Raw genomic sequence first — 55,978 nt, 5'->3', positions numbered from 1 at the left:
GGTCCGGATTGTTCGGCGTCACACCGTCATCGGTGAAGTTCAGGGTGCGCGCGGCGGTCGCGGCATCCCGGTGTACGAGGGCAGGTTCGGTTGTCATGGGTCGCCTCCATCCTGTGCGGATAGCGCGCGGGCGGCGTCAGAGGTTCCCGCGCTCGTCGGCGATCTTCCGCGTACCAAGCTCGGAGCCTTCCAGGACGCGCACCTCGCGTTGCGGGAAGGGGATGGAGATGCCGTGCTCCTGGAACGCATCCCATAGTGCGAGATAGACATTGCCGCGGATATTGGTCAGCCCGCCCGTTGGATCCTTGATCCAGAAGCGCAGGATGTAGTCGACCGAGGAATCGCCGAAGCCCACGATATGGCAAACGGGCGGCCTGTCGGCGAGCACCCGCGCGGTGCCTGCTGCCGCCTCGATGGCGATTTTTCGGACCTTGTGCGGATCGTCCCCGTAGGCCGTGCCGAAATAGATGTCGAGCCGCACGAAATCATTGGAATGGGACCAGTTCACCACCTGTCCGGTGATGAGATCCTCGTTCGGGATGAGGTATTCCTTGCCGTCCCGCGTCGTGATCGAGACGTAGCGCGCGCCGAGCGAGTTGATCCAGCCGAAGGTCTCGCCGAGGGAGATCACGTCGCCGGGCTTGATCGAGCGGTCGAGCAGCAGGATCACCCCCGAGACGAGGTTCGAGACGACCTTCTGAAGGCCGAAGCCCAGGCCAACGCCGATCGCGCCCGACAGGACCGCGAGGCCGGTCAGGTCCACGCCCACGAGCTTGAGTGCTATGAAGAACGCCGCGCCGTAGAGCAGCACCTGCAGGAACTTCACCGCAAGAACCTGCATCGACGGCGAGATGTCGTCGTTCGACCGTATCCGCGCCGCCGAGACAGTTGTGGCAAAGCGCGCAAGCGTGATGAGGACAAGCAGCAGAATCACCGCTTGCATCGCCAGCCACAACGTGAGGCGGCTCTCGCCGAAACTGATGCCGATCGAGTCGAGTGCCTGCCGTGCCAGTTCTGTGAGATTCAGGATCGACAGCGTCACCCAGGTCCAGGCGCCGTACCTGACAAGCGTACGCAGAACGGGATTGCCGATCAGTCGGGTGATGACCGCGATGAAGAGCCAGGCGGTCGCAAGCTCCGCCACGATGGCCAGAAGATAGGAACGCGATGGCCACGTGATCTCGCGCATCACCAGGACGGCCAACCAGGCTAGCAATGCGAAGAGAATCATTCTCACGCGGCGATGAAGCAGCACGAGAACGCGCATCCGCCACTTCGCGACGCTTTCGAGGCCGCGCATCCATTCGTAAATCCGAGGTGCGATCAGCCGCGCGCCGAGATGTGCGGCGAGGAAAAGGCCCACCGCGATACCGATCTGGTAGGCGTTCCAAGGACGCAGGAGACTCAGAAGGAACAGCTCCGCCTGTGTCAGGAGGCTGGAGAGGATGCCGGTCAATTCGGCAAATGCGGTATCCGGGGTCATTCGGAAGGGATCGCTTGGCGCTTCATGCCCTTATTGAACGGTGTGACCGGACCCAGTGCAAGTGGCGGAAGGAATGGGCTTATTCGAACTGCGTATCTTCGGTCAGGTCGAGCGTCTCCGGCCCGGCCCCGAGATGGCTCGTCCATGCAAAAAGGGCCACCCCGAGCAGGGCGGCGATCAGGGTCACGTGGACAACGTTAAGCCAGCTGCGCATCGGATCACCTTAAAACCACTGGCGGAAGATAGGGTCTCGGCTCAGGACTTCCAGCCCTCAGTTCGGGCACTGCGACGCAATCGCGCAGCTGGGCGCAGACTTGCGAGACTCGCGGCGAGGCGCTATGGGCGAATGCATGGAACGCATTTTCGACATCGACGACCGGGCCCGCTTGAAAGAGCGGTTTTTCGGCGCGGCCACCCACACGGTGCGCGCGCGTCTATGACCGCGTCCGTCTGATGTTCCGACCCGGAGGCCGCTTTCACGGCACCGGGTCAAAGCCGACGTATTTTTCTTCATTTCCATATCGGGGGGACCCCCATGTCCGGAAAAACGCTCTACGACAAGATCTGGGACGCGCATGTCGTCCATGAGGCCGAGGACGGCACCACGCATCTCTATATCGATCGCCACCTCGTCCACGAAGTGACGAGCCCTCAGGCTTTCGAAGGTCTGCGGATGGCGGGCCGCAAGGTGCGCGCGCCTGAAAAGACCATCGCGGTGCCCGATCACAACGTGCCGACCACCGGTCGGCGCGACAAACAGATCGAGAACGAAGAAAGCCGCATCCAGGTCGAGGCGCTCGACAAGAACGCGCGCGATTTCGGTGTCCACTATTATCCTGTCTCCGACGTGCGGCAGGGCATCGTACACATCATCGGACCCGAGCAGGGCTGGACCTTGCCCGGCATGACCATCGTCTGCGGCGACAGCCACACCGCGACGCATGGCGCGTTCGGGGCGCTGGCGCACGGCATCGGCACGTCGGAGGTCGAGCACGTGCTGGCGACCCAGACGCTGATCCAGTCGAAATCTAAGAACATGAAGGTCGAGGTCACCGGCAAGCTTTCTCCCGGCGTCACGGCAAAGGACATCGTTCTGTCGATCATTGGCAAGACCGGCACTGCTGGCGGCACCGGTTACGTGATCGAGTATTGCGGCGAGGCGATCGAGGCGCTGTCGATGGAAGGCCGGATGACCATCTGCAACATGGCCATCGAAGGCGGCGCGCGGGCCGGGCTCATCGCACCCGACCAGACGACCTTCGATTATGTGCAGGGCCGCCCGCACGCCCCGAAAGGCGCGCAGTGGGAGGCCGCGATGGCGTGGTGGAAGACGCTTTACTCCGATGACGACGCGCATTGGGACAAGGTCATCACGCTGCGCGGCGAGGATATCGCCCCGACCGTGACCTGGGGCACCTCGCCGGAGGATACGCTCCCGATTACCGCCGCGGTTCCAGCAGCCGATACGTTCGAGGGCGGCAAGGTCGGCGCGGCACAGCGCAGCCTCGACTATATGGGCCTCAAGCCCGGTACGCCGCTCTCCGAGATCGAGATCGATACGGTTTTCATTGGCTCCTGCACCAACGGCCGGATCGAGGATCTGCGCGCCGCGGCCGAGATTCTGAAGGGTCGAAAAATCAAGGTGAAGCGCGCAATGGTCGTGCCGGGTTCCGGCCTCGTGCGTGCCCAGGCCGAAGAAGAGGGGCTCGCCCAAATCTTCCAGGATGCCGGGTTCGAGTGGCGGCTCGCGGGCTGCTCGATGTGCCTTGCGATGAACCCGGATCAGCTGAGCCCCGGCGAGCGCTGTGCGGCGACATCCAACCGGAACTTCGAAGGGCGCCAGGGTCGCGGGGGCCGCACCCACCTCATGAGCCCGGCCATGGCCGCCGCCGCCGCGGTGACGGGCCGTTTGACGGATGTGCGCGAATTGACGTGACCTGCCCGGCTTCCCCGCTCCTGCGAGCGTCCTCGAGACGCCAATGCAGCAGGGGCGAGAGACGCCGCGCTAAGGAGAGACGATATGGACAAGTTCGAAAAGCTCACCGGGATTGCGGCACCGCTGCCGCTGGTCAACGTCGATACCGACATGATCATCCCCAAGCAGTTTCTGAAGACAATCAAGCGCTCCGGTCTTGGGGTGAATCTCTTTGACGAGATGCGCTACGACGACAGCGGCAACGAGATCCCCGATTTCGTGCTCAACAAACCCCAGTACCGCCAGGCGGAGATCCTCGTTGCCGGCGATAATTTCGGCTGCGGTTCCTCGCGCGAGCATGCGCCCTGGGCGATCAAGGATTTCGGCATTCGCTGTGTGATCGCGCCGAGCTTTGCGGAGATCTTCTACAATAACTGCTTCAAGAACGGCATCCTGCCGATCCGCCTGCCGCAGGAAACGGTCGATCTTCTTATGAAGGACGCCGAGAAGGGCGAGAATGCGCGCATGACCGTCGATCTCGAGGCGCAGGAGGTGACGACCTCGGACGGCGAAGTGGTCCGCTTCGAGATCGATCCGTTCCGCAAGCACTGTTTGCTGGAAGGGCTCGACGACATCGCTCTGACGCTCGAGCAGGCCCCGGCGATCGACACATTCGAGTCGCGGATGGCGCAGGAACGCCCCTGGGTCTGAGCGACAGCGGACGAGCACGACCAACGGCCGCGGCGTGACGCTTGCGGCCGTTTTTCGTTGGCACCCAACATATTGGGGGTCACAACAAGTCCAACTCGAAAGAATCAATCGGGAGGTGCATTTTCGCACCACGCCGTCCTGAATTTGGCCACGTTCATGGGCAGAGTCGACTCGCTGTATTGTATGCATGTCGGAAAGGCGGCAAGATTTGGGCAAAATCGAGGCATATCGCCGTCAAAGGCGACAACACGCCGAACAGAAGGACGCGGCATCGCACCGGGTCCCGTCGGCTCCGAGGGCAGGTTCTTGATCGCACGCGTCTTCAGCGCGGGGCTGCGCGCTCTGCTTATGGCCTGGATCGTGGCCATGCCGGCGCTCCTGATGCCGGGCAGTTCCGATGCGGCTGCGTCCTTGTTCCTATTCGGCGCAATCATCGCCGCCGCACTCACATTCGTCGAGTATTTCGGCAGCTCGCCAACCTTCATCGAATTCCGAGACGCGCCTCCGTTCAACCGCATTCGCTATGCGGCGCTTCTGACCATGTTGCTTTTCCTGACCCTGGTGGTCCGAGACAATGTCGCGCCGACCGAGCTGGGCGGCATCGTGACGACGCTTGGAACGGATCTCGGGCGCGCGCTGGACTTCCCCTTCTCACCCGTTCGTCTGGCCGTGCTTCTTGCGCCCGAAACGGCCGATACGGGTGAGACCGCGCTCCTGCGGGCACTGGCCGGTCTGGCCTATATCACCGGGCTGGTGACACTTGGCATTTTCGTACCGCTCATTCGGATCATGCGCTGGCCGATCCGCAAGCAGGCCTTCAATGTCTGGATCAACCTGCCTCTCTTCGACCCAACGGCCGGCGGAGACGTGATCTACCGGCTGAAACGCGATGCGAATTTTAACGTCGCCTTAGGATTCCTTCTGCCATTCCTGATCCCGGCAGCTCTCGAGGTTATGGGGTCGTTCGGGTTCGGGCTGCCGCTCGACGATCCGCATACACTGATCTGGGTGATGACCGCATGGGCGTTCTTGCCGACCTCGCTTATCATGCGTGGCATCGCACTCTGGCGCGTTGTCGACCTGATCGAGGAAAAGCGCAGGCGCACCTACGCGCAATCGGATATCTTTCAATCTGCCTGAGCGCGCTGGCGCTCGTCTCGACGCCCGCTGCGGCTGACCCTATCAAGATCGCGACCTGGCATGCGCCGCTGACCCGCAAAGGGCCGGGATTGCTTTTGCGCGATCTCGTGGCCGGAGAGGGGGAGGATCTCGAAGCGATCATTGCCGGGATCGATACGCTCGATGCCGATATCCTGCTTCTGACCGATATCGACCACGACCACGAGCTTGCCGCGCTCGGCGCGTTGAACGACGCGCTCCGCACCCCTTATCCGCATCTTTTCGCTTTGCGGCCCAATACCGGGATGCGAACGGACCTTGACCTTGATGGTAACGGCCGGACCGGGGAGCCACGCGATGCTCAAGGCTTTGGTTGGTTCGCCGGCGAAGGTGGAATGGCCTTATTGTCACGGCACGAGATCGGCGATGTCACGGATTTGAGCGCGCTTCTGTGGCGAGACGTGCCCGGCAGCCTCATCGCGCAGGATGATCCGGGCTTCGAAGTGCAGCGTTTGTCGAGCAGCGGGCACTGGATCGTGCCGATAAAGGTCTCCGGGTCGACGCTGAGCCTCTTGGCCTATCACGCGACCCCTCCGGTGTTCGACGGCCCGGAGGATCGGAACGGTCGGCGCAACCATGACGAGACGATGCTATGGGCGCACGTGCTGCAGGGTGCGTTGCACGTGCCTGCGCCCGCAGCGTCTGTCATGCTCGTGGGAAACGCGAATATCGATCCCGTTCGCGGTGAAGGCCGCCGAGAGGCCCTATCCGCGCTTATGGATGGCTCGCGCCTTCAGGACAGGGGCCCGTTCGGGGCGACCGCGCTTTGGCAGGCGGGGCCGGGCCCTATGCGGATCAGCTACATTCTGCCTGAAGCGACATTGTCCGTGCTGGAGAGCGGGTTGGGCCCGCATCTACCCGCTGCGGGACCGCATCGCGCGGTCTGGATGCTGATCGATCCGGCCGGGATCGCACCGCCTGATTCTTGACGCCACGGCGGGCTTTGCTTACCCGGTGCCGGACCCAACACGCCGCAAAGGATTCTGGCCATGAGCACGCCCTCGCTTCTCATTCTTCCCGGTGACGGGATCGGACCCGAGGTCATGGCCGAGGTCCGCAAGATCGTCGACTGGTTTGGCGCAAAGCGCGACCTGACCTTCGACGTGAGCGAGGATCTCGTGGGCGGTGCGGCTTATGACGCGCATGGCACGCCGCTCCACGACGATACGATGGCCCGCGCCCAGGACGTGGACGCGGTGCTTCTTGGTGCAGTGGGCGGCCCCAAATACGACGCTCTCGACTTCTCGCTGAAGCCCGAGCGCGGCCTTTTGCGCCTGCGTAAGGAGATGGACCTCTTCGCAAATCTCCGGCCCGCGCAATGCTTCGATGCGCTCTCGCATTTCTCGTCGCTCAAGCAGGAGGTGGTCGCTGGCCTCGATATCATGATCGTGCGCGAGCTGACCTCGGGCGTCTATTTCGGTGAACCGCGCGGCATCTTCGAGGAAGGCAACGAGCGCGTCGGCATCAACACCCAGCGCTACACCGAGAGCGAGATCGACCGCGTCGCCCGTTCGGCCTTCGAGCTCGCGATGAAGCGCGACAAGAAGCTCTGCTCGATGGAAAAGGCGAACGTCATGGAATCGGGGATCCTCTGGCGCGAGGTTGTGACCCGTGTCGGGCAGGATTACCCCGAGGTCGAGCTCAGCCACATGTATGCCGATGCCGGCGCGATGCAGCTGACCCGCTGGCCCAAGCAGTTCGACGTGATCGTCACCGACAACCTCTTCGGTGATCTGCTCTCGGACCTCGCCGCGATGCTCACCGGCTCGCTTGGCATGCTGCCATCCGCCAGCCTCGGCGCGCCGATGTCCAACGGCCGTCCGAAAGCCCTCTACGAGCCGGTGCACGGATCGGCGCCGGACATCGCGGGGCAGGGCAAGGCCAACCCGATCGCCTGCATCCTCTCTTTCGCGATGGCGCTGCGCTACAGCTTCGATCAGGGCGACGAGGCCGCGCGCGTCGAGAAAGCGGTCGAGGCCGTTCTCGCAGACGGTGTCCGCACTGCCGATCTTCTTGGAGAGGACGGCACGGTTCCGGTTTCGACCTCTGAGATGGGTGACGCGATCGTCGCCAAACTCGACGCTTCGCTCTGACCCGGTGCCGAGGACGCTTGCATCTGGCGGCGTCCTCGGTCCCAACTTGAAGACGATGCGATCTGAACCGGCCCGGAGAGCAGGATGGGACCGAATGCCAGGGGCGCAGTCTTTGCGCTGACAGGATTTGCCGTCTTCGCCACCCACGATCTCATCGTGAAGGTGTTGGGCGGGGCGTATAATCCGATCCAGATCCTGTTCTACTCGGTTCTGTTCGGCTTTCCGCTTGTCGCGCTCATGCTCATTCGTGACGCAACCCCGGGGCATCTCAGGCCCGAGCATCCTTGGTGGGTCGCGCTGCGTACGCTCGCCGCCGTCGTAACCGGCAGCGCGGCCTTCTACGCGTTCGCGAACCTGCCGCTCGCGCAGGTCTACACGATCATCTTCGCGGCGCCGCTCTTCATCACCATCCTCGCGATCCCGATCCTCGGGGAACGCGTGCGTCTTCGGCGCTGGGCGGCCGTAATCGTGGGGCTTTGCGGCGTGCTCGTGGTGCTGCGACCGGGCTCGACAGACCTGACGCTCGCACATATGGCGGCGCTGGTGGCGGCGTTCGGCAGCGCGCTGGCCTCCATCATCTCGCGCAAGATCGGCCAGGATGAACGCACGGCGGTGCTGATCCTCTATCCGATGCTCGGCAATTTCGCGGTGATGTTCGCGCTCCTGCCCTTCGTGCATGTTCCGATGCCGGTCGGAGATCTTGCGCTGAACGCCGGTCTCGCGGTTCTGGGATTCGTCGCCGCAGCGCTGATGATCGAGGCGTATCGCGCCGGCGAGGCCGTGATCGTCGCACCGATGCAATATTCCCAGATCATCTGGGCCACGCTGTTCGGCGCGTTGTTCTTCGACGAGGGGCTGGATGGGCCGACACTTGTCGGAGCTTCCATCATCATCGCGTCGGGCCTCTATATCGTCGTCCGCGAAGGCCGCGCCAACGCATCCGAGAACCGGCCCGTCAGCAGCACCCGGACCCGCTTCGAGACCGGCACATGGCCGCGGATAGACGCGCTGATCCGGCTGGCGCGAAAGCGCTCCAAAACGCGCGGCTGACCCCTTGCCAAAGGCGCGCGCATTGAGTATCCGGCGCGGCACGGTCGGAGTGTAGCTCAGCCTGGTAGAGCACTGTCTTCGGGAGGCAGGGGTCGTAGGTTCGAATCCTGCCACTCCGACCAATTTCACAAATCTGCCACTGCCCTTTCAGTTCGCACTAGACCGCGAGCGGTTCTGACATGCGCTCCTGCAAAAGGCCCGACACGCGGGCAAGGCAGGGACCGTAAGGCAGCCCCGACACACGCGCCTCGAAGAGATCCCCGGCAGCGTCCGCGAGTGCGCGGTCTCCGGCGGACATCGCGACGCCGCACAGGAACCGCGCCGCGTAATCCAGCCGCTCTGGCGCGTCGGAATTCTCGAGGATGGCGGCGGCGTTCATCATGTCGTCACGAAAGCTGATCGGGTCGGGGCGAACCGGCTCCTCCCTCACAAGGCGCGGTCCTTCGGGGCGCTGCTCGGACGGCAGATGCGCGAGGATCGCGGATTGGAACGCGCCAAGGCTCGTCAGCGGTTTGGCGAAGAACCCGTCCGCCCCGGCGGCGATGGCGAGGTGTTCAGCGAAGGGATCACCGCTTATCGCGAGAATGGCGGGCACCTTGGGGGTCGTCGCCTTCAGCTCGCGAATGAGGTCCGCGCCCGAGCCATCTGGCAGGCCCATATCGATGATCACCGCGGAGGGTCTGTAGACTTCCAGATGACGCCGTGCCGAGGCGAGGCAATCGGCTCGGCGCAGTCGCGCGCCGCTGCGGAGGCACAAGAGCCGGATGGCGTCGCAAGCATAAAGGCTGTCTTCGACCAGCAGTATCGTCAGGCCCAAGAGTGGGCGGGCCGCACTTGGCCTGAGAGGCTGTGTGAGAAATTCGGATTCGGTCATTCTGCCCTCCGGGGTTGTCGCACGGCTCACTCTGGGCACTGGTGCCTAATGGGCGGTTAACGGTCGCACCTCCTTGCGAAGGCGCCTCTGCCCGGTCCATAACCGCGTGCGATGCAGCATTGAGGAGCCTCGCACATGATCGGCCGCCTGAACCATGTCGCCATCGCCGTCCCCGATCTCGAGGCGGCATCCGCGCAATACCGCAACGCGCTTGGCGCAAAGGTCGGCGCACCGCAGGACGAGCCCGATCACGGGGTGACCGTCGTGTTCATCGAGCTGCCGAATACCAAGATCGAACTTCTCTATCCCTTGGGCGAGGAGAGCCCGATCAAGGGCTTTCTCGACAAGAATCCCTCCGGCGGCATCCATCACGTCTGCTACGAGGTGGATGACATTCTCGCGGCGCGCGACCATCTGAAATCTCAAGGGGCGCGGGTTCTCGGCTCGGGCGAGCCTAAAATCGGCGCGCATGGCAAGCCGGTGCTGTTCCTGCACCCCAAGGATTTCAACGGCTGCCTCGTGGAACTGGAACAGGTGTGAGCATACGCCGCCCGGCAAGGAGACAGACATGACCATCACCTCGGCTCTCGTGCTCTACGCGGTCATCTGGTTTCTGACCTTCCTGATCGTGATTCCGATCCGCCTGGAGACACAGGGTGATCTCGGGAAGGTCGTGCACGGCACACATGCCGGCAGCCCCGAGAATCATCACCTGAAAGCGAAGGCCTGGATCACCACGGGCATTTCGGCGGTAATCTGGGCGATCCTCTTCGTCATCATCGTTTCAGGATGGATCGGCATCCGCGATATGGATTTCTTCGGCCGCATGGGCCCAGAAGTCGTCGAGACCGACTAGGCCCGCCTGGCGGTCAGCCCGTGATAGAGGTGGGTGAAGGTCGCAGCGCCCAGAATCGGCACGAGTAGGTTTACTAGAGGCACGGTCAGCGGAAGCGCCATCAGCGTACCTGCCAGCCAGATCGTCGGAAGGTGGCGGCGACGCAGCTCTGCCGCACGCACGCGCCCGACGCGCCGCATCGCCGCGACCGTGAAGTATTCCCGGCCCAACAGAAAGCCGTTCATCGCCCAGAAGATCAGCGGCGCGAAGGGTGGAAGCATCAGGTAGAGGATAAGGGCCGCGACATTGGCAAGGATCAGAACGCCGAGAAAGGTCAGCGTGTCTTTTGCCGCCTCGAAGAACGGAATCCGCCCGGCGGCAGGCAGGTCGGGATAATGCCGAGCCTCGACCGCCTCGGCGACATCCTCGAGGAAGATCCCCGTCATCGCCGAGGCGACCGGGACCATCAGGAAGACCGACAGCCCGATCATCAGGATGAGCGAGCCCCAGCTCAGAAGGTCATCCACCCAGGTGATTTCTCCGACCCACGGGATCGTCACGGTCTCGGGCGTCGCCCATCCGACGAGCGTCGCGAAGAGCGCGTAGAAGAGCGCCAGAAGCCCAACCGCGAGACCGACGCCCAGGAACAGGACGCGCCGGAAGCGGGGATCGCCAAGCTGGCCCAGTGCGCGGGCGAACGCCGAGAAGATCACGTTTCGGCCCAGGTCACGATTGCCCCGAGATCGGGGCGCGGGCGATCCGGCGGCGCGGCGGTTTCGGTGCCGAGATGGATGAAACCGGCGACGCGTTCGTCATCCGACAGGCCGAGGCCCTCGCGCATGAAGTCGCGGTCATGGGCGGGCCACCCGGTCAGCCAGTTCGCGCCCCAACCAGCCGCGAGCGACGCATTCAGCAGGGCAAGGCAAACGCCGCCGACCGCGTAGGTTTGCTCGAGCGCGGGGATCTTGGGCGAGGCTTTCGGGCTTTCGATCACCGCGACGCAGAGCGGGGAATTGGCGAACTGGTCGTGGCCTTTCGCGATCTGGTCAGCCTCGAGACCGGCTGCCTCGCCTCTGGACGTGGCAAGCTTGGCAAGCCGCTCCAGCGCCGCGCGCTCCAACACGACGAAGCGCCAGGGCTCGAGCTTTCCGTGATCGGGGCTGCGCGAGGCGGCGGTCAGGATCGTCAGAAGTGCATCGCGATCCGGCGCAGGGGATGTGAGGGTCTTGGCCGGACGCGACCGGCGCGTCAGCAGGAAATCGAGCGCGGCATCGTTCGCATCAGGCATGGGCATCCCTCGGGTAGCATCTTGCTTTACCCGTATGTCTGTCGTGCCGCGCCGGGTTTCAACCGCGATCCCTGCAAAGGCTCAGCGCTGTTTCGCGTCGCGACGGTAAACGCCTTCCGGCAGGTCGAGCGCCGCGGCGAGATCCTGCATCTGGCTGATCGACAAGGTGATCTTCATCATTGTCTCGGTGCGCGGATCGAACTGCTCGATCGTGATGCATTCCTCGAAGGACGTGACGACGACGTCCTCCTGCAATGGGGCCGCGCCCTCATCGACCAGCGTGACGACCGTGGCGTCGAATTCGTGCTCTATGCTGAACATGACCCGAGCCTAGACCGGGATCGCAGCGGCGAAAACCGTTTTCGGCGCTAGCCGCGGCGGTACGCGTTGCCCTTGCTGACGCGCCGCCGATGAAGCGCAAAAAGTGCTGGCGCGGCAACGTAATCGTAGAGCAACTCGGAAAGCTTGTGGAGGCCGGGCAGGCGCACGAGGCGGGCCAGCCAGCGCAGTCTCGGAATCCTGTCCCAGACGCGGGCGAACGCATCGACACCGTCATAAACGCGACCGTTCTCCTCCACGTGGAACCGGCGTGCGGCGGCGCGCTTGCTCAAGCCGTAGGCATCCAGTTCACCTTCCGAGAGGCCGCGGAAGCGTATGGGGAGGTCATGTCGCTCCGTCATCCGCTTGTAGCCACGCACCTCACGGGCGCAGATTGGGCATGTATCGTTGTAGATAACGGTCAGTTGCTCGGTCATTTCCGGCAAGCTAGGTGTCGGCAAGCCATCGCCAAGTCGCAGAATCTTGGGTTTCCGCGCGGCATCGGCGGAGTTATGCCTTCCATACCAGAATTATGTGAGAGACATGCTGCGCCTCCTTCCTCTTCTCCTCGTTCTTCTGTCGGCTTGCGCCCCGTTGCCTCAATCGGGGCCGGCGACGCCGCCTTCGGGCGTCTTCGAGCCTGTTGGCACGCCCGATACTCAGAACCGCGCGCAGGCGGCGGCGAACAATTTCATCGAGGTCGTGGATACGGTGGAGCCCGTGGCCGAAGCGGAATGCCGCCGCATCTCGCCTGACTCGAACTGCAATTTCATCATTGTCGTCGATGATCGGCCCGGCCAGCAGCCGAACGCCTACCAGACGATAGACCGCGCGGGCCGGCCGATCCTCGCTTTCAATCTCGCGCTGATCGCCTCGGTGAACAATGCCGACGAACTGGCCTTCGTGATGGGGCACGAAGCCTCGCACCACATTCTCGGCCATCTCAACCGGCAACAGCAAAACGCCAGTGTCGGCGCGGTCATCTTCTCGGGCCTTGCCGCCGCTTCGGGCGCCAGCGAAGATTATATCCGTGAGGCCGAACAGATCGGCGCGCAGGTGGGCGCACGGCGCTATTCCAAGGATTTCGAGCTCGAGGCAGACCAGCTCGGCACGATCATCACCGCGCGCGCAGGCTACAATCCAGTCCGCGGTGCCGAGTTCTTCTTGCGTATTCCCGATCCCGGCAACCGCTTCCTCGGCTCACACCCGCCGAACGCTGCCCGGATCGACATCGTGCGCCGTACCGCCGCCCGCATCGGCGCGATTTGATACGGATCAAGGTTGTGCGCGCGGCTGGCTGACAGAATGACCCTCAATCTGCAGAGGGAGCTATCATGGTCAGCCGCAAGATTCGCGACAAACACGAGACGCTTGTCAGCCGTATGGCCGACACGCTCGGCCTCGATCTGGAAGAGCTCGGCCAGCGCGGGCTCTTTCCGTCCGCCGAACGCGACGACGCGATATTGTCCTGTCTGGGGTGCACGCAGCTCGGCTCGTGCGAAGCTTTCCTTCTGGACACGGTCGCAGCGGATGCCGCTCCACCCTATTGCCGGAACGCCGAACGCTTCGCGACGCTGTCGGACAAGGCCCGGTGACGCTCAAAGACGGCTTTCCGCGTCCGATCGGGGACCGCCGGGCGCACCTGATGCGCGTTCGGCGCATGGCCAAGACCTTGGGCGCAGACCCCGCCGCGGCACGTCAGGCCGGCGATCTCTCGCATGGTGACTGGGCGGATATCGTGGAGCGGTGCCGTCACTGCCCCGCACCTGGGCAGTGCGACAGGTGGCTGTCGCGTCACGCGGACGCCGATGCCGCCATGCCGGGCTGCCTGAATGCGGTCCGGCTTGCCAAGCTGAAAGACGGAAACGCCTGATCCGTTCTCAGCGCGGCTTCAGCGATTCCGCGGATTTCTTGATCGCGAAATACTGGCCAGACGGGCGGAAGCGCCAAAGGTAGTCGGGAAGGACCGCTTCCATCGAAATGGGCTCGATCCCGAGGTCCGAAAATCCCTTCGCACCATCAGCAACAACGTTGTCCACCTTGAGGTTCTGTACCTGGTCGCGGGTGATCTGAGCCGGTAAGAGCCCGAAGGACGCCTTGTTCGCCATGTCGAAGCCGAACCCCATCAGGTACGCGATAGGGAACGGGATATTGAGGATGAGCCTGCGCCGCGCGATCACCTCGAGCATGTAGCTCATCAGCTCGCGGAACGTGTTCACATCGGGGCCGCCAAGCTCGTAGATACCCGGCGCCGCCTCGCCCTTGACGCCCTTGCAGGCGGCATGTGCCACATCGTCTACATAGACCGGTTGGAATTTTGTACTCGCGCCCACGACGGGCAGGATCGGCCCGAGGCGCGTCATCTGGGCGAAGCGGTTGAAGAACTGGTCCTCGTGCCCGTAGATGATCGAGGGCCGGAGGATGATGGCACCCGGGAACGCCTCGAGAACCGCCTCTTCGCCGGCAGCCTTCGTCCGGGCATATTCGCTCTTGGAGCCAGAATCCGCGCCGATTGCCGAGATCTGCACGAGCGCCCCGACATTTTCCTGGCTCGCCATGCGTGCGACCCGCGCCGCGCCCTCGGCCTGAACCGCGTCGAAGGTATTCCGTCCCGCCTCGGCCAGAACGCCGATGCAATTGACCACCGCATTCGCGCCCATCGTCACGTGCCTGACCGACTCGTCATCGCGGATGTTGCAGAAGACGGGCTCGACCTGACCGACAACCCCATAGGTTCGCACGAAGATCGCATCGTTGGGATGGCGGCACGCCACCCGGACGCGCCAGCCATCCTTGGCCATGCGCCGTGCGATGTATCGGCCCAGAAAGCCGGAGCCGCCGAAGATGGTGACGAGCTTGGATTTGGGCATCGGGTCTCTCCCCTCGGAGCGTCGGTTTGCCCGTTCCTAACCCTGCCCGCGCCCTACGGCAAGGGACGCCGCGCCGCAGTGCGAAACGTCGCGGAATCGCCGTTGACACGCATCGCGACGGGGTCTAAACGCCCCTCCACGCAACCTGCCCAGGTGGCGGAATGGTAGACGCGCCAGCTTCAGGTGCTGGTGTCCGTATGGACGTGGAGGTTCGAGTCCTCTCCTGGGCACCATTTCTCCGGTCGTTTGAACCGTGAGAGGTGCGTACAAGTTTTCAGGACGGAATAGATATCGGCGCCGGGCGCGTTTTTTCGCGTCGGAGGCGCACATAGTTCAGGGCGTCGCCGCGCGACCGTTCCGAAGATCGGTCGCGCGGGCGGGCGCTGTCACTCCTCGGGCATCACCCGGAGGCGCAGTTCCATGAGCTGATCGGCGGACGGCTCGGAGGGCGCGCCCATCATCAGATCCTCGGCGCGCTGGTTCATCGGGAACATGATGACCTCGCGGATATTGTCTTCATCCGCGAGCAGCATCACGATCCGGTCGATTCCCGCCGCGCAGCCGCCATGCGGGGGTGCGCCGAAGCGGAAGGCGTTGACCATGCCGCCAAAGCGCTTGCGAACCTCGTCTTCGCCGTAACCGGCAAGCTCGAAGGCGCGGAACATGATCTCGGGCTTGTGGTTCCGGATCGCGCCGGAGACCAGCTCGTAGCCGTTGCAGGCCAGATCGTACTGGTAGCCTTTCACGCTCAAGGGATCGCCCTGAAGCGCGTCCATCCCGCCCTGCGGCATCGAGAAGGGGTTGTGGCTGAAGTCAATCTCGCCCGTCTCTTCGTCGGCCTCGTACATCGGGAAATCGACGATCCAGGCGAAGGCGAAGCGGTTCTGATCGGTGAGGCCCAGCTCGTCGCCGATCACGGTGCGCGCCTTGCCCGCGACCCGTTCGAAATCCTTGGGCTTGCCGCCAAGGAAGAACGCCGCATCGCCGACGCCGAGACCCAGCTGTTCGCGGATCGCCTCGGTGCGTTCGGGGCCGATGTTCTTGGCAAGCGGGCCGGCGGCTTCCATGCCATCGCCCTGATCTCGCCAGAAGATATACCCCATCCCCGGTAGACCCTCTTTCTGCGCGAAGGCGTTCATCCGGTCGCAGAACTTGCGCGACCCGCCGCCGGGCGCGGGGATGGCGCGGATCTCGGTGCCGTCCTGTTCGAGGAGCTTGGCGAAGATGGCAAAGCCCGAGCCTTTGAAATGCTCCGAGACGCGCTCCATCTTGATCGGGTTCCTGAGGTCCGGCTTGTCCGTGCCGTACCAGAGCGCCGCGTCGGCATAGGAGATCTGCGGCCAGTCCTGCGGCGCGTCGACGTTGCGGCCGCCGCCGAACTCCTCGAAGACGCCCGCGACGACAGGCGCGATCGTGTCGAAGACGTCCTGCTGCTCGACGAAGCTCATCTCCATGTCGAGCTGGTAGAAATCTGTGGGCGAGCGGTCGGCGCGCGGATCCTCGTCGCGGAAGCAGGGCGCGATCTGGAAGTACTTGTCGAAGCCCGACACCATGATGAGCTGTTTGAACTGCTGCGGCGCCTGCGGCAGCGCGTAGAACTTGCCCGGATGCAGGCGCGAGGGCACAAGGAAGTCGCGCGCGCCTTCGGGCGAGGACGCGGTGATGATCGGTGTCTGGTATTCCCTGAAGTTCTGATCCCACATCCGTTGCCGGATGGAGCGCACGACGTCCGAGCGCAGGGTCATGTTCTTCTGCATGACCTCGCGGCGCAGGTCGAGGTAGCGATACCGCAGGCGCGTCTCCTCGGGATATTCCTGGTCGCCGAAGACGATGAGCGGCAATTCTTCGGACGCGCCCAGAATCTCGACGTCACGGATATAGACCTCGATCTCGCCGGTCGGCAGCTTGGGGTTCACAAGGCTCTCGTCGCGCGCCTTCACCACGCCGTCGATCTTCACGCACCATTCGGAGCGAAGCTTGTCGACTTCGGCGAAAACCGGGCTGTCGGGATCGCAGAGCACCTGCGTGATGCCGAAATGATCGCGCAGATCGACGAAAAGCACGCCGCCATGATCGCGGATGCGGTGGACCCAACCTGCGAGGCGGACCGTTTCGCCTACATGCTCTTTGCGAAGATCGGCGCAGGAATGGCTGCGGTAAGCGTGCATCTGGGATCGCCCCTCGAAAAATGCGGAAAAGTTGTGCGCCGATACATCGTTCCCCGGCCGGGAAGTCAAGCCGCAGGCTGCTACGATTTGGCGCAGCCGGAAAGGCGCGCTAAAATAACTGACATATCGAGCGGCGGGCCAGGTTTACAGCCTTTTTGAAAGGAGAGGCACAATGTGGGACCGTATTCTTGACAGCGTTTTACGAAAACTCGTGACGGTGGGCGATCTGAGCGTGACATGGCCGGACGGGCGCGTGTCACGCTACGGATCGGGAGAGGAGCCGCGCGTGGCGGCAACGATCCGTGAGCCCTCCGCAATGCGTGCCCTCTGTCTCAACCCGGTTCTCGCGCTGGGCGAGGCGTATATGGACGGGCGGATCGAGGTGTCCGACGACAATCTCCGCCCGCTTCTGGCGCTCCTGCAGCGCGCCCGCGAAACCGGCGGTCGGATGCCGGCGTGGATCGAGGCGGTCAACTCCGCGCGCATGGCCCTCAGCACGTTCCTTCAGCGCAACACGCCGATAACGGCGCGCTCGAACGTCGCGCATCATTACGATATCTCGGATGACCTTTACCGGCTCTTCCTCGACGAGGACATGCAATATTCCTGCGCGTATTTCAGCCGGCCCAACATGACGCTGGACGAGGCGCAGGCGGCCAAGAAGTCGCATATCGCCGAGAAGCTCAGGATCGAACCCGGCATGCGCGTTCTCGACATCGGATGCGGCTGGGGCGGAATGGCGCTGACGCTCGCACGCGATTACGGCGCGCAGGTGACCGGAGTGACCTTGTCGCGCAACCAGCTTGCAACCGCAAAGGCGCGGGCCGAAGCGGCGGGGCTGGTCGATCGCGTGGAGTTCCGGCTCGAAGATTACCGGAACGTCACCGAAACCTTCGACCGGATCGTGAGCGTCGGCATGCTCGAACATGTGGGCCGGCCGCAATTTTCGACGTATTTTGGAAAGGTGGCCGAGCTTCTGGATCCCGACGGCATCGCGCTGATCCACTCGATTGCGTTGTCGAGCCGTCCGTCTCCGACCTCGCCCTGGATCGACAAGTACATCTTCCCCGGCGGCTACGTGCCGGCGATGTCCGATCTCGTGCCGGAGGTGGAGCATGCGGGTCTCTGGATGGCGGATATCGAGATGCTGCGCGGTCATTACGGGCCGACGCTCGCGCATTGGCGCGAGCGCTTCGAGGCGGTCTTGCCGCAAGTGCGCGAGATGTACGACGAGAGGTTCGTTCGGATGTGGCGCTTCTACCTCGTTGCCTGCGAGACCGCCTTCGAAGAGCAGCGCCAGGGCGTCGTCCACCTGCAATTGTCGAAAAAGCAATACGCCGTGCCGGTGACGCGCGATTATCTTTACACCAAAGATCGCGCGCTGGCGCAGGCTGCCGAATAACTCAAAGCGTCAGCTCGAAGCTGCAATGGTCGTGCCCCGCGGCCATGCAGGCGGTCTCCCGACACACGAAATCGCGGTGCGACATGCGCTGGAACATGTGCTCGAACATGGCGGCGTGAAAATGGCAGATCGGCTGGTCCGCCGTCACGCCGATCGCCAGGGGGTTGTGATAGATCGCGAGCCGGGAGGTGGTCTGGATCGCGAAGGTTCCCGAGCCTCGGAAACCCGCAGAATTGAGCCGCGCCGCTTTTCCGACGAGCCAGGCGGACACTGACCAAGGCATGTTCTGTAGAAGGAGAATCGCTTTCGGCGTGATGTTCTGGCTGACGAAGACCTCGGCTGCGACGCGCCCGGCCATGTCTAGAATCTCGCTTGCCTCGCCGGGCCAGTTTTCACGTACCAATGAATGCAGCCGGGCAACCCGGGCCTCTGACAATGTCCCGTCGTCAACCGGCAGATCCTCGATTCCAGCATCGGCGAAAACGCGGTCGCGGCTGGCAGAACCTTTGGCTTGCTCGATCACGGCATGCAGCGACGCAACCATGTTGGCGTCCATGAGACCCGACCCGGTGGGCGGCTGCGAGATGATCTCATGGCTATTGGCCATTTCGGGCGCTCCCGGCGAATGGAGGAAAACCTGGCTTTGAATGCGGCGCTCAGAGCGTGTCCTGCGATGTGTCAAATGTATAGTACACTTGCTGGAAAAAACTGTCAGAAAAATCTGACAGCTTGAATTTGACCGCCGGGCGACGCCCGTGGGCACATCGTGATGCGACTATAGGTCAAACGGTTCTTGAACCGCCGTCTCTCATGTCTATAAGGCACGACAATTTGCGCTCCGGCCCGCTACCGCCGGGGCGACTCGCTTGCCGAATGATGAGGTCCCACATGCCCAAACGCACCGATATCCAGTCGATCATGATCATCGGAGCCGGCCCCATCATCATCGGTCAGGCCTGCGAGTTCGACTATTCGGGCGCCCAGGCGTGCAAGGCGCTGCGCGAAGAGGGATACCGGGTCATCCTCGTTAACTCCAACCCTGCGACGATCATGACCGATCCGGGCCTGGCCGATGCCACTTACATCGAGCCGATCACGCCAGAGATCGTCGCCAAGATCATCGCCAAGGAAAAACCCGATGCGCTGCTGCCGACGATGGGCGGGCAGACCGGGCTCAACACCGCGCTCAAGCTCGAGGAGATGGGCGTTCTGGCCGAACATGGCGTCGAGATGATCGGCGCCAACCGAGATGCCATCGAGATGGCCGAGGACCGCGCGCTCTTCCGCGAGGCGATGGATCGGATCGGGCTCGAGAATCCCAAGGCCACGATCGTCACCGCGCCCAAGAAGCCTGACGGGAATGCGGATCTCAAGGAAGGTGTGCGGATCGCGCTCGGCGAGCTTGAGCATATCGGCCTGCCCGCGATCATCCGGCCCGCCTATACGCTGGGCGGCACTGGTGGCGGTGTCGCCTATAACCGCGAGGACTTCGAATATTACTGCCGCTCCGGCATGGATGCCTCGCCGGTGAACCAGATCCTGATCGACGAGTCGCTTCTGGGTTGGAAGGAATTCGAGATGGAGGTCGTCCGCGACCGCGACGACAACGCCATCATCGTCTGCGCCATCGAGAACGTCGATCCGATGGGCGTGCATACGGGCGACTCCATCACCGTCGCGCCGGCGCTCACGCTGACGGACAAGGAATACCAGATCATGCGTAACGGCTCGATCGCCGTTCTGCGCGAGATCGGCGTCGAGACGGGCGGCTCCAATGTGCAATGGGCGATCAATCCCGAAGATGGCCGCATGGTCGTGATCGAGATGAACCCGCGCGTCTCGCGCTCCTCTGCGCTGGCGTCGAAGGCCACGGGTTTCCCGATCGCCAAGATCGCCGCGAAGCTTGCCGTGGGCTACACGCTTGACGAGCTCGACAACGACATCACGAAGGTCACGCCGGCGAGCTTCGAGCCGACCATCGACTACGTCGTCACCAAGATCCCGCGTTTCGCCTTCGAGAAATTCCCCGGCTCCGAGCCGCTGCTGACCACCGCCATGAAGTCGGTGGGCGAGGCGATGGCCATCGGCCGCACCATCCATGAGAGCCTGCAGAAGGCACTGGCCTCGATGGAGACGGGTCTTTCAGGCTTCGACGAGGTCGAGATCGAAGGTGCGGACGATCCGGCGAACGTGCGCGCGGCGGTGATCAAGGCGATCTCCAAGCCGACGCCCGATCGCATGCGGACCATCGCGCAAGCCATGCGCCACGGTCTGTCAGATGACGACATCCACGGGGTCACAAGCTTCGATCCCTGGTTCCTGGCCCGGATCCGCGAGATCGTCGAGGCCGAGGAGGACGTGCGCGCGAACGGTCTGCCGCAGGACGAAGAGGCGTTCCGCGCGCTCAAGATGATGGGCTTCACCGACATGCGCCTCGCCGCGTTGTCCGGTCAGGACGAGATGGAGGTGCGTGCTCACCGCACTCGCCTCGGCGTCACTGCAGTTTTCAAGCGGATCGACACTTGCGCGGCCGAATTCGAAGCGCAGACGCCCTACATGTACTCGACCTACGAAGCCCCGCTCATGGGCGAAGTCGAATGCGAGGCGCGGCCCTCGGGCGCCAAGAAGGTCGTTATCCTCGGTGGCGGGCCGAACCGGATCGGGCAGGGGATCGAGTTCGACTATTGCTGCTGCCACGCTTGCTTTGCGCTGACCGATGCCGGCTACGAGACGATCATGATCAACTGCAACCCCGAGACTGTGTCGACCGATTACGACACCTCGGATCGTCTCTATTTCGAGCCTCTGACCTTCGAACATGTGATGGAGATCCTGCGCGTCGAGCAGGAGAATGGCACGCTGCACGGCGTGATCGTGCAGTTCGGCGGCCAGACCCCGTTGAAGCTTGCCAACGATCTCGAAGCGGCGGGTATCCCGATCCTTGGCACCACGCCCGACGCCATCGACCTGGCTGAAGATCGCGAGCGGTTCCAGGCGCTCGTCAACAAGCTCGGGCTGAAGCAGCCGAAGAACGGCATCGCCTCCTCGGATGCACAGGCGCTCGATATCGCCGAAGGGATCGGCTTTCCGCTGGTGATCCGTCCCTCCTACGTGCTGGGCGGCCGCGCGATGGAGATCGTGCGCGATATGGACCACCTCAAGCGCTACATCGCCGAGGCGGTCGTGGTCTCGGGCAAGTCGCCCGTGCTGCTCGATGGCTATCTCTCGGGCGCGGTGGAACTTGATGTCGACGCGCTCTGCGACGGGACCGATGTGCATGTCGCCGGCATCATGCAGCATATCGAAGAGGCGGGCGTTCATTCCGGCGATAGCGCGTGCTCGCTGCCGCCCTATTCGCTGCCTTCGGAGATCATCGAAGAGGTCAAGCGCCAGACCGTGGCGCTCGCGCTGGAACTCGGTGTCGTCGGACTGATGAACGTGCAATTCGCGGTCAAGGACGAGACGATCTTCCTCATCGAGGTCAATCCGCGCGCCTCGCGGACCGTGCCCTTCGTCGCGAAGGCCACCGACAGCGCGATTGCCTCCATCGCCGCGCGGATCATGGCGGGGGAAAAGCTCTCGGCCTTCCCGCTGCGTGAGCCGCACGGCGATCAGATCGACTACGACACCGACGTGCCAATGGCCGATCCGATGACGCTGGCCGATCCCATGATGCCGTGGTTCTCGGTCAAGGAGGCCGTGCTGCCTTTCGCCCGCTTCCCCGGGGTCGATACCGTGCTCGGCCCCGAGATGCGCTCGACCGGCGAGGTGATGGGCTGGGACCGTTCCTTCCCGCGCGCTTTCCTCAAGGCGCAGCTCGGCGCTGGTAACATGCTCCCCGAGGGCGGTCGCGTCTTCCTCTCGATCAAGGACGAGGACAAGGGCGCGCAGCTCATCGAGACCGCGAAGACGCTGATGGAGCAGGGCTTCTCCATCGTCGCAACAGCCGGCACGGCGGCCTATCTCAAGGCCGAAGGCGTGCCTGCCGAGATCGTCAAGAAGGTCTATGAGGGCCGTCCGAACGTGGTCGACATGCTCAAGGATGGAGAAATCCAGCTCGTCATGAACACGACCGAAGGCGTCGCCGCGCTGGAAGACAGCCGCGAGATCCGCTCCGTCGCGCTCTACGACAAGATCCCATACTTCACGACCCTCGCGGGGGCGCATGCGGCCGCGCAAGCGATCCGCGCCCGCGGCGAAGGCGAGCTGGTGGTGAAGAGCTTGCAGGGGTGAGTAAATAGAGAGTCTAAAAATATAAACCTAGCAAAACTCAACTTGCTACACGCTTCAACCGCTCTTTACCGCGGCTTGGATCGTCAAGCAACTCCAGGCAACTGCTCGAGGAATTTTCTCATATTTCTCCAAGACTCAAATACTTTCCCGCGTACTATTTCGAAGTCAAAATCTAGATGTTCTTCTAAACTTCCAGGGGTGATCAAAGGAAATCTATAGAACTCCGAGAAGCCGAGACACCGATCATCTACGTACGTTAGGAAGCTGCGCTTGTTTCTACTGAGAAAGTTTAAGTGCGCGTGCAATCTGCTTCCTACGTGGATATCAATCCCCTCATAAAATTGCCTACACTCAAGTTCCGTCTTGGGCGCTATAATACTGTATCCCATATCTCTGGCTAGCTGATGTAGTACCTCTATCCTGCGCAAGTAAACTTTGTCTTTTGACTTCATTAACGCGCTTTGTACGAAACTTTTAGGGCGGAAATCTTGGTGTAAAACAAGAAATTTATCTGCATTTGGAAAGCTTCTCTTAACATCGATGAGTGTAAGATACTCACGTTCAAAGAAATCATCTCTTTCAGTTATAGTTACGGCAACTTTTTTGATTCCCTCGTGGAATTTTTGCTTTTGAAAAATCGGAGAGTCGTAGATAACTGGGCAGCCCGTCATCACGAACCTACCTTTCAACTCTGGAAAGGAAGCTTCTAAAATGGAAATGGTGTTCGGGCAGCGCCAAGAGGAGTACTCAATATTTCTATGGATGCCTTTGATGATTTCAGAGGCTTTTCGCGTGAAGCCACGATTCCTTTTGGGGATTCCATTTATCCCTATTCCAAAAGGAAAGAAGCGCAAGCGGTCATCGGACAGTAGGTCCACGTCAAAATTTGGCCAAGGCGAAAAATCATCCGATAACATGTTTGCACCGCCAATGATGACTGTTCCAGCCGATATTAATCGACGAACTTCTGACTTAGATGGTTCTTCTCGCGTAGAGAACGTAAGATCACTTTTAAATTCCCCTATTCTTCTCTCGATAGCGGCCTTTATAAATCCATCGCCAAGATTACGTCTTTTCTTAGACGGTCGTGGAATGAAATAGGGGGTAACAAGTGCCGTATTATTTATTCCTAGATTGCTATCCATTTTAAATTCCAATTTTTATAATCTAATATTCTATTATGCCGCTACTATATAAAAGCCGTCTTGCTCGAAGTTGTAGTTGTCCCAAAGCCCCATACTTTCGTAGCCGGTGCGCCGTACTTCTCCACTTCGCAATCTTTCGGGTTTTATCGCTATTTCGTCCTATTCCTTTGAAGTGCAATATGTACCCTGTTCGTCCGGTCACATCATTCCACAAGACAGGGTCGATACAAGCCACTTCTGCGCCTTCGACCTTGTAATACTGGCCTGCTTTCCCTTCGTTTGAGCCGAGCGTAAGATCTGACAGAGCCTTTTGATCCGATTTTCTTGTATCGCCACACTCCTCTGCCCACTTATTAAGAAGCCCAAGAGATTTGTCGTTATTATTAAATAGAAGGAATCCCGCATTTAGAAGCCCGTTCTTGATATGGCTTTCTCTTTTCATTTCTTTTGGATGTCGTGGAGTAATAACAACGTCGGCTAAAGGCAGGCTTTGATATGAAATCTTTTTCGTAATAAGCATATCTGCGTCAAGATATAGCACAGGTTGATTGAATTTCTTAAGTGCGTGCCGAATTGCGGCTGGTTTGTGATGTGTTCTTATATAGCCTTCATCGGTTTTGCTGCGGAATGAGCTCTCAAAATCCAATTTAACGATGTTTGATTTTAACTTTTGACGATCACGTTCGGTGAGTCCTACATCATAAATGACTGGATAGGCTCCAGAAAATAATCTAATATTTTTTTCAATTTCTTCCAGAGCAAAAAGAAAGTTAGAATCTCCGCAAGTGATTATTATCATTGACTACATCCGTAGCTGCGATCAAGTTCCGGCAAGTTTTCCGAGGTGAGCTTCGTGCTGTCAATGCTCAAAACGAAATTTCCTTAAGTGCCGGAATTGTAAAGACTTTTTAGGTGTAGGGTCAGGTCAAACTGTTTTAATAGTACGTCCTGTCTGTTAGCTAAATGTGGAAACGCCAACCGTTTAAGGACCGCCATGCCCAAACCCGTCATCCTCACCATTCTCGACGGCTGGGGGCTCTCCGGGAGCCGGGAGGCCAACGCGCCCGCGCTTGCGAAAACACCGAACATGGACCGTTTGATGCGGGAGTGTCCGAACGCGACGCTGACGACGCATGGGCCTGACGTCGGGCTTCCGACCGGGCAGATGGGCAATTCCGAGGTCGGACATACCAATATCGGTGCCGGGCGCGTTGTCGCGATGGATCTGGGGCAGATCGATCTCGCGATCGAGGATGGCTCGTTCTTCGACAATGCCGCCATTCTCGACTTCGCCGCGCGGGTAAAGACCGCGGGCGGGCGCGCGCACCTCTTTGGCGTCGTCTCGGACGGGGGTGTGCACGGGCACATCCGACATCTCCTCGCGGCGGCCAAGATGATGACCGAACAGGGGCTGAGCGTCGTCGTTCACGCGATCACCGACGGGCGCGACGTTGCGCCGAAAAGCGCGGATGGCTTCATGTCGGAGTTGGTGGACGGTCTGCCGGACGGGGCTGCCATCGGCACGGTGATCGGGCGCTATTTCGCGATGGACCGCGACAACCGCTGGGACCGCGTGAAGACGGCCTTCGACGCCATCGCCGAAGGAAACGGTCAAAGCGCAAGCACGCCCGCTGAGGCGGTCGCGCAAGCCTATGAGAGCGGCAAGACGGACGAGTTCATCCCAGCGACCGTGATCGAAGGCTATGATGGCATCGCGGAAGGCGATGGGCTTTTTTGTCTCAACTTCCGGGCCGACCGGGCGCGAGAGATCCTCGCGGCGCTGGGCGCGCCCGAGTTCGACGGTTTCGAGCGGACGCGTCCTGAGATGTCGGCGCTTCTCGGCATGGTCGAGTACAGCGATGCTCATAACGGCTACATGGCGACCGCCTATCCCAAGCGCGAGATCGTCAACACGCTCGGCGCATGGGTCGCGCAACACGGGCTGCGCCAGTTCCGGCTCGCCGAGACGGAAAAATACCCGCATGTCACCTTCTTCCTCAATGGCGGCAAGGAAGTGCCGGAAGAGGGTGAGGATCGGCATATGCCCAAATCTCCGGATGTCGCGACCTATGACCTGCAGCCGGAGATGAGCGCGCCCGCGGTGACCGAAAAATTCGTCGAGGCGATCGAGGCGGGCTATGATCTGATCGTCGTGAACTACGCCAATCCGGACATGGTGGGTCATACAGGTGATCTTGATGCCGCGATCCGCGCCTGCGAGGTGGTCGACGAGGGACTCGGCCGGGCGCTCGAGGCGATGGACGCGGCGGGCGGTGCGATGATCATCACTGCCGACCATGGCAATTGCGATGTCATGGTCGATCCCGAGACCGGCGGGGCGCACACGGCGCATACACTCAATCCAGTGCCTGTGATCCTTGCGGGTGGGCCCGAGGGGTCCGCGCTCGCCGATGGTCGCTTGGCCGACCTTGCACCGACGCTGCTGGAGCTGATGGGGCTCGAGGCACCCGATGAGATGACCGGCAAGAGCCTGATCCGGCGATGATCCGAGCGGCGGCCATAGTTCTTTGTCTGGCCGTGAGCGGCACTGCCGAGGCACAGGATGCAGGCGAACGCGCGAGAGCCGCGGCCGTGGCGCTGGAGCGGGCGGCCGAAGATCTCGCGGTCGCGGATCGTGCCTCGGATCGCGTCGCGGCGCTCACCGACACGATCCGCGCCTATGAGGATGGACTGGTTGCCATGCGGGACGGGCTGCGCGATGCCGCGATCCGCGAGGCGGGCCTGCGCCGCGATCTCGCAGCGCGCGAGACGGAGGTCGCAGAGCTGCTCTCGGCGCTTCAGTCCTTGGGCCGCAGCGACGTGACCCAGCAGCTTCTTCATCCGGATGGCCCAGTCGGCGCGGCTCGCGCGGGGATGCTCGTCGCCTCGGTCACGCCCGGCCTTGCAGCCCGCGCCCTCGCACTTCGCGCGGATCTCGAGGAAGTTGAGGATCTGCGTATCCTGCAGGAGAACGCGGCGGAGACATTGCGCGACGGCCTGCAGGGGGTGCAGGAGGCGCGCGCGGCGCTCAGCCAGGCAGTGGCCGACCGCACCGACCTGCCGCAGCGCTTCACCGAGGATCCGGTCAAGACCGCGATCCTGATCGGCGCGACGGAGACGCTGGACGGTTTTGCGAGCGGCCTTGCCGAGATTACCGAGGGCGAAACCGCTCCCGAAACCGGTGCGACGCTGGCAAAGGGCGACCTGGCTTTGCCGGCTTCGGGTCAGATCCTGCGGCGCGCTGGAGAAGAAGATGCCGCTGGCGTCGCGCGTCCGGGTATCGTGCTCGCGACCGCGCCGGGCGCGTTGGTCACGACACCCGCCGCTGCGACGGTGCGCTATCGCGGTCCGCTGCTGGATTACGGTCTTGTCATCATCCTTGAGCCGCGCGCCGATCTGTTGTTCGTCTTTGCAGGGCTCGACACGGTCTACGGTGAGACGGGGCAGGTTCTGCCCGCCGGGGCGCCAGTGGGGCTCATGGCGGGCGGGGCCGAAGACACCTCTGTGTTACAGCCCAATTCGGGGGGTGGAAACGCCCGGCCCGAAACGCTCTATATAGAGGTGAGAGAGGGAGACCGTCCCGTGGATCCGCTGGACTGGTTCGCAACCGACAAGGGATGACTTTGGAATGAAGAAATTCGTCATGGCCGCGGCCGGCGGCACGATCGCCGGAATCGTCGCGACGACACAATTCGTCGGCCCGCTTCTGGCCCAGGAAGAGCAGCGAAACGCCAGTGTCTACGAACAGCTCGACCTGTTCGGCGACATTTTCGAACGCGTCCGGGCGCAATATGTCGAGCAGGTGAACGAGGAAGAACTGATCGAGGCGGCCATCGACGGCATGCTGACCTCGCTCGACCCGCATTCGAGCTACCTCTCGCCCGACGACGCAGCCGACATGCGCGTGCAGACGCGCGGTGAATTCGGCGGACTCGGCATCGAGGTGACGCAGGAAGACGGCTTCGTGAAAGTTGTCTCTCCGATCGACAGCACTCCTGCCGACGAGGCCGGGATCGAGGCGGGCGACTTTATCACCCATGTCGACGGCGAGTCTGTGCTGGGCCTGACGCTCGACGAGGCGGTCGACATGATGCGCGGGCCGGTCGGCTCCGAGATCGTTATCACGGTCGTGCGCGAAGGCGAGGCAGAACCCTTCGACGTCGAGATCGTGCGCGATACGATCACGCTGACCGCGGTGCGGACCCGCACGCAAGGCCAGACCGTGGTCCTGCGGATCACGACCTTCAACGATCAGACCTTCCCGAACCTGGAATCGGGCCTTCGCGAAGAGGTCGAGGCGCTTGGCGGTATGGAGAACGTCAACGGGTTCGTCATCGACCTGCGGAACAATCCGGGTGGCCTCTTGAACCAGGCCATCGAGGTATCCGACGCCTTCCTCGATGCAGGTGAGATCGTCTCGACTCGTGGGCGTGACCCGGCGGATGGCGATCGCTACAATGCAGAAGAGGGCGATCTGGCCGAAGGCAAGCCGATCGTTGTCCTGATCAACGGCGGCTCGGCGTCTGCGTCCGAGATCGTGGCAGGGGCGCTGCAGGATCACCGCCGCGCCATCGTCGTCGGCACCAAGAGCTTTGGCAAGGGATCCGTGCAGACGGTTATGCCGCTTCGGGGCGAGGGCGCGATGCGTCTGACCACGGCGCGCTATTACACTCCGTCCGGTCGCTCGATCCAGGCGCTTGGCGTCTCGCCCGACATCATCGTGGCGCAGCCCAACCGCAATCCGGTCGACGAGGAGGCCGATGAAGAGGCATCCGGCCTGCCGACGCGCTCCGAGTCGGACCTACGCGGCGCGCTCGGAAATGACAGCCTCAGCGAGGACGAGGCTCGCCAGATCGAGGAAGACCGCGAGAAGGCCGAGGAGGCCGCGGCACTCCGCGAAGAGGATTACCAGCTCGCTTACGCGATCGACATCCTCAAGGGCCTGTCGGCTCTGGGCCCCGAGGTTCGTGCGCTGAGCCAAGGCGCGATCGTCGCGCCCGAAAGCGGCGATGGCGAGGACAGCTCGCAAAGCGAATAAGTGAAGAGACAGAAGGCGCGGGAACACCCCTCCCGCGCCTTTTCAGCACCGAGGCGCCCATGAGCCCTGAAGAGATCGCCGCGCTGCCTTATCGCCGCAATGTAGGCGTGATGCTGGTGAACGCCGCCGGTCATGCCTTCGTCGGCCAGCGCGCGGACCGCCAACCGCACGAGCCGCCGGCCTGGCAAATGCCGCAAGGCGGAATCGACAAGGGCGAGGAGCCGCGCACCGCCGCGCTCAGGGAACTGACCGAAGAGACGGGCGTCACGCCGGACCTCGTAACGGTCGAGGCGGAAACCGAAGGCTGGATCGCGTACGATCTGCCGCACGACATCGTTCCGCGCATCTGGAAAGGCCGGTACAAGGGCCAGGAGCAGAAATGGTTCCTGCTGCGCTTTCACGGCTCCGACGACCAGATCCGGCTCGATGCCGACGCGCATCAGGAATTCACCGAATGGCGTTGGCTTCCCGCCGATGAGGTGATCGACCAGATCGTGCCGTTCAAAAGACCCGTTTATGAACAGGTCATCGCCGAATTCCGGGAGAAGCTCTGATGATGCGCGTCATTGCCGGCCTGATGCTCGCCTTAAGTGGAGGCCCGGCGCTGGCGCTCTCCTGCATGCCTGCCGATGTGGCGCGTGAGTTCCGCCAGGCCGAGTCAGACGAGGACCCCTGGATCATCGTTCTGGGCCGAATGACCTTTGATGAAAGCCGCCTGCCGCGCGAGGATCTCTCGCAGCAGCAACCGCCGCAGACCGATATCCCGGCACGTATCTCGGGTCGCTCGCTCGGACCGGACGGCTTCGCCCAACCTTTCGAGCGCACTATCACGCTGCGCGCGCTCTGCCTTGGTCCCTGGTGTGCGGGGGCGGAAAGCGGAGAAGACTACCTCATGTTTCTCGAGCAGGAAGGCGAGGGATACATCGCTCTCGCGAGCCCCTGTCCCGGATTCATCTATCCGCGCCCGACCGCCGAACAGATCGAGACGGTGACCTCCTGTTTCACCGGTGGTCGCTGCGAGTCGCAGGGATCGCGGTAAGCGAACTCGTCTGCGTCAGCCGTCCCGCAGGTGAGTCAGCACGTTCAACGAGACATAGCCGTCCGGCCGCAAGCCTTGCGCCGATTGGTAGTCGCGCACCGCCGAGATGGTGAGCGGCCCGATCCGGCCGTCGATCTTTTCGGGGTCGAACCCCGCGTCGCGCAGGCGCTCTTGCAGCTCGATCCGCTCGTCAAAGGTGAGCGCGCGGTCCGCCCGTGGCCAGGAATTCGTCAGCGGCCCGGCCCCGGCGAGCCGGTCGGCCAGGTGCCCCACGGCGATCACGTAGGCGTCCGCGGTGTTGTAGCTCTCGAGCACCTCGAAATTGTCTGAGATCAGAAAGGCCGCGCCGTCCGCGCCCGCAGGCAAGAGAAGCGAGAGGCCGGTGCCGTCCGGGATCTCCGGCTGACCGACAGGCGTCACGCCCGCCTCGCGCCATGCCTCGAGGCTCATCACGTTGTCCCGCCGGGCGCTCATCCAGTCGAAATCTGAGGGCAGCAATACTTCGACGCCCCAGGGCACGCCGGTCTGCCAGCCGTTCTCCTTCAGATAGGCGGCTGTCGATGCGAGCGCGTCGGAGGGATCGCTGCCCCAGATGTCGCGCTTTCCATCGCCCGTCCAATCCACGGCCAGCCGCAGATAGGAAGACGGCATGAACTGTGTATGCCCCATCGCGCCCGCCCAGGAGCCGCGCAGCGAGCCGACATCGGTATCGCCCGCTTGGAGAATATTGAGCGCGGCGAGCACCTCGTTCTCGAAGAACTCCGCACGGCGACCCTCATAGGCCAGCGTCGCAAGCGCTGCGAGCGTCGGGGTGGTGCCCTTGTAGCCGCCATAGGCCGATTCCAGCCCCCAGATCGCCGTAACGATTTCCTTGCGGACCCCATATTCCGCCTCGATCGCCTCCAGCACCTCAGCCCGTTCTTCGAGCGCCGCGCGACCGTTGGCCACCCGCGTGTCGGAGACGGCGGTGTCGAGGTAATCCCAGATCGTCTTTGTGAACTCGTTCTGGCTACGGTCGCGTTCGACGATGACAGGATCGAAAGCAGCCCCGTCGAACGCCGTGTCGAACGTGTCCGCCGAGATACCCTCGGCAATCGCGGTGTCCCGGAACGACGCGATCCATGCCTCGAAACCGGCTTGTGAGAGCTCGCCCGCAGGGTCGGCGGGGCGCATTTCAGGCTCGGTTGCGGAGGGTTGCGCCGCCGCCGAAGGGCTTTCGATCGGGCGCGGCATCGGACGCATCGAGACCTCCGGCGCGGCGATGGCGGCGCTGGCGAGAACGGTGAGGGCGAAGCTGATCTTGGCGCATCTCATCGAGAAAACCTGTCGATATGTGGCTTGGCCAATCTAACCGGAGGACACCGTCCCGCAAAGCTGCCCGTCGCAGCCTTAGCAAGGCCCCGCCGATGGCTCACTTCGCGCGCCGCTCCCGCGTCTTGCGGACCTTGGCGTCTTTCTTCCTGGCGCGGGCGAGCTTGCGCTTGGGCGGCTTGCCTTTGCCACGCGACGGTGCGGTACCTGGACGGCGCCGGCTCGAGCCGCGACCACCGCCTTGCGGCATCTCGCGATCCTCGAGTTCCAGAAGGTCGAAGGCGATCCCGCCGGTGACCGGTGCAGCTTCGATCAGCTTGACGCGCACGCGCTGACCAAGGCCGATCACGGTGCCGGTATCGGCCCCCATGAGCGTGCCTTCCTCGCGGTCGAAGTGGAAGTATTCCCGCCCGAGGTTGCGAATGGGCACGAGCCCGTCCGCGCCTGTCTCGTCGAGCTTCACGAACACGCCGAACTTGGCGATGCCCGAGATGCGCCCGGTGAATTCCGCGCCGACGCGGTCCGACAGATACGCCGCGAGATAGCGGTCGGTCGTATCGCGCTCGGCCACCATAGAGCGGCGCTCGGTCTCAGAGATGTGTGTCGCGGTCTGCTCCAGCGCTTCGAGATCGCCCTCGGTCAGCCCGTCATCGCCCCAGCCATGCGCCGAGATCAGCGCCCGGTGCACGATGAGGTCCGAGTAGCGCCGGATCGGCGAGGTGAAATGCGCGTAGTTCTGCAGCGCGAGACCGAAATGGCCGAAATTCTTGGGGCTGTAATAAGCCTGTGTCATTGCACGGAGGGTCGAGAGGTTGATGAGCTCGGCCTCGTCGCTGCCAGCGGCCTGCAGGAGAAGCTGGTTGAGATGCGCGGTCTTGAGCACCTGGCCTTTGGCCAGCGTCAGGCCCGCCGCCTCTGCGGTGTCGCGCAAGGAGTCGAGCTTGTCCTGCGGCGGCTCTTCGTGGACGCGGAACAGAAGCGGTGTCTTCTTGGCGATCAGGGTTTCGGCGGCAGCGACGTTGGCCAGCACCATGAACTCCTCGATCATGCGGTGTGCATCCAGCCGGTCGACGAAGTTCACGCTCTCTACCGTGCCGTCTTCGGACAGCGAAATCCGCCGCTCAGGCAGGTCGAGCTCGAGCGGTTGCCGACGGCCACGTGCCGAACGTAGGGCGAAGTAGGCCTCATAGAGCGGTTTGATGACATCATCGAGCAGGGGCTCGGTCGCCTCGTCAGGCTCACCGTCGAATGCGGCCTGCGCCTGTTGGTAGGTCAGCGAAGCCGGAGAGCGCATGAGCCCCCGCACGAATTTGTGGCTCTTCTTGGTGCCTTCGGCATCGAGCACCATTCGCACCGCGAGGCAGGCGCGCGGCACACCCTCGTGCAGCGAACACAGATCGCCCGAAAGCCGGTCGGGCAGCATCGGCACGACGCGATCGGGGAAGTAGCTCGAATTGCCGCGCTGCCGCGCCTCGCGGTCGAGCGCCGAGCCCGTGGTCACGTAATGGGCGACATCGGCGATGGCGACCCAGAGGATATGCCCGCCTTCGTTCTTCGGATCATCGTCAGGCGCGGCATAGACCGCGTCGTCGTGATCCCGTGCGTCGGCTGGGTCAATCGTAACGAGCGGCAGGTCGCGCAGATCGGTCCGGCCCTTGAGGCCCGCCGGCTTCATCCGGTCGGCCTCTGCCAGCACCTCGGGCGGGAAGTCGTCCGGGATGCCGTGTTGATGGATCGCGATGAGCGAGACCGCGCGCGGCTCCGAGGGGTCGCCGATCCGGAGCGTGATGCGGGCCCGGGGCGCACCCATGCGGCCGCGCGGGCCGATCTGTTCCGCTTCGACAAGCTCGCCGTCCTGCGCGCCGCCCGTCGCATCCGCGGCCACGCGCCATTCGCTGTCGGAGCCCTTGTCGATGGGGGCAATTCGCCCGCCTTCGGAAGCCTTCTTGTAGATGCCGACGATCTTCTTGGGCGTCGCACCGATCTTGCGGATCAGCCGCGCCTCGTAATCGTGGCCCTCTTCGCGAACCTGTTGCAGCCGGGCGAGGATACGGTCACCGGCACCGAGCGCGGCATCGCTCTGTCGCGTGACCATCAGAACACGCGGCTCGCGACCCTCGCCATGCCATTCCATCGGCTTGGCATAGAGATCGCCATCCGCGTCCGGCTCCAGCACTTCGAGAACGCTGACCGGCGGCAGACGATCAGGGTCGCGGTAAGTCTTCTTGCGCTTTTCGAGATGCCCTTCGTCCTCGAGCTCTTTCAGAAGCTTCTTGAGGTCGATGCGCTGCGCCCCCTTGATCCCGAACGCCTTCGCAATATCGCGCTTGGCGGTCTGGGTGGGGTTCTCGGAGATCCAGTCGAGGATCTGCGCCTTTGTGGGTATCTGTGCCATGATGTGCGACGTAGCACGGCCCCGAGGGGCCGTCACGCGCGGATCAGATCGCGCGTGCCATCATCTGGTGCGGCACGCCTTCATCGTCATAAATTGGTCCCTCCGGGGCAAAGCCGAGACCGCTGTAGAACGCCTGCGCCTGAACCTGCGCCGAGAGCGCGGCACGGCTCAGCCCGTCAGCGCGAAAGTGCGCGATACCGGCTTCAACGAGCGCCGCGCCGATGCCCTTGCCGCGCGCCTCGCGGGCCACGCAGATGCGCCCGATCCGCCCTTCACCTTCCACAACGAAGAGACGCGCGCAGCCGATGGGCTCACCGTTCTCTGTCGCCAGAAGATGCAACGACGTCTCGTCGAGATCATCGAACTCGGACTCGACCGTGAAGCCCTGCTCCTCCACGAACACAGCCATCCGGAGCGCGCGGATCGGTGCGAAATCCTCGGTCTGAATGATCGTGACGCTCATGCGAAATACTCCACCAGGATACGGCGATAGGTCTCTTTTAGCTGCGTGATCTGCTCGAGCGGCACGCGTTCATCGACCTGGTGCATGGTCTTGCCGACGAGCCCGAACTCCACGACCGGGCAGTGATCCTTGATGAAGCGCGCATCCGAGGTGCCGCCGGTCGTCGACAGCTCGGGTTTGCGTCCGCATTCCGCCTCGACGGCGCGTGCGACCAGATCCGACAGCGGGCCGGGCGGCGTGAGGAAGGCCTCGCCCGAGACCTTGATCTCAAGCGTCGTTTCGGTGCCGAACGCCGCATCGACCTCCGCCGCTTCTTGCCGCAGCCACTTCGACAGGGACGCGCCGTCATGGCAATCGTTGAAGCGGATATTGAGAAGCCCGCGCGCCTCGGCGGGGATCACGTTGGTCGCGGGATTGCCCACATCGAGGCTTACGACCTGCAGTGCCGAGGCGTCGAAATGGTCCGTACCCTGGTCGAGCTGATGGCTTGCCAGCCGATCCATCAGCCGCGCCAGCGCGTGGCAGGGGTTCTTGGCGCGATGCGGATAAGCGGCGTGCCCCTGAACGCCGGTGACCGTAACCCAGGCAGAGAGTGAGCCGCGGCGGCCGATCTTCATCATCTCGCCCATCTCGTCGGGGCAGGTCGGCTCTCCGACGAGGCAGACGGACATTGCCTCGCCATTCTCGGACATCCAGTCGAGCAGGGCGCGCGTGCCGTCGACGGATGGCCCTTCCTCGTCGCCGGTGATCGCCAGGATGATAGCACCGTCCGGCGGTGTCTCGCGGACATGGTCGATCGCGGCGGCAGCGAAGGCCGCAACGGCCGATTTCATATCGGTCGCGCCCCGCCCCCAGAGCTGGCCGTCCCGCTCCTCCGCGCCGAAGGGATCGGCCGTCCAGTCGCCTCGGTTGCCCACGGGCACGACGTCCGTATGTCCGTTGAAGCCGAAGCTCTTCGCGTGCGCCTTATCGCCCCAACGGGCGAAGAGATTGGCCACGCCGCCCCGATCCGCGCGCCAACAGGTGAAGCCCGCTGCCTCCAGCTCCGCCGTCAGAATTGCCATTGCGCCGCCATCCTCGGGCGTGACCGAGGGGCAGCGGATGAGTTCGGCAGTCAGGCGCACGGGATCTGTGGGCATGGATAGGCTCCGGAAAATCGCTTCATGCTGGCTAGTCCAGCGCCGCAGTCGATGCAAATGTGTCTTGAATGCCTCATTTCTGCGGCGTGTTTCGCGCGCTTCCGGCAAGGCCCTGAGACAGAGGCGCATTTTCGCGTTAGCGTTCTTGCATAAAAACAAATGTCCGAGGCAGGGCAGCGCTCATCATCAGATCACGCCAAGGCGGCGTCCGATATATCGGGCCGCCTGAGACGACGTGTCGAGTGCGGTTTCGCCATCGGGCCGGTGTGAGGCAGACATGGCAACCGGACGCGAGCTACCGATCAACGAGCGCGCCTCGGCGTTTCAAATGGCGGAGACGATCTTTGCCGACGACGTTCAGGTCGTCTCGGCAAGCTATTCGGGCGACCGCGACAGTTCAGGCATCTACACCAACGGCGACAGCGTCATGCCGGGCGTTGCGCCAGGCAATACCGGTGTGATCCTGTCGACCGGCGATGCGGACGACATCACCCAAAGCAATGGCGATCCGAACCGATCCTCTTCGACCTCCACGAATACCTGGGGCCAGAACGGCAACCCGGACTTCAACGCCGCGGCAGGCGCCTATACCTACGACGCCTCCTATCTCGACGTGGACATCATCCCGCAAGGAGATGTCCTCACCTTCCAGTTCGTCTTCCTGTCCGAGGAATTTCCCGAATATCAGACCGGCATCTACCAGGATTTCGTCGGCATCTGGATCAATGGCGAGCTTGTGCCTCTGTCCATCGGGGATGGAGATGTCGATCCGAACAACCTCAATGCGCAATCGAATGCCAACCTCTACGTCGACAATACCGGCGACGACTACAACACCGAGATGGACGGGTTCACCGTCACCATGTCGGTCACGATTCCGGTCAATGCCGGCGAGGTGAACTCCATCCGCATCGGCATCGCCGACGTGAACGATTCCAACTACGACTCGAGTGTCATGATCGCGGCCGGGTCTGGCACCACCGCGATCGTCGCGATGGCCGACAGCGCCCAGGTTGCGCCGAACGAGAACGCGACCTTCGATGTGACCTCCAACGATATCGGCACCGGCGCGATCACGATCACCCATATCAACGGAATCGCCGTCTCCGTCGGGGACAGCGTCACGCTTACGACAGGGCAGGTGATCACGCTCAACGCCGACGGTACTCTGACCGCCACGGCCGATGCGGACGAAGAGACGGTCAACTTCACCTATACGGTGCAGGATGCGACCGGCGGGACGAGCACGGGCTTCGTGACGCTCGCCTCCGTGCCCTGCTTTGTCGCTGGCAGCGTCATCGACACCTCGCACGGCCCGCGCCTCGTGGAGAGCCTCAAGCCCGGTGATCTCATTAGGACCAAGGATCACGGTCTCCAGCCCCTGCGATGGATCGGAACGCGGACCATCGCCGCCGAGGGCGATATGGCCCCGATCGAGATCGCCGCGAACACGTTCGGCCCGCATATGCGTCTCCAGGTCTCGCCGATGCACCGCATTCTAGTGCGCGATGGCCGTGCGGCGCTGATGTTCGGAGAGAATGAAGTACTCATTGCCGCGAAGCATCTCGTGGACGGCCAGTATGTGCGTCGGATTGAAGGTGGCGAGGTGACCTATGTCCATCTTCTCTTTGATGCGCACGAAATCGTCTTCTCGAACGGGTTGCCCTCCGAGAGCTTCCTTCCCGGACCGATGATCGCCTCGCTTTTCGAACGCGAGGTCCTTGCCGAGATCTGTACGCTCTTCCCCGAGCTCGATCCGGAAACGGGGGAGGGCTACGGGCCGGCGGCGCGACGAATTCTGACAGGCAGCGAGGCGCGCGCCTTGACGGGGGTCGCTGCATGAGCTGGATCGCCGTGCGCGGACCGGAGACGGCCTGGACCTGCCCGGACACGTTCGGCGGGGCCGACGGAACGACCACGCAATTGCAGACCCGCGGCTCCATCGTCATCGAGACGCGGATCGGTGCCGACGAGCGGCCGCAAACGCTGCTGGGCTATGAGCGCCGTCATCCCTGGACGGGGCGGATCGCCTTCCAAGCGGTGCCGGGCGGCGGCGTCGTAGTGATCCTGGCGCAAGGGGAGCAGCTTTTTCACGCGGTGATCCCGCCCGAGAACAGCGCCCGGACCGAGACCTTGCGCCTCACTTATTCCTGGGATGCGCCGGAGCGATGGGGCCGGCTCGCGGTGGAGCGGCCCGAAACCGGCAGCGTGCGTATGATCGACACGCCCGCACCGCCTCCGCTGATGGCCGAAGACCTCTACACGATCATCCATCGCCCGGAACTCTGCGATTGCGACCCAGATGTCATCTTTTGTGCGGTCTCGGATCAAATCGAGCCCGTGGGCCCGATGCCGTCGATCACCGAGTCGATGCCGGTCGAGACGCCGCGCGGCCCAGTCCGGGCCGGGGCACTTCGCAGCGGTGATGTGGTCCGCACGGTGAACCACGGGCCGCAGCGCATATTGGCGGTTGTGCGCAGGCACGTCCCCGCGATTGGCTCATTCCGGCCCGTGACGCTCCGTGCGCCATATCTCGGTCTTACGCGTGATATTCGCGTGGCGCCGGGGCAGCGCCTCGTCATCGGCGGGCCGGATGTCGAATACATCTTCGGACGCGAGACCGTCCTCATCCCTGCCGATGCGTTGGCGCATGGCTTCACCGGGACGGTCAGCGAGACGCGGGATTTCGTGACCTATCTGCAATTCGTGGTGCCGCAGCACGACGCGCTGATCGTCTCGGGGGCGGGGCTCGAGAGCCTTTATCTGGGACGGCTTCGGCGTGACCGCACAGCGCTTTCCGCAAGCCTTTTGTGCGATCACGATCCGGCGCAGCTGCCCGAGCATGTGCGCGCGGGGTACCAGACGCTAGGACCTTTCGAGGCGGCGACATTGGCGCAGACGCGCGCAGCCTAGTGTGTCGGCTTGTCGAAGAACGGCGTAACCTGGGAGACGATGACGGAGTTTTCCTCGAGAGCGCGGGCCATCAGTTCGGCCTCGTCCTCTTCGATGTCGTGACCGGCCTCGCGCCGCTCTTCTTCGGTTCCGTAGCCCGTGACGTCCAGCGGCGCCATGTCGGCCTGTTTGAGGATCGCCACTGTCTCGCGAACCGCTTCGGCCTCGTCGATCCCCGAGGCATAGCACATGAGCGCTGCCCCAGTGGCACCCTCGGGTAGCCCGTCGCCCGTCTTGCGACCGACCTCCACCACCAAGGTGTAGACCTTCTGTTTCTTGGCGCCAGGCTTTGTCATGGGGGCGATCCCTGTGGCGGCGCGGGATCTTTGTCAAGCCGCCGCAGGGATCGCGGCGGCCTTATCGCTTGACCGCGCGCCAGACCGCGATGAGCAGGCACGCCCCGGCTGCGCCGACAACCAGCTGCCCGATCCAGCCGCCGAGCGTGCTGCCCAAGAGCGTCATCAGGATCCAGTTGCCCACCACGGCCCCGATGATGCCGAGGATGATATTGGTGAGAAGGCCATGATTGGCCTTCATGATCTTCTCGGCGATCCAGCCGGCGATGGCGCCGACGATGATCGCTGCGAACCAGCCTAGTCCTGTCATAAGTCAGTCTCCTGTTTTGCTGCCTGAAGGGGAAATGTCAGCTTGCGCTCGGGGTTCCGCGTCCGAAAATCTCTGTCACAAGCGCGGTGAGATAGATGCCCATCAACAGAACGCTCTCGATCCCGATGCGGCCCGGGCCCTCGCGCTGGCGCAGGATGAGCCCGCCCAGGAGAACCGCCGTCATCAGAAGCCCGGTGCCGAGCCAGTAGATGTCGTTGGCCTGGGTCGCGTGGTAGAGCGATCCGTCTCGGTAGGCGACGTCGGCCGCCACGAGGAAAAGCGTGTCGAACGTGTTCCCGCCGATGATGCCGCCCACCGCGAGCTGAAGTGCGCCCCGGCGTACGGCGACGAGCGTCGTGACGAATTCGGGCAGCGATGTCACCACGGCGGTGATGAGTGCGCCCACGAGGCTCGACGACAGAGAGAATCGCTCGATGAAGACAGAACCCGTCTGGCTGATGACCCAGCCGCCGGCCCCCATGATCGCGACGAGGCCGATGAAGCTCATCGCGGGCTTCTTGACGGATTTCTGCGGCTCTTCGCTATCCTCGGGTTCATCCTTGCGCGTATCCGACGTTCGAACGGGCCGCCACATCGGGTCTTCCCTGACGATCGAGGACAGCCGCACACCGAAGAGGTAGGCGAGGAACAGGGCGATCGAGATCGGGTGGACGCCGAAATAGGCCATCTCCGGTCCGGAGATGGCAAGCAGCGGCATGCTCAGAAGGATGATCAGCATCACCGCCTGGAAGAGGTTCGCGGGCTCGGCCGCGGCATGTTCGAGATTGGCGCGCTTGTGCAGAAGATCGGCAATCGCGAGGAACAGCGTTTGCGCCGCGATCCCGCCCACGGCGTTCGAGAAGGCGTAGGATCCGTCGCCAGACCAAGCCGCGTTGACCGAAACCACGACGCCCGCAAGCGATGTCGCCGCGCCAAGAATGAGGCCGCCGGCCATCGCCTCGCCGATCTGCGTGCGGTCGGCGATGATGTCCGCAAGCCGTGTTGCGCGGATCGAGGCGAGCACGACAGCCGTCGCCGCAACGGCGAAAACGGCGAATAAAAGCGTACTCGGAAGATCGGAAATCATGAAAAAGGGCCCTGTCGTTCAATCCCTAACGACAGAGCCCTGTTTTGGTTTCACTGGCGCGTGAAGATCAGTCGCGCAAAAGCTCGTTGATCCCGACTTTCGAGCGAGTCTGCTCGTCCACGCGCTTCACGATCACGGCGCAATAGAGGTTGAGGTTGTTCTTCGTGGGCATGGAGCCCGAGACGACGACCGAATAGGGCGGCACCTCGCCCATGAAGACCTCGCCGGTCTCGCGATCGACGATCTTGGTGGACTTGCCGATATAGACGCCCATGCCGAGGACCGCGCCCTCGCGGATGATGCAGCCTTCCACCACCTCGGAGCGTGCGCCGATGAAGCAATTGTCTTCGATGATCGTGGGGCCGGCCTGCATCGGCTCCAGAACGCCGCCAATGCCGACGCCGCCCGAGAGATGCACGTTCTTGCCGATCTGCGCGCAGGAGCCGACCGTAGCCCAGGTATCGACCATCGTGCCTTCATCGACATAAGCGCCAAGGTTGACGAAGGACGGCATCAGGACGACGCCGGGCGCGACATAGGCCGATTTGCGAACGACCGCATTCGGTACCGCGCGAAAACCCGCGGCGCGCCACTGGTTGTCACCCCAGCCTTTGAACTTGCTGTCGACCTTGTCCCACCAGCCGCCGCCTTGCGGGCCACCGGGATGAATTTCCATATCCTTGATACGGAAGCCCAGAAGGACCGCTTTCTTGGCCCATTGGTTCACGTGCCAATCGCCGTTGTCCTGCCGCTCTGCGACACGCAGCTCGCCCGAATCGAGCGCGTTCAGCGTATCCTCGATGGCCTCGCGGGTCTCGCCGCCGGTGGCGGGGGTGATATTGGCGCGGTCCTCCCACGCGGACTCGATAGCGGTTTCGAGCTTCGCGATATCCATGGCGCTGGTCCCTTCGATTGATCCGGTCTGTCGGCAGCCCTCTTAGCCTGCCTTTCCGCAGCGGAAAAGCACCCCTGTTTCGCATCCGCTGGCAGCTTCGGCGAAAGCGGGCTAGGTCACGGGCGTGATGATCGAGAGAGGCTCCATGAAGGACCAGCGCAAGACCCCGTTTCGCGATGCCGGACGCGACCGCAAGACCGCGAGCGAGGTGCCCGACACGCCGCAAACGCGCTCGCCGTCCTATCGGCTTGCCTTCAACGACGACGAGTTCCTGCTGCGTTCGGAGCTGCGCCCGGTGCGTCTGCAGCTGGAGCTGCTCAAGCCCGAGCTGATGCTGGACGAGGCCGGGATCGAGACCACGGTCGTTCTTTTCGGCGGGGCGCGCATCCCGGAGCCCGAGAAAAAAGACAAGGCGCGCACGAAGACGCTGGCGGACCTGTCGCAGTATTACGACGAGGCGCGGAAATTCGCGCGGGTTCTGACGGAGTATTCGCTGAAGGAATACGGTGGCTCCGACGTGATCGTCACGGGTGGGGGCCCTGGCGTGATGGAAGCGGGCAACCTGGGCGCGGAAGAGGCCGGCGGCCGCTCCATCGGCCTCAACATCGTTCTGCCGCACGAGCAGGCGCCGAACGAATACGTCACGCCCGAGCTCGCCTTCAACTTCCACTACTTCGCGATCCGCAAGATGCATTTCCTGATGCGGGCGCGGGCGATCTGCGTCTTTCCGGGCGGCTTCGGAACGCTCGACGAGCTTTTCGAGGCGCTGACGCTGATCCAGACGGGACGCATGAACCGCGTGCCGGTCCTGCTTTTCGGCGAAGCGTTCTGGCGCAGCATCGTGAACTGGGAGGTGCTGGCCGATGCCGGCACGATCGGGGCCAAGGATCTGGAGCTTTTCCGCTTCGTGGAGACCGCCGACGAGGCCCTCGAGGAGATCGCGAAATGGCCCGTGGAGCCCGCGCGAGATCGCATTCCGGACCGCTAAGCCCCTTTCCGTCTGCATCGGGCTGCATTAGGTAGCGCGTCAAGCCAGCGCCGGGGCAGACGCCGCCGGAGCCAAAGCAAGGAGTTTGACATGGGCTACAAGGTCGTCGTCGTGGGCGCCACGGGCAACGTGGGCCGCGAAATGCTGAACATCCTCGAGGAGCGTGCCTTCCCGGTCGACGAGATCGCCGCGCTCGCCTCGCGCCGCTCGCTCGGCACCGAGGTTTCTTTCGGTGACAAGACGCTGAAGACTCAGGATCTCGACGCGTTCGATTTCACCGGATGGGATATCGCGCTTTTCGCCATCGGTTCGGACGCGACGAAGAAATACGCGCCGGTCGCCGCAAAGGCGGGCTGCATCGTGATCGACAACTCGTCGCTCTATCGCTACGACCCGGACGTGCCACTCGTCGTTCCGGAAGTGAACCCCGAGGCGGTCGAGGGTTATTCGAAAAAGAACATCATCGCGAACCCGAACTGTTCGACCGCGCAGATGGTCGTGGCACTGAAGCCGCTGCATGACCGGGCGAAGATCAAGCGCGTGGTTGTCTCGACCTACCAGTCGGTGTCGGGCTCCGGCAAAGACGGCATGGATGAGCTCTGGGACCAGACCAAGGCGGTCTACAACCCGACCGACGAGGTCGCGCCGAAGGTTTACCCCAAGCAGATCGCCTTCAACGTGATCCCGCATATCGACGTCTTCCTCGAGGACGGCTCGACGAAGGAAGAATGGAAGATGGTCGCCGAGACCAAGAAGATCGTGGACAGCTCGATCAAGGTCACCGCGACCTGCGTGCGTGTTCCGGTCTTCGTGGGCCACGCCGAAGCGATCAACATCGAGACCGAGGAGTTTCTCGACGAGGACGAGGCCCGCGACATCCTGCGCGAAGCTCCGGGGATCATGGTCGTCGATAAGCGCGAAGACGGCGGCTACGTCACGCCGGTCGAATGCGTCGGTGACTTCGCCACCTTCATCAGCCGGATCCGTCAGGATTCGACCATTGAGAACGGTCTGAACTTCTGGTGCGTCTCCGACAACCTGCGAAAGGGCGCGGCGCTTAACGCGGTGCAGATCGCCGAGACGCTGGGCAACCGGGTGTTGAAGAAGGGCTAAAGCTCTTCGATCACGTCGAAATCATCGTCGTCGCCGTCATCGGGACAGCCCGGTGGCGGCGATGTCGTTTTCAGCCAGCGGTCGACGAGATGCCGGTGGGCATGGCCCGGAAATGGTGCACCGTAACGGCGCATGAGCGCGCCGTAGCTGTGCCCAAGCTCGGAAGCTTTGCAAAGGCGCGTGCCCTCGGGATGAGCGTGCAGCGCGAGCCCGCCGCCTGCTTCGCGCAAGGCATACCCCTTGGCGGCGAGGCGGGCATTGAGGTCGGGCCACGAGGTGGCGCAGGCAAAGTCATGTGCGAGGCGGACCCGCAAAGGGCTGAGGAGGTGCTCTTCCACCCGGTTGGGCGTCGTCGCGGGGGCGAAACGACGTCTCAGATCGGCGTCGACGAGGCGCCGCACGTATTCGCCCATCGTGATATCGGACGCATGGGCCGCGCGTTCCGCCGCCTCCTGCATCGCCCCGCTCATCCTGATTTGCACCGGTCTCATGCCGCTATCTGGCACGCGCAGAGTTAACGCATCGTAACCAAACGGACACAGGCCGCGAAAATGGTCCGGTTCGGCCCTATTGTGCCGCGCATTGTCTGTCATGCTCCTGTTACAGGCAGGAAAATGCGGGATAAACCCATGCAGGCTTCTTTTCAGACACCCGATACGGATACCTCGATACCGGGCAGGCTCGATTGCGAGACGGCGGCGCTCGTCCGCGGATTTCTCGGACCGATCTTCGCGCGGGCACAGAGCTGGCCCGAGCTTTGTTCAACGCTGGATGCACGCGGCTACGCGCTCGAGTTTCGAGACGGCCGGCTCGTCGTCATCTCGCGCGATTTCGCCGGGCCGCTCTGCACCGGGCGCGATCTCGGCCATCCGTTGAGCGAACTGGCGGCCCGCCTCGGGCGGCCGCAGCTCAAACTGGCGCAAGGCGGCCGGAAAGGCTGGCTCGCCTGACGCTCAGACCGGCCCGAATTCCCGTGTGCCGGGATCGAAATACTGGAGCCCACCCTCGCCGATATCGGTCCAGAGGCCGTGCAGCGACAGCTCTTCGCTTTCGACCGCCTCGCGAACAAAGGGGAAGGTCATCAGGTTCTCGAGGCTGACGAGAACCGCCTCTTTCTCAAGGGCGCTTGTCGCCGCCTCCTCGCTGAGGCCGCGCTCGCTGACCCTGTCGAAACCGGGGCGCAGCAGATCCATCCAGCGTCCGACGAAGCTCGATTTTTCCTCGAGCGCCGGGGCTTTGCCCGAGCACATGTCGTAGCACCCCTTCACCCCGCCGCAGCTCGAATGGCCAAGCACGATCAGGTGCGAGACCTTGAGCGCGGTCACCGCGTATTCGACCGCTGCCGAGGTGCCGTGCTGGTTGCCGTCCGGCTCATAGGGGGGAACGAGGTTCGCGATGTTGCGGTGGATGAAGAACTCGCCCTGGTCGGCGCCGAAGATCGACGTGACATGCACCCGGCTGTCGCAGCAGGAGATGACCATTGCCCGCGGGCGCTGGCCTTCGCTCGCAAGGCGGCGATACCATGCGCTGTTCTCGGCATAGGTCGTGGCTTTCCAGCCGTGATACCGGGTCACCAGGTAGCCGGGAAGCGGGCGCGCGTGGTTCATGATGGGCTCCGTCCTTGATCGCTTCTCCGTCGATAGTCGCCATTTTCCTGAAATTCGAGGGGAAAAGCTTGGCCGCGTGAACCTTTCAGGAAGGGAGCCTGGGCAAACTGCCGCTCGGGTGAATGGTGGTGTCCAGGGAGGTGGCGGAATGATGTCCGTTCTGGTTTTCGCGGATGAGGAAGAGGTGCGCCTAGATTTCGACGTGCTCTCGCGGTTCTGTTCGGCGTGCGAGCCGGCCCATGTCGAAGAAGCCTTGTGTCTAGCGATGGAGGCGCTGGCTCGGGAACTCGCCCTTGCCGAGGCGGGCTGGCGATCAAACTATGCACTCGCCTGCGTGGCGGCCTTGGTCAAAGTGAAACGTCTCGCGATCCTCCTAGGGATGACCGTATTGGCGCGATGCGCCGGGGATTGTCGCATCTGCCTGTTGCGCGGCGATGTTGCCGCGACTGCCGCGACCATCGCCCGCCTCATGCGTCTCGGGGAGACGTCTCTCTACGCGCTCTGGACGGGCGAGGCTGCAGGCGCCTGATCGTCAGAACGGCCTTGCTGCCGATGTGGCAACAGGTAGGCTCGGGCGGTATTCTGACAGATAGAGGATCTGATGCCGCTCCGTTTTGCACCCGACAGCGCCGAGGCGCTGGATCTGCACATCATCGAACAAGGCGGCGCCTACGCCTGGGCAGAAGCATATCCCGACCATGTCCGCGCCTGGATCGACGCCAGCGGCTTCGACGGCGCTATCGGGGACAGCCTTCTTGTGCCGGCTGCGGATGGTCGGCCCATGGCCGCGCTTGCGGGCTTCGGAACGCCGGGAACACGCCGCAGGCAGCGATTCGTGCTGGCAAGTGTTGCGCCGCGCTTTGCGGGCCTGACCTTGCGCGTGGCTTCCGGACTGCCCGAGGATCGAGCCGAGATCGAGGCGCTGGGCTGGCTTCTCGCGGGCTACGGGTTTTCTCGCTATCGCGATCAGTCTCCCAAGGTGGGCGCTCTTTGCGCGCCGGAAGGTGTGGATGCCGCGCGGGTAGAGACACTGGCCGAGGCCGAAGCGCTGACCCGCGATCTCATCAACACGCCCGCGGCCGATATGGGGCCCGAGGCGCTGGAGGCGGCGACGCGCAGGCTGGCGGAAAAATTCGGTGCGCGCTTGGATGCCACGACCGGCGAGGCTCTGCTGGAGAAGAACTTTCCAATGATCCACGCCGTCGGCCGTGCCGCCGCTCAAGCGCCCCGCCTTCTCGATCTGCGCTGGGGCGAGACGGGACCGACGCTCACGCTCGTCGGCAAGGGCGTCTGTTTCGATACCGGCGGGCTCAACCTCAAGCCCGGAAGCTCGATGGGTTTGATGAAGAAGGACATGGGCGGGGCGGCGAACGTGCTCGGCCTCGCGCAGGCGATCATGGCGCTTGGCCTCAAGGTGCGGTTGCGGGTTCTGATCCCGGCCGTCGAGAATTCCGTCTCGTCCGAAAGCTTCCGGCCGCAGGACATCCTGACATCGCGCAAGGGGCTGACCGTAGAGATCAACAATACCGATGCCGAGGGCCGGCTCGTGCTGGCTGATGCGCTTGCGTTGGCCGACGAGGAGCGACCCGACCTGATGATTTCGATGGCGACACTGACCGGTGCGGCCCGGGTCGCGGCAGGCCCGGATCTTGCGCCGTTCTTCGCGACCGAACCGGGCATCGCCGACGCGCTGGGACGGGCAGCTGGCCCGGCCGCGGACCCCGTATGGCAGATGCCGTTTCACGAGCCCTACGAGACAATGATCGAGCCCGGCATTGCCGATCTCGACAACGCCCCCTCTGGCGGATTCGCCGGGGCGATCACGGCGGCGCTGTTCCTGCGACGCTTCGTGACCGACACGCCGCGCTACGCGCATTTCGACATCTTCGGATGGCAGCCTTCGGCGGCGCCGGGCCGGTCGAAGGGCGGGTTGGGGCAGGGGCCGCGCGCCATTCTGGGCGCCCTGCCGGAGCTTCTGGACCTGTGAGCCGAGATCGCCGCCTCACCCCTGCGAACGGGCGGGTCGCACTCTCGTCGCTGGCCGGCCAGGTCGAGGCGGAGCGGTTCGTCGAAGGTGTGACGCGGCGTATCTCTGTGCCGGTGGCCGACCTTTGCGCCGCGCCGGACGGGCCGCGCGACCGGCAGCTCCTACTGGGGGCCGAAGCCTTGATCCTGGAAGAGCGGGGCGGATGGACCTTTCTGCAATCCCGCGCGGACGGCTATACCGGCTATGTGAGAAGCGATGCGCTGACGGACGGGGCCGAGCCCACGCATCGTGTCACGGCGCGAGCCACGCATGTCTATCCGCGCCCCGACATGAAGTCGCCGGAACGGCTTGCGCTCAGCATGGGCGCGATGCTGTGCGCCGCAGGCACGTCGGGCAACTTCACCGAGACCTCGATCGGGTTCGTACCAAGCCAGCATCTCGCACCTCTGGCAGACCGCGCGCCCGATCCCGTCGCGGTTGCGGAGGCGTTGGTCGGAACACCCTATCTCTGGGGCGGGAATTCCAGCTTTGGGATCGACTGCTCGGGTCTTGTGCAGATCGCGCTGCGCGCGTGCGGTGCCGACTGTCCCGGCGACAGCGATCTGCAGGAGTCGGCGTTCGCCAGCCTCGCTGCGCCGGACGGCCCCAGACGTGGTGATCTCTTGTTCTGGAAGGGGCATGTTGGCTGGATTGCAGGCCCGGACCTGCTCCTGCACGCCAACGCATATCACATGGCAGTTGCCTACGAAGATCTGGATACCGCCATTCGCCGGATTACGGCGCAAGGCGATGGTCCGGTCACCTCGCATGTCAGACCGAACACACCGGAGGCCCCATGAGCGAAGACACTTTTTTCCACCCGGTATCCGGTTTCGAGCTGCCACGTTTTGCGGGCGTTCCGACCTTCATGCGTCTGCCGCACGTACCGCCGGGCCATCCGCGATTTTCCGAGGTGCAGATCGGGCTTGTCGGCGTGCCTTGGGACAGCGGCACAACCAACCGGCCTGGCCCCCGGCATGGGCCGCGACAGCTGCGCGACGCGTCGACGATGATCCGGGCCCAGCACCCGGTAACCGGGCTGCGTCCTTTCGAAGCCGCGCGCTGCGCCGATCTTGGCGATGTCGGGCCGAATCCTGCCGATATCCAGGACTCGCTCGAGCGGATCGCGGCGTTCTACAGCGATCTGCGAACTGCAGGCATCCGCCCGATGACGGCCGGCGGCGACCACCTCACCTCGCTGCCGATCTTGCGTGCGCTCGCGAAGGATGAACCGCTCGGCATGGTGCATTTCGACAGCCATACCGATCTCTATCGCTCCTATTTCGGCGGAACGATGTACACGCATGGCACCCCCTTTCGCCGCGCGGTGGAGGAGGGGCTGCTCGATCCGAGCCGTGTCGTCATGATCGGGATCCGCGGAACGGCCTACGACACCGAGGATCGCGATTTCGCCAAGAGCGTCGGCATCCGCGTGATCCCGATCGAGGAGTTTCATGATCGCGGCATTGCGGACGTTATGGCCGAAGCACGCGAGATCGCAGGCACGGGCGAAACCTATGTCAGCTACGACATTGATTTCGTCGATCCGACCTTCGCGCCAGGGACGGGCACGCCGGAGGTCGGAGGCCCGAATTCGTTTCAGGCGCTCCAGGTCTGCCGAGAGTTGGCTGGGCTGAACATCGTCGGAGCGGACATGGTCGAGGTCTCCCCGCCGTTCGATGCGTCGGGCGGGACGGCGTTTCTCGGCGTCTCGATCATGTTCGAGTTACTTTGTGCGATGCTCGCGTAGATTTTTTGGGATCGGGTGTTCGAATAAACCGATCTTAAACCGTATATAGATAACGATCTTAGATAAGATCGTTATCTTGGTATAAAGCGTTCCGCCACAGCTCATTCAACCGCGCGGATCAGCTTGCGCTCCAGAACGCGCAGCACCGCTTTGAGGTCGTGACCCCGCTTCAAGATTTGCCCGTCCATCCCGACCACCGCATACATGCCTTGGCGATTACGCAGTTTCGGGCGTTTCTCGATCCGGTAAAGCGGTTGCTCCGCGCTCCGCCGGAAGATCGAGAAGATTGCGACGTCGCGCAGGCTGGAAATCCCGTAATCACGCCACTCCCCGGCGGCGACCATCCGCCCGTAGAGCGACAGGATCTGGTTCAGCTCGATACGATGGAACATCACCTCTTCGGTGATCTCGGGGCGGCCTGGAAAGGGCGTCAGCGAGTTCATAAGATGAATCTGCGGACGCGGCGGCCGGAAATCAAGTCTTTTGCGGAGTCAGAGATGTGTGCGTGACGTGCGGCGCTCGCGCGGCTCAAGATGCGGGCAGGCGTTGAACTGCGCCAGGGCCAGCCCGGATGGCAGTACCTGGAGCCGGTGAATGGAGGTGTTCTCGATCGACAGGCAGAGATGCGCGAAGGCGCGGATATCGAGCCTGAGTGCCACGCGGAGCGCCATGCCGATCACCCCGCCGGATGTCACAGCCACGACCGGGCTTTTGCCCTGGCTGAGCTCGGCCAGCATATCGGCGATCCGCGCCTCGAACGCGGCGAAGGTCTCTGGTGCGCCTTCGATCTCGCCCCGTTCCCATGCTGCGAACATCGCGGGAAGGTGTTCGAGGAAAGCGGGACGGTCGATCGGCATCGGCACGCCGTGCTCGGCTTCGAAAGCTTGCGCCATCGTGAAGTATTCCAGCTCGTTGAGCCGTGGATCCTGGACGGGCGCCGCTTCGGCTACACTCATTTCCTCGAGCGTCTCGACCTGCCGGTTCAGCGTGCCCGAGACCGCCTGAGCGAACCGTTCGCCACCTTCGCGCAAATGCGCGCCGAGCCACCGGGCCTGCTCGCGCCCAAGCGGGCTGAGCCGGTCGTAGCTCGCCTCGTCACGGGCTGCGGAATTCGCCTGGCCGTGCCGAACCAGCAGGATATGGGTCATGACCAGGGCCCCTCGAACATGTGCAGGTCCGCTTACCGCAGGCGTCCCGCGGGGGGAACCGGCGCCGTGCGCTTTTTCACCGAAGGGCTTGTGCCGTCGCCTTTCGGAAACCCGCGCGGCGCAAAATCCGGCCAAGGCGTCGGAATTGGTCGCGGCGGAAAGCGGTGATCCCGGCTATGACCGGGCGCAAGAGAGTGCGAGAGGTCCGCCATGTCCGATACGATCCGTTTCACGCTGGACGGCGAGAGCGTCGAAGTGCCCCGGGGCACCACGATCTGGGAGGCCGCGCATGGCCGGGGCCTCGTTATCCCGCATCTTTGCCACAGGCCCGAGCCCGGTTATCGCCCCGACGGCAATTGCCGCGCCTGCATGGTCGAGGTGGAGGGTGAGCGCAATCTTGTCGCCTCCTGCATCCGAGAGGCAAAGGAGGGCATGGACGTCCGGACCGACACGGCGCGTGCCAGCTCCGCCCGCAAGCTCGTTGTCGAAATGCTGATGGCTGACCAGCCCGAGCGTGACGTGGCGCATGACCGCTCCTCGCATTTCTGGAAGATGGCTGACGCCGCCGGTGTCAGCGAGAGCCGCTTCCCGACGATGGAAGCCGACCGCATCCCGCTTCTGGACGACAGCCATGTCGCCATGCGGGTGAACCTCGATGCCTGCATCCAATGCAATCTCTGCGTCCGCGCCTGCCGCGACGTGCAGGTGAACGACGTGTTGGGGATGGCCGACCGAGGCCATGATGCCTTTCCGGTGTTCGACCAGGACGATCCGATGGGCGCCTCGACCTGCGTTGCTTGCGGTGAGTGCGTTCAGGCCTGCCCGACTGGCGCTTTGATGCCCGCGACCGTGCTCAACGACGCGCAGGAAGGCGACAGCGCCGATTTCGACGAGGAGGTCACCTCGGTTTGCCCATTCTGCGGCGTGGGCTGCCAGGTCTCGCTCAAGATCAAGGACGGCAAGGTGCGCGATGTCGAGGGCATCGACGGGCCTGCCAACGAAGGGCGGCTTTGCGTGAAGGGCCGGTTCGGTTTCGACTACATCCAGCACCCGCACCGGCTGACGAAGCCGCTGATCCGACGCGAGGATGCGCCGGACAAGGGGCTCAACGTCGATCCGGGCAACCCCTGGACGCATTTCCGGGAGGCCACCTGGGAGGAGGCGCTCGACAAGGCGGGACAGGGTCTTGCCGATATCCGCTCCTATTTCGGTGGGCGCGCCGTGGCGGGCTTCGGGTCCGCGAAATGCACGAACGAAGAGGCCTATCTCTTTCAGAAGTTCATCCGCCAGGGCTTCAAGCACAACAACGTCGATCACTGCACGCGGCTCTGTCACGCCTCCTCTGTCGCGGCGCTGATGGAAAACGTCGGCTCGGGCGCGGTCACGGCGAGCTTCAACGAGATCGAGAATGCCGAGGTGGCCATCGTCATCGGCGCCAACCCGACCGAGAACCATCCCGTCGCCGCGACTTATTTCAAGCAATTCGCCAAGCGCGGCGGCAAGCTGATCGTCATCGACCCGCGCCTGCAGAACGGTCTGAAGCGGCACGCGGCGTTCAACCTGCAATTCCGCCCCAGCACCGATGTCGCGCTTCTCAACGCGATGGCGCATGTGATCGTCGAAGAAAAGCTCTACGACCGGCAATACATCGAAGGCTTTACCGAGGGCTTCTTCGAGTTCCGCGACCATATCCGCGCCTTCCCGCCCGAGAAGATGGCCGACATTTGCGGCATCGACGCCGAGACGATCCGCGCGGTGGCGCGCGAGTTCGCCCGCGCCCGGACCGGCATGATCTTCTGGGGCATGGGGGTCTCGCAGCACATCCACGGCACCGACAATTCGCGCTGCCTGATCTCGCTCGCTTTGCTGTGCGGCCATGTCGGCCGCCCCGGCACGGGCCTGCACCCGCTGCGCGGCCAGAACAACGTGCAGGGCGCGTCGGATTCAGGCCTGATTCCGCAGGTCATGCCCGATTACCAGAGCGTTACGGACAAAGACGTGCGCGAGCTTTTCCGCCATATCTGGCGCGGCACGCCGATCGACGAAACGCCGGGCCTGACCGTCGTGGAGATCATGGACCGCGTCTATCGCGGCGAGATCCGTGGCATGTATGTGCTCGGTGAGAACCCCGCCATGTCGGACCCGGATGTCGAACATGCGCGCCGCGCGCTCGCCAATCTCGATCACCTCGTCGTCCAGGACATCTTCCTGACCGAAACGGCGATGTTTGCCGACGTGATCCTGCCCGCCTCGGCGCTCTATGAGAAGACGGGCACCGTCACCAATACCAACCGTACGGTCCAGGTCGTGCGGCAAGCGGTGCAGCCGCCCGGCGAGGCGCGGCAGGATTGGGAGATCCTCGTGCAGCTTGCGCGCCGCGTCGGGCTTGACTGGGATTACGACGATCCGCGCGAGATTTTCGACGAGATGAAGATGTCGATGCGGTCGCTGCACCACATCACCTGGAAGCGGCTCGAGACGGAAGGTGCGGTCACCTATCCCTGCCTCGGCCCCGACGATCCGGGCCAGTCGGTCGTCTTCGGCGACGGCTTCCCGCGCCGTGCGGGCCGGGCGCAGTTCACGCCCGCGCGCGTCACCCCACCTGCGGAAAGCCCTGATACCGATTATCCGATGATTCTCATCACCGGGCGGCAGCTCGAGCATTGGCACACCGGCTCCATGACGCGGCGCTCGCTCACGCTCGATACGGTGGAGCCCGAAGCGACGTGTTCGCTGCATCCCTCGACGCTCCGCAAGCTCGGGGTAGCGGCGGGTGGCTACGTGCGGCTCACGACGCGGCGGGGCAGTATCTCGATCATGGCGCGCGAAGATCGCAACGTCGCGCCGGGCACGGCGTTCATGCCCTTCGCCTTCGTGGAATCTGCGGCGAACGTGCTGACAAACCCGCAGCTCGACCCGTTCGGGAAGATCCCGGAATTCAAGTATTCCGCGGTCCGGATCGAGGCGGATACGGAAGATCAGGTCGCAGCGGAATAAACCGAAGCGGCGGGCCTTCGCCGGCCCGCCTCAGCGCCGGGAACCGCGCTTTGTGTCCAATGGTTGTCACGGCATCCCAAGGAGATGCCGATCATGGCCGACAATGCGATAGACACACTGCAGGACGCCCTGACCCTCACCGTCGATGCCGAGGCTGGCTACGAGACGATGGTCTCGCGCGCCGAGCCCGAGTTCCGACATGTGGCGGTGCGGTTTCGCGAAGCGCATAACAAGCACGCCGATCAACTCGCCGCGATCATCACCGCGCATGGCGGGGAGCCGGATCGGGATGGCGGTGTCTTCTCGATGGTCAATCGCGCGGTGGTCTCGCTCCGCTCAGCCTTCGACGAGATCGATGCGAACGTGATGAAGCAGGTCGCCGATGGCGAGGAGCATATCATCGAGGCACTTGGAAAAGCTGGTGATTCGCTGCCCGAAGGCCGCGATCTGGCCGAGGTCCGCGCGATGCAGGCCGAGCTGCGCGAACTGCTTAACGACGCTCCCGGCCAGCATTAATTTAATACCCGTTCAATTTTTTTCATCCTGAGACCACGTGACCCTTGACCGAAGGGGCCGCGCCGGACCTAATGATCCCAAGCCAGAGGAGGGACGGGCGCTCAGCGACCGTCTTGGCACAGAGGCCCGGCAACGGGTCCAAGGGAGGAATTGGTTTGACCGAGACGATGGAGGGCGCAGCCGGGCTGCGTTCGATTCCAGCTCTGTTGCGGCGCAATGCGACCACGTTCGCATCGCGTCCCGCCTATCGCGAGAAAGAGTTCGGCATCTGGCAAAGCTGGAGTTGGTCCGAGGCCGAGGCCGAGATCGAGGCCCTCGCGCTCGGGCTGATCGAAATGGGCGTTGCCAAGGGTGACTTCATCGCGATCATCGGGCGAAATCGACCCTATCTCTACTGGTCGATGGTTGCCGCACAAAGCGTCGGGGCCATCCCGGTGCCGCTGTACCAGGACGCGGTCGCCGAAGAGATGGCCTACGTGCTCGATCATTGCGGCGCGAAGCTGGTCATCGCGAGCGACCAGGAGCAAGTCGACAAGGTCATCGAGATCCAGGACCGGCTGCCGGACTTCGAGCGCATGATCTACCTCGATGCGCGGGGCCTTCGGAAATACGATCATTCGGCGCTCACGTCCTTCGAAAACGTGCAGAAGGCGGGCCGCGAGGCGAAGGACCGGCTGGGCGCTGAGCTCGAGGCGCGGCGCACGTCGCTCGGCTACGACGATACCTGCGTCATGCTCTATACCTCGGGCACGACCGGCAAGCCCAAGGGCGTGGTCCTGTCGAACCGCAACATCATCGAGACCGCGAAGGCCTCCTGCCAGTTCGACGCTCTCAGCGAACATGAGGAGGTGCTCGCCTACCTGCCGATGGCCTGGGTCGGAGATTTCATCTTCTCCATCGGTCAGGCCTATTGGGCCGGGTTCTGCGTGAACTGCCCCGAGAGCCCGGACACGATGATGACCGATCTGCGGGAAATTGCGCCGACCTATTATTTCGCACCGCCACGGGTCTTCGAGACGCAGCTGACGCAGATCATGATCCGCATGGAGGATTCGGGGAGGCTGAAGCAGCGGATCTTCCACTACTTCATGAACCACGCGCGGCGCGTCGGTCCGAAGATCCTCGATGGAGAAAGCGTCAGCGCCGGCGACCGGCTCAAATATCGTCTCGGCGAGTTCATGATCTACGGGCCGCTCAAGAACGCGCTGGGCTTCAGCCGGGTGCGGGTGGGATACACCGCCGGCGAGGCGATCGGACCTGAGATCTTCGATTTCTACCGCGCGCTCGGGATCAACCTGAAACAGCTCTACGGCCAGACCGAAGCCTCGGTCTTCATCACGCAGCAGCCCGATGGCGAGGTGCGATCGGACACGGTGGGCGTGCCGTCTCCGGGTGTCGAGCTCCGCATCGCGGAGAACGGCGAGGTCTTCTACCGCTCGCCGGGCACGTTCGTGGAGTATTACAAGAACGCCGAGTCGACGAAGGACACCAAGGATCCCGAGGGCTGGGTTGCGACGGGCGATGCAGGCTTCATCGAGGAAGAGACCGGGCATCTACGGATCATCGACCGCGCCAAGGATGTGGGCAAGATGGCGGACGGCTCGCTCTTCGCGCCGAAATACGTGGAGAACAAGCTCAAGTTCTACCCCAACATCCTCGAAGCTGTCGTGTTCGGCGCAGGCCGCGACCGCTGCGTCGCCTTCATCAACATCGACCTGACCGCCGTGGGCAACTGGGCGGAGCGCAACAACATCGCCTATGCCTCCTACCAGGAGCTCGCCCAGAACAAGCAGGTTCTCGACATGATCCAGGATCACGTCGAGGAGACGAACGCCAGCGTCGCTGAGGACGACATGCTGTCGGGCTGCCAAATTCATCGCTTCTTCGTCTTGCACAAGGAGCTCGACGCCGATGACGGCGAGCTGACCCGCACGCGGAAAGTGCGCCGCAAGATCATCGCCGAGAAGTTCGAGGATCTCGTCGAGGGCCTCTATAGCGGCGAGGACAGCGTCTATACCGAGACCGAAGTGACCTACGAGGACGGGCGCAAGGGCAAGATCAAGGCGACGCTCTTCGCGCGCTCGCCGAAGGTCGTGCCGGTGGCATCGCAGGTCCGGGAGGCGGCGGAATGACGGCCGGACGCTCCCGCTGCGCGGATCGCCCCGCCCGCCATCCGGCAGAGTATGCCGTGAGCGCGGGTCACGGGTGCCCGGCCTACGCCTCTGTCCGGAATGGTCCCGATATGTCCGAATTTCTGCCGAATTCGAGCGGCATCTCTGTCTTTGCGCAGGACGGAACGGTGCTGGAAATCCTGTGCATGTCAGAATGCAGAAGGATTTTCGAGGATGGATTTGAGGTTTCTTGCCGGGGCGGCGGCTGCACTTGTGCTGATCGGCTTTGCAGGGGTCTGCGTGGTGTTCATGCAGGCAGAGCTGCCTGTGATCGAGGACCGCGGCCCGCTGCAGGAGAAACCTGTCATCGTGACGCGGTCAGAGACGCCGGCGCCCGTGGTGCCGGCGCAGCCAGAGCCGCCGCAGGCGACACTTGCTGCGCTCCTCGAGGAGGGCGATCAAGAGGCGCTGCGCCCGGATGTCAGTCCCGAAGAGGCGGCGCAGGCGCAGGCCTTTGCAGATGTGCTGCGCGAGGCGACCGGCGCGGTGCCGCGCGTTTCGGACGAAAAACCGGGCGACCCTATCATCATGCTGGGTGGTCAGCCGAGGCGACCGGACCGGCAGGTGCGCCCCGGCTACTACACCCTTTGGGACGATCTGATGCAGCGCTGCTTTGCCGCCGTGGCGCAGCACGAGACCTTCGACACCAGCGGTCTGACAACCCACGGGGACGATCGTTACGACCCGGACCAGCCGTATACCGAACAGAAATTCTTTTCCGCGGGCAAGGCCTTCGAGGTCAAGATGCGGCCCCGCGACCAGAACCGCGATGGCAAGCCGCTGCGCTGGTGTTCCGTGGCGTCGAACCGGTTCGCGCTTGTCGATCCGGCGGTGACGGGTACGCTCAAGGCGCGCTTTCACGACTGGTGGTCAAAGGCCGGGCATGCCCGCGCGACGACACCGCTGGAGTATCGCTATCAGAAGTCGGACTCGCACGATTGGTACGCCGGTATGACCCGGTTCGGCAGCGTGCAGGGCTGCCCGATCAAGGTCGAGGTCAGCGCACTTTCGATGATGGGCGAAACGGATGTTTCGGTTCATATCCTCGAGGTGGGGAAGGACGGGTGCACCTTGTCTCCGGGTGTCGGCAAGGGACCGGGGGGCGCGGTGCGCATGAACAGGCTGCCGCAAACGGGCAACTAGGGGCGTCGCTGCGCTTTTGTTGCGACAGGG

General features: G+C 63.3%; 56 protein-coding genes and 2 tRNA genes (1 of these 58 running past the window's edge). 33 read left to right on the top strand and 25 right to left on the bottom strand.

Features of this window, described 5'->3' with window-relative positions:
- The 3 genes from BM171_RS01655 to BM171_RS19325 form a co-directional block, all read right to left on the bottom strand.
- Positions 1-97, bottom strand: the 5' end (the start) of a protein-coding gene (locus BM171_RS01655) for a cupin (protein WP_139218655.1). It extends 455 nt beyond the left edge of the window; 97 of the gene's 552 nt are visible here — the first part of the coding sequence; the start codon lies at positions 95-97; its stop codon lies off the left edge, out of view.
- Positions 98-136: 39 nt separating this feature from the next.
- Entirely contained in the window at positions 137-1,483 is a 1,347-nt protein-coding gene (locus BM171_RS01650) for a mechanosensitive ion channel family protein (RefSeq protein ID WP_093009043.1), read from the bottom strand.
- Between the two features lie 79 nt (positions 1,484-1,562).
- Entirely contained in the window at positions 1,563-1,697 is a 135-nt protein-coding gene (locus tag BM171_RS19325) for a hypothetical protein (protein ID WP_281244598.1), read from the bottom strand.
- 321 nt (positions 1,698-2,018) lie between these two features.
- Here BM171_RS19325 and leuC point away from each other — a divergent pair, with 321 nt between their 5' ends.
- From leuC to BM171_RS01615, 7 genes are all read left to right on the top strand, one after another.
- The gene (gene leuC / locus BM171_RS01645) at positions 2,019-3,419 is read left to right on the top strand and encodes a 3-isopropylmalate dehydratase large subunit (RefSeq protein ID WP_093009042.1); all 1,401 of its coding nucleotides are present in this window, start codon (positions 2,019-2,021) and stop codon (positions 3,417-3,419) included.
- 84 nt (positions 3,420-3,503) lie between these two features.
- Complete coding sequence (leuD, locus tag BM171_RS01640; RefSeq protein WP_093009041.1) at positions 3,504-4,109, top strand: 3-isopropylmalate dehydratase small subunit; 606 nt, start codon at positions 3,504-3,506, stop codon at positions 4,107-4,109.
- A 306-nt stretch (positions 4,110-4,415) separates the two neighbouring features.
- The gene (locus tag BM171_RS01635; RefSeq protein WP_093009040.1) at positions 4,416-5,249 is read left to right on the top strand and encodes a hypothetical protein; all 834 of its coding nucleotides are present in this window, start codon (positions 4,416-4,418) and stop codon (positions 5,247-5,249) included.
- Between the two features lie 95 nt (positions 5,250-5,344).
- A complete protein-coding gene (locus tag BM171_RS01630; protein ID WP_175497460.1) occupies positions 5,345-6,217 on the top strand; it encodes an endonuclease/exonuclease/phosphatase family protein in 873 nt (290 codons plus the stop codon).
- Between the two features lie 60 nt (positions 6,218-6,277).
- On the top strand, positions 6,278-7,381 hold the full coding sequence (leuB, locus tag BM171_RS01625; protein ID WP_093009039.1) for a 3-isopropylmalate dehydrogenase: 1,104 nt from the start codon (positions 6,278-6,280) through the stop codon (positions 7,379-7,381).
- Between the two features lie 84 nt (positions 7,382-7,465).
- Positions 7,466-8,431, top strand: coding sequence for a DMT family transporter (locus tag BM171_RS01620; protein WP_093009038.1), 966 nt, complete (start codon positions 7,466-7,468; stop codon positions 8,429-8,431).
- A gap of 45 nt (positions 8,432-8,476) precedes the next feature.
- Positions 8,477-8,553 (top strand) — tRNA-Pro (locus tag BM171_RS01615).
- A 35-nt stretch (positions 8,554-8,588) separates the two neighbouring features.
- On the opposite strand, the gene BM171_RS01610 is transcribed toward BM171_RS01615, so the two are convergent.
- Complete coding sequence (locus BM171_RS01610; protein WP_093009037.1) at positions 8,589-9,305, bottom strand: response regulator; 717 nt, start codon at positions 9,303-9,305, stop codon at positions 8,589-8,591.
- A 135-nt stretch (positions 9,306-9,440) separates the two neighbouring features.
- Here BM171_RS01610 and mce point away from each other — a divergent pair, with 135 nt between their 5' ends.
- Together mce and BM171_RS01600 are read left to right on the top strand one after the other, a co-directional pair.
- Positions 9,441-9,845, top strand: coding sequence for a methylmalonyl-CoA epimerase (gene mce, locus BM171_RS01605; protein WP_093009036.1), 405 nt, complete (start codon positions 9,441-9,443; stop codon positions 9,843-9,845).
- A gap of 28 nt (positions 9,846-9,873) precedes the next feature.
- Positions 9,874-10,161, top strand: a complete 288-nt coding sequence (locus tag BM171_RS01600) for a DUF1467 family protein (RefSeq protein ID WP_093009035.1) — start codon at positions 9,874-9,876, stop codon at positions 10,159-10,161.
- On the opposite strand, the gene BM171_RS01595 is transcribed toward BM171_RS01600, so the two are convergent.
- From BM171_RS01595 to BM171_RS01580, 4 genes are all read right to left on the bottom strand, one after another.
- Positions 10,158-10,853, bottom strand: a complete 696-nt coding sequence (locus BM171_RS01595; RefSeq protein ID WP_093009034.1) for an EI24 domain-containing protein — start codon at positions 10,851-10,853, stop codon at positions 10,158-10,160. The genes BM171_RS01600 and BM171_RS01595 overlap by 4 nt on opposite strands.
- Positions 10,850-11,428 carry a nitroreductase family protein gene (locus BM171_RS01590; RefSeq protein WP_093009033.1) on the bottom strand — a complete coding sequence of 193 codons (579 nt, stop codon included), beginning with the start codon at positions 11,426-11,428 and terminating at the stop codon, positions 10,850-10,852. Before BM171_RS01590 ends, BM171_RS01595 begins: the two co-directional genes overlap by 4 nt.
- 81 nt (positions 11,429-11,509) lie before the next feature.
- The gene (locus tag BM171_RS01585; protein ID WP_093009032.1) at positions 11,510-11,749 is read right to left on the bottom strand and encodes a hypothetical protein; all 240 of its coding nucleotides are present in this window, start codon (positions 11,747-11,749) and stop codon (positions 11,510-11,512) included.
- Between the two features lie 47 nt (positions 11,750-11,796).
- Positions 11,797-12,183, bottom strand: a complete 387-nt coding sequence (locus tag BM171_RS01580; RefSeq protein ID WP_093009031.1) for a thiol-disulfide oxidoreductase DCC family protein — start codon at positions 12,181-12,183, stop codon at positions 11,797-11,799.
- Positions 12,184-12,289: 106 nt separating this feature from the next.
- On the opposite strand from BM171_RS01580, the gene BM171_RS01575 reads away from it, so the two are divergent.
- The 3 genes from BM171_RS01575 to BM171_RS01565 all read left to right on the top strand — a co-directional run bounded on the left by BM171_RS01575 (position 12,290) and on the right by BM171_RS01565 (position 13,619).
- Complete coding sequence (locus BM171_RS01575; protein ID WP_093009030.1) at positions 12,290-13,015, top strand: M48 family metallopeptidase; 726 nt, start codon at positions 12,290-12,292, stop codon at positions 13,013-13,015.
- A gap of 65 nt (positions 13,016-13,080) precedes the next feature.
- On the top strand, positions 13,081-13,341 hold the full coding sequence (locus tag BM171_RS01570) for a DUF6455 family protein (RefSeq protein ID WP_245760149.1): 261 nt from the start codon (positions 13,081-13,083) through the stop codon (positions 13,339-13,341).
- Positions 13,338-13,619, top strand: coding sequence for a DUF6455 family protein (locus tag BM171_RS01565; protein WP_093009029.1), 282 nt, complete (start codon positions 13,338-13,340; stop codon positions 13,617-13,619). The genes BM171_RS01570 and BM171_RS01565 overlap by 4 nt, the downstream gene beginning before the upstream one ends.
- Before the next feature lie 7 nt (positions 13,620-13,626).
- Here the strand turns inward: BM171_RS01565 and BM171_RS01560 are convergent, their stop codons facing one another.
- A complete protein-coding gene (locus BM171_RS01560; protein ID WP_093009028.1) occupies positions 13,627-14,616 on the bottom strand; it encodes a complex I NDUFA9 subunit family protein in 990 nt (329 codons plus the stop codon).
- Between the two features lie 147 nt (positions 14,617-14,763).
- On the opposite strand from BM171_RS01560, the gene BM171_RS01555 reads away from it, so the two are divergent.
- A tRNA-Leu gene (locus tag BM171_RS01555) sits at positions 14,764-14,849 on the top strand.
- A 153-nt stretch (positions 14,850-15,002) separates the two neighbouring features.
- Here BM171_RS01555 and aspS read toward each other — a convergent pair.
- Positions 15,003-16,784, bottom strand: coding sequence for an aspartate--tRNA ligase (gene aspS / locus BM171_RS01550; RefSeq protein ID WP_093009027.1), 1,782 nt, complete (start codon positions 16,782-16,784; stop codon positions 15,003-15,005).
- A gap of 172 nt (positions 16,785-16,956) precedes the next feature.
- Here aspS and BM171_RS01545 point away from each other — a divergent pair, with 172 nt between their 5' ends.
- A complete protein-coding gene (locus BM171_RS01545) occupies positions 16,957-18,186 on the top strand; it encodes an SAM-dependent methyltransferase (RefSeq protein ID WP_093009026.1) in 1,230 nt (409 codons plus the stop codon).
- A gap of 1 nt (position 18,187) precedes the next feature.
- On the opposite strand, the gene bchJ is transcribed toward BM171_RS01545, so the two are convergent.
- The gene (gene bchJ / locus BM171_RS01540) at positions 18,188-18,793 is read right to left on the bottom strand and encodes a bacteriochlorophyll 4-vinyl reductase (protein WP_093009025.1); all 606 of its coding nucleotides are present in this window, start codon (positions 18,791-18,793) and stop codon (positions 18,188-18,190) included.
- Positions 18,794-19,074: 281 nt separating this feature from the next.
- Between bchJ and carB the strand changes: the two genes are divergently transcribed.
- Positions 19,075-22,419 (top strand): carbamoyl-phosphate synthase large subunit, encoded by a 3,345-nt coding sequence (gene carB, locus BM171_RS01535; RefSeq protein WP_093009024.1) that lies wholly within the window; start codon positions 19,075-19,077, stop codon positions 22,417-22,419.
- An 83-nt stretch (positions 22,420-22,502) separates the two neighbouring features.
- Here carB and BM171_RS18660 read toward each other — a convergent pair whose 3' ends face one another.
- Together BM171_RS18660 and BM171_RS18655 are read right to left on the bottom strand one after the other, a co-directional pair.
- Entirely contained in the window at positions 22,503-23,564 is a 1,062-nt protein-coding gene (locus tag BM171_RS18660) for a polysaccharide pyruvyl transferase family protein (protein ID WP_139218654.1), read from the bottom strand.
- Positions 23,565-23,586: 22 nt separating this feature from the next.
- Complete coding sequence (locus tag BM171_RS18655; protein WP_139218653.1) at positions 23,587-24,363, bottom strand: putative nucleotide-diphospho-sugar transferase; 777 nt, start codon at positions 24,361-24,363, stop codon at positions 23,587-23,589.
- A gap of 195 nt (positions 24,364-24,558) precedes the next feature.
- On the opposite strand from BM171_RS18655, the gene gpmI reads away from it, so the two are divergent.
- Genes gpmI through BM171_RS01510 form a run of 5 tightly spaced genes read left to right on the top strand, consistent with a single transcriptional unit; the run spans position 24,559 to position 29,641 of the window.
- Entirely contained in the window at positions 24,559-26,070 is a 1,512-nt protein-coding gene (gene gpmI / locus BM171_RS01530) for a 2,3-bisphosphoglycerate-independent phosphoglycerate mutase (RefSeq protein WP_093009023.1), read from the top strand.
- Positions 26,067-27,185, top strand: coding sequence for a murein hydrolase activator EnvC family protein (locus tag BM171_RS01525; RefSeq protein WP_093009022.1), 1,119 nt, complete (start codon positions 26,067-26,069; stop codon positions 27,183-27,185). The genes gpmI and BM171_RS01525 overlap by 4 nt, the downstream gene beginning before the upstream one ends.
- A gap of 7 nt (positions 27,186-27,192) precedes the next feature.
- On the top strand, positions 27,193-28,602 hold the full coding sequence (locus BM171_RS01520) for a S41 family peptidase (protein ID WP_093009021.1): 1,410 nt from the start codon (positions 27,193-27,195) through the stop codon (positions 28,600-28,602).
- 59 nt (positions 28,603-28,661) lie between these two features.
- Positions 28,662-29,156: an RNA pyrophosphohydrolase gene (locus BM171_RS01515; protein ID WP_093009020.1), complete on the top strand. Its 495-nt coding sequence runs from the start codon at positions 28,662-28,664 to the stop codon at positions 29,154-29,156.
- On the top strand, positions 29,156-29,641 hold the full coding sequence (locus tag BM171_RS01510) for a hypothetical protein (RefSeq protein ID WP_093009019.1): 486 nt from the start codon (positions 29,156-29,158) through the stop codon (positions 29,639-29,641). Before BM171_RS01515 ends, BM171_RS01510 begins: the two co-directional genes overlap by 1 nt.
- A 15-nt stretch (positions 29,642-29,656) precedes the next feature.
- Here BM171_RS01510 and BM171_RS01505 read toward each other — a convergent pair whose 3' ends face one another.
- The 4 genes from BM171_RS01505 to dapE form a co-directional block, all read right to left on the bottom strand.
- Entirely contained in the window at positions 29,657-30,955 is a 1,299-nt protein-coding gene (locus BM171_RS01505; protein ID WP_093009018.1) for a lytic murein transglycosylase, read from the bottom strand.
- A 97-nt stretch (positions 30,956-31,052) separates the two neighbouring features.
- Positions 31,053-33,347, bottom strand: coding sequence for a ribonuclease R (rnr, locus tag BM171_RS01500; protein ID WP_093009017.1), 2,295 nt, complete (start codon positions 33,345-33,347; stop codon positions 31,053-31,055).
- A 43-nt stretch (positions 33,348-33,390) separates the two neighbouring features.
- Positions 33,391-33,810 (bottom strand): GNAT family N-acetyltransferase, encoded by a 420-nt coding sequence (locus BM171_RS01495; RefSeq protein WP_093009016.1) that lies wholly within the window; start codon positions 33,808-33,810, stop codon positions 33,391-33,393.
- On the bottom strand, positions 33,807-34,949 hold the full coding sequence (gene dapE, locus BM171_RS01490; protein ID WP_093009015.1) for a succinyl-diaminopimelate desuccinylase: 1,143 nt from the start codon (positions 34,947-34,949) through the stop codon (positions 33,807-33,809). The genes BM171_RS01495 and dapE overlap by 4 nt, the downstream gene beginning before the upstream one ends.
- 277 nt (positions 34,950-35,226) lie before the next feature.
- On the opposite strand from dapE, the gene BM171_RS01485 reads away from it, so the two are divergent.
- Positions 35,227-36,792, top strand: a complete 1,566-nt coding sequence (locus BM171_RS01485; protein ID WP_093009014.1) for a Hint domain-containing protein — start codon at positions 35,227-35,229, stop codon at positions 36,790-36,792.
- Positions 36,789-37,862 carry a Hint domain-containing protein gene (locus tag BM171_RS01480; RefSeq protein WP_093009013.1) on the top strand — a complete coding sequence of 358 codons (1,074 nt, stop codon included), beginning with the start codon at positions 36,789-36,791 and terminating at the stop codon, positions 37,860-37,862. Before BM171_RS01485 ends, BM171_RS01480 begins: the two co-directional genes overlap by 4 nt.
- On the opposite strand, the gene BM171_RS01475 is transcribed toward BM171_RS01480, so the two are convergent.
- From BM171_RS01475 to dapD, 4 genes are all read right to left on the bottom strand, one after another.
- A complete protein-coding gene (locus tag BM171_RS01475; protein WP_093009012.1) occupies positions 37,859-38,197 on the bottom strand; it encodes a hypothetical protein in 339 nt (112 codons plus the stop codon). The two genes, BM171_RS01480 and BM171_RS01475, sit on opposite strands and share 4 nt — an antisense overlap.
- 61 nt (positions 38,198-38,258) lie before the next feature.
- A complete protein-coding gene (locus tag BM171_RS01470; protein WP_093009011.1) occupies positions 38,259-38,507 on the bottom strand; it encodes a GlsB/YeaQ/YmgE family stress response membrane protein in 249 nt (82 codons plus the stop codon).
- 37 nt (positions 38,508-38,544) lie between these two features.
- On the bottom strand, positions 38,545-39,594 hold the full coding sequence (locus BM171_RS01465) for a sodium:calcium antiporter (RefSeq protein ID WP_093009010.1): 1,050 nt from the start codon (positions 39,592-39,594) through the stop codon (positions 38,545-38,547).
- Positions 39,595-39,661: 67 nt separating this feature from the next.
- Positions 39,662-40,489, bottom strand: a complete 828-nt coding sequence (gene dapD / locus BM171_RS01460; protein ID WP_093009009.1) for a 2,3,4,5-tetrahydropyridine-2,6-dicarboxylate N-succinyltransferase — start codon at positions 40,487-40,489, stop codon at positions 39,662-39,664.
- Positions 40,490-40,634: 145 nt separating this feature from the next.
- Between dapD and BM171_RS01455 the strand changes: the two genes are divergently transcribed.
- Both BM171_RS01455 and BM171_RS01450 read left to right on the top strand, forming a co-directional pair.
- On the top strand, positions 40,635-41,477 hold the full coding sequence (locus BM171_RS01455; protein ID WP_093009008.1) for an LOG family protein: 843 nt from the start codon (positions 40,635-40,637) through the stop codon (positions 41,475-41,477).
- Between the two features lie 90 nt (positions 41,478-41,567).
- Entirely contained in the window at positions 41,568-42,590 is a 1,023-nt protein-coding gene (locus BM171_RS01450; protein WP_093009007.1) for an aspartate-semialdehyde dehydrogenase, read from the top strand.
- Here BM171_RS01450 and BM171_RS01445 read toward each other — a convergent pair.
- Positions 42,587-43,081, bottom strand: a complete 495-nt coding sequence (locus BM171_RS01445; RefSeq protein WP_175497469.1) for a hypothetical protein — start codon at positions 43,079-43,081, stop codon at positions 42,587-42,589. The two genes, BM171_RS01450 and BM171_RS01445, sit on opposite strands and share 4 nt — an antisense overlap.
- A 138-nt stretch (positions 43,082-43,219) precedes the next feature.
- Here BM171_RS01445 and BM171_RS01440 point away from each other — a divergent pair, with 138 nt between their 5' ends.
- Positions 43,220-43,540: a hypothetical protein gene (locus BM171_RS01440; RefSeq protein ID WP_093009006.1), complete on the top strand. Its 321-nt coding sequence runs from the start codon at positions 43,220-43,222 to the stop codon at positions 43,538-43,540.
- Between the two features lie 3 nt (positions 43,541-43,543).
- Here the strand turns inward: BM171_RS01440 and BM171_RS01435 are convergent, their stop codons facing one another.
- On the bottom strand, positions 43,544-44,197 hold the full coding sequence (locus BM171_RS01435; protein ID WP_093009005.1) for a carbonic anhydrase: 654 nt from the start codon (positions 44,195-44,197) through the stop codon (positions 43,544-43,546).
- A 148-nt stretch (positions 44,198-44,345) separates the two neighbouring features.
- On the opposite strand from BM171_RS01435, the gene BM171_RS01430 reads away from it, so the two are divergent.
- From BM171_RS01430 to speB, 4 genes are all read left to right on the top strand, one after another.
- A complete protein-coding gene (locus BM171_RS01430; RefSeq protein ID WP_093009004.1) occupies positions 44,346-44,726 on the top strand; it encodes a hypothetical protein in 381 nt (126 codons plus the stop codon).
- A gap of 72 nt (positions 44,727-44,798) precedes the next feature.
- Positions 44,799-46,184 (top strand): leucyl aminopeptidase family protein, encoded by a 1,386-nt coding sequence (locus BM171_RS01425; RefSeq protein ID WP_093009003.1) that lies wholly within the window; start codon positions 44,799-44,801, stop codon positions 46,182-46,184.
- Entirely contained in the window at positions 46,181-47,023 is an 843-nt protein-coding gene (locus tag BM171_RS01420) for a C40 family peptidase (RefSeq protein ID WP_245760148.1), read from the top strand. Before BM171_RS01425 ends, BM171_RS01420 begins: the two co-directional genes overlap by 4 nt.
- Entirely contained in the window at positions 47,020-47,973 is a 954-nt protein-coding gene (speB, locus tag BM171_RS01415; RefSeq protein ID WP_093009002.1) for an agmatinase, read from the top strand. The genes BM171_RS01420 and speB overlap by 4 nt, the downstream gene beginning before the upstream one ends.
- Positions 47,974-48,074: 101 nt before the next feature.
- Here speB and BM171_RS01410 read toward each other — a convergent pair whose 3' ends face one another.
- A complete protein-coding gene (locus tag BM171_RS01410; protein WP_093009001.1) occupies positions 48,075-48,416 on the bottom strand; it encodes a DUF2794 domain-containing protein in 342 nt (113 codons plus the stop codon).
- 48 nt (positions 48,417-48,464) lie between these two features.
- A complete protein-coding gene (locus BM171_RS01405; protein WP_093009000.1) occupies positions 48,465-49,121 on the bottom strand; it encodes a histidine phosphatase family protein in 657 nt (218 codons plus the stop codon).
- A gap of 210 nt (positions 49,122-49,331) precedes the next feature.
- Between BM171_RS01405 and fdhF the strand changes: the two genes are divergently transcribed.
- The 4 genes from fdhF to BM171_RS01385 all read left to right on the top strand — a co-directional run bounded on the left by fdhF (position 49,332) and on the right by BM171_RS01385 (position 55,948).
- Positions 49,332-52,118: a formate dehydrogenase subunit alpha gene (fdhF, locus tag BM171_RS01400; protein WP_093008999.1), complete on the top strand. Its 2,787-nt coding sequence runs from the start codon at positions 49,332-49,334 to the stop codon at positions 52,116-52,118.
- 93 nt (positions 52,119-52,211) lie between these two features.
- Entirely contained in the window at positions 52,212-52,634 is a 423-nt protein-coding gene (locus BM171_RS01395) for a DUF2383 domain-containing protein (RefSeq protein WP_175497467.1), read from the top strand.
- A gap of 167 nt (positions 52,635-52,801) precedes the next feature.
- The gene (locus BM171_RS01390; RefSeq protein ID WP_093009271.1) at positions 52,802-54,766 is read left to right on the top strand and encodes an AMP-binding protein; all 1,965 of its coding nucleotides are present in this window, start codon (positions 52,802-52,804) and stop codon (positions 54,764-54,766) included.
- 213 nt (positions 54,767-54,979) lie between these two features.
- Positions 54,980-55,948: a hypothetical protein gene (locus tag BM171_RS01385; RefSeq protein WP_093008997.1), complete on the top strand. Its 969-nt coding sequence runs from the start codon at positions 54,980-54,982 to the stop codon at positions 55,946-55,948.
- Positions 55,949-55,978: the final 30 nt, after the last annotated feature.

The sequence above is a fragment of the Roseivivax halotolerans genome (assembly GCF_900115815.1).
Taxonomy (GTDB): Bacteria; Pseudomonadota; Alphaproteobacteria; order Rhodobacterales; family Rhodobacteraceae; genus Roseivivax; species Roseivivax halotolerans.
The sequence above is the reverse complement of the archived record's forward strand: the minus strand, read 5'-3'. Positions and strand labels throughout refer to the sequence as shown.

Bases quoted from the DNA above. Each gene is read 5' to 3' on its own strand.
- mce (WP_093009036.1), top strand. From the start codon at position 9,441: ATGATCGGCCGCCTGAACCATGTCGCCATCGCCGTCCCCGATCTCGAG.
- leuC (WP_093009042.1), top strand. From the start codon at position 2,019: ATGTCCGGAAAAACGCTCTACGACAAGATCTGGGACGCGCATGTCGTC.
- BM171_RS01525 (WP_093009022.1), top strand. From the start codon at position 26,067: ATGATCCGAGCGGCGGCCATAGTTCTTTGTCTGGCCGTGAGCGGCACT.
- BM171_RS01425 (WP_093009003.1), top strand. From the start codon at position 44,799: ATGCCGCTCCGTTTTGCACCCGACAGCGCCGAGGCGCTGGATCTGCAC.
- BM171_RS18660 (WP_139218654.1), bottom strand. From the start codon at position 23,564: ATGGATAGCAATCTAGGAATAAATAATACGGCACTTGTTACCCCCTAT.
- BM171_RS01395 (WP_175497467.1), top strand. From the start codon at position 52,212: ATGGCCGACAATGCGATAGACACACTGCAGGACGCCCTGACCCTCACC.
- BM171_RS01580 (WP_093009031.1), bottom strand. From the start codon at position 12,183: ATGACCGAGCAACTGACCGTTATCTACAACGATACATGCCCAATCTGC.
- BM171_RS01600 (WP_093009035.1), top strand. From the start codon at position 9,874: ATGACCATCACCTCGGCTCTCGTGCTCTACGCGGTCATCTGGTTTCTG.
- carB (WP_093009024.1), top strand. From the start codon at position 19,075: ATGCCCAAACGCACCGATATCCAGTCGATCATGATCATCGGAGCCGGC.
- gpmI (WP_093009023.1), top strand. From the start codon at position 24,559: ATGCCCAAACCCGTCATCCTCACCATTCTCGACGGCTGGGGGCTCTCC.
- BM171_RS01480 (WP_093009013.1), top strand. From the start codon at position 36,789: ATGAGCTGGATCGCCGTGCGCGGACCGGAGACGGCCTGGACCTGCCCG.
- BM171_RS01505 (WP_093009018.1), bottom strand. From the start codon at position 30,955: ATGAGATGCGCCAAGATCAGCTTCGCCCTCACCGTTCTCGCCAGCGCC.
- BM171_RS01575 (WP_093009030.1), top strand. From the start codon at position 12,290: ATGCTGCGCCTCCTTCCTCTTCTCCTCGTTCTTCTGTCGGCTTGCGCC.
- dapD (WP_093009009.1), bottom strand. From the start codon at position 40,489: ATGGATATCGCGAAGCTCGAAACCGCTATCGAGTCCGCGTGGGAGGAC.
- BM171_RS18655 (WP_139218653.1), bottom strand. From the start codon at position 24,363: ATGATAATAATCACTTGCGGAGATTCTAACTTTCTTTTTGCTCTGGAA.
- BM171_RS01445 (WP_175497469.1), bottom strand. From the start codon at position 43,081: ATGAGACCGGTGCAAATCAGGATGAGCGGGGCGATGCAGGAGGCGGCG.
- BM171_RS01610 (WP_093009037.1), bottom strand. From the start codon at position 9,305: ATGACCGAATCCGAATTTCTCACACAGCCTCTCAGGCCAAGTGCGGCC.
- speB (WP_093009002.1), top strand. From the start codon at position 47,020: ATGAGCGAAGACACTTTTTTCCACCCGGTATCCGGTTTCGAGCTGCCA.
- dapE (WP_093009015.1), bottom strand. From the start codon at position 34,949: ATGCCCACAGATCCCGTGCGCCTGACTGCCGAACTCATCCGCTGCCCC.
- BM171_RS01510 (WP_093009019.1), top strand. From the start codon at position 29,156: ATGATGCGCGTCATTGCCGGCCTGATGCTCGCCTTAAGTGGAGGCCCG.
- BM171_RS01465 (WP_093009010.1), bottom strand. From the start codon at position 39,594: ATGATTTCCGATCTTCCGAGTACGCTTTTATTCGCCGTTTTCGCCGTT.
- BM171_RS01475 (WP_093009012.1), bottom strand. From the start codon at position 38,197: ATGACAAAGCCTGGCGCCAAGAAACAGAAGGTCTACACCTTGGTGGTG.
- BM171_RS01455 (WP_093009008.1), top strand. From the start codon at position 40,635: ATGAAGGACCAGCGCAAGACCCCGTTTCGCGATGCCGGACGCGACCGC.
- BM171_RS01485 (WP_093009014.1), top strand. From the start codon at position 35,227: ATGGCAACCGGACGCGAGCTACCGATCAACGAGCGCGCCTCGGCGTTT.
- BM171_RS01390 (WP_093009271.1), top strand. From the start codon at position 52,802: ATGGAGGGCGCAGCCGGGCTGCGTTCGATTCCAGCTCTGTTGCGGCGC.
- BM171_RS01440 (WP_093009006.1), top strand. From the start codon at position 43,220: ATGCAGGCTTCTTTTCAGACACCCGATACGGATACCTCGATACCGGGC.
- BM171_RS01560 (WP_093009028.1), bottom strand. From the start codon at position 14,616: ATGCCCAAATCCAAGCTCGTCACCATCTTCGGCGGCTCCGGCTTTCTG.
- BM171_RS01430 (WP_093009004.1), top strand. From the start codon at position 44,346: ATGATGTCCGTTCTGGTTTTCGCGGATGAGGAAGAGGTGCGCCTAGAT.
- BM171_RS01620 (WP_093009038.1), top strand. From the start codon at position 7,466: ATGGGACCGAATGCCAGGGGCGCAGTCTTTGCGCTGACAGGATTTGCC.
- BM171_RS01545 (WP_093009026.1), top strand. From the start codon at position 16,957: ATGTGGGACCGTATTCTTGACAGCGTTTTACGAAAACTCGTGACGGTG.
- bchJ (WP_093009025.1), bottom strand. From the start codon at position 18,793: ATGGCCAATAGCCATGAGATCATCTCGCAGCCGCCCACCGGGTCGGGT.
- BM171_RS01495 (WP_093009016.1), bottom strand. From the start codon at position 33,810: ATGAGCGTCACGATCATTCAGACCGAGGATTTCGCACCGATCCGCGCG.
- rnr (WP_093009017.1), bottom strand. From the start codon at position 33,347: ATGGCACAGATACCCACAAAGGCGCAGATCCTCGACTGGATCTCCGAG.
- BM171_RS01570 (WP_245760149.1), top strand. From the start codon at position 13,081: ATGGTCAGCCGCAAGATTCGCGACAAACACGAGACGCTTGTCAGCCGT.
- leuB (WP_093009039.1), top strand. From the start codon at position 6,278: ATGAGCACGCCCTCGCTTCTCATTCTTCCCGGTGACGGGATCGGACCC.
- BM171_RS19325 (WP_281244598.1), bottom strand. From the start codon at position 1,697: ATGCGCAGCTGGCTTAACGTTGTCCACGTGACCCTGATCGCCGCCCTG.
- BM171_RS01385 (WP_093008997.1), top strand. From the start codon at position 54,980: ATGGATTTGAGGTTTCTTGCCGGGGCGGCGGCTGCACTTGTGCTGATC.
- fdhF (WP_093008999.1), top strand. From the start codon at position 49,332: ATGTCCGATACGATCCGTTTCACGCTGGACGGCGAGAGCGTCGAAGTG.
- BM171_RS01585 (WP_093009032.1), bottom strand. From the start codon at position 11,749: ATGTTCAGCATAGAGCACGAATTCGACGCCACGGTCGTCACGCTGGTC.
- BM171_RS01405 (WP_093009000.1), bottom strand. From the start codon at position 49,121: ATGACCCATATCCTGCTGGTTCGGCACGGCCAGGCGAATTCCGCAGCC.
- BM171_RS01470 (WP_093009011.1), bottom strand. From the start codon at position 38,507: ATGACAGGACTAGGCTGGTTCGCAGCGATCATCGTCGGCGCCATCGCC.
- BM171_RS01590 (WP_093009033.1), bottom strand. From the start codon at position 11,428: ATGCCTGATGCGAACGATGCCGCGCTCGATTTCCTGCTGACGCGCCGG.
- BM171_RS01650 (WP_093009043.1), bottom strand. From the start codon at position 1,483: ATGACCCCGGATACCGCATTTGCCGAATTGACCGGCATCCTCTCCAGC.
- BM171_RS01410 (WP_093009001.1), bottom strand. From the start codon at position 48,416: ATGAACTCGCTGACGCCCTTTCCAGGCCGCCCCGAGATCACCGAAGAG.
- leuD (WP_093009041.1), top strand. From the start codon at position 3,504: ATGGACAAGTTCGAAAAGCTCACCGGGATTGCGGCACCGCTGCCGCTG.
- BM171_RS01435 (WP_093009005.1), bottom strand. From the start codon at position 44,197: ATGAACCACGCGCGCCCGCTTCCCGGCTACCTGGTGACCCGGTATCAC.
- BM171_RS01520 (WP_093009021.1), top strand. From the start codon at position 27,193: ATGAAGAAATTCGTCATGGCCGCGGCCGGCGGCACGATCGCCGGAATC.
- aspS (WP_093009027.1), bottom strand. From the start codon at position 16,784: ATGCACGCTTACCGCAGCCATTCCTGCGCCGATCTTCGCAAAGAGCAT.
- BM171_RS01450 (WP_093009007.1), top strand. From the start codon at position 41,568: ATGGGCTACAAGGTCGTCGTCGTGGGCGCCACGGGCAACGTGGGCCGC.
- BM171_RS01515 (WP_093009020.1), top strand. From the start codon at position 28,662: ATGAGCCCTGAAGAGATCGCCGCGCTGCCTTATCGCCGCAATGTAGGC.